Genomic DNA, 57224 nt, shown 5'->3' with positions numbered 1-57224 from the left:
AGCGCGCCGACAGCCCGGTACAAGGCTACCGCGCCACCCGCTCGGCCAGCGCCACGCGCACCGACACGGCCCTGCATGAAACACCGCAGTCGGTCAGCGTCGTGCCCAAGGATGTCCTGGAAGACACCAGCGCCACCCGTCTGCAGGACGGCCTGGACTACGCAGGCGGTGTGGGCCGTGCCAACAATTTCGGCGGCCAGGGCCTGACCACGTTCACCGTGCGCGGCTTCACCACGGGTGAGTTCTACCGCAACGGCTTCCCGATCAACCGAGGCTACCCCAACGCCCCGGATGCCAACACCGTCGAGCGCCTGGAAGTGATCCGCGGCCCGGCCACCAGCCTGTATGGGCGTGGCGACCCGGGCGGCACCTTCAACATCGTCAGCAAGCAGTCGCTGCCGGAGCAGAAGGTCACCCTTGGCAGCCAGTTCACTGACCAAGGCATGCACCGCGCCACCCTCGATGCCACCGGCCCGCTCAACCAGGACGGCAGCCTGGCGTATCGCCTCAACGTGCTGGGTGAAGGTGGCGAGACATTCCGCGATGACGTGCAGACCGAGCGCTACGACGTGGCGCCGGTGCTCAGCTGGCAGGTCAACGACAGCACCAAGATCGTCTTTGAAGGCGATTTCATGCGCAATAACCACCCGTTGGATCGGGGTTTGACGCGCTACCCGACGCAACGAGCCAGTGCCTCCCGCGACACCTATCTGTGGGAAAAAGGCAGCGACAACTTGCTGCACAACGACAACAACATGGCTCAGTTGCGCTTTGAGCACGCGCTGAATGAGGACTGGACACTGGGCGGCGGTGCGCAGTGGCTGGATGGCTCGCTCAAGGGCAATGCGGTTGAAGCTAACGGCGTACAGGCCGATGGCCGAACGCTGAACCGCAACTTCAACTACCGCAAGCTGGAGTGGGCCGACCAGGACTGGCAGCTCAACCTGACCGGCCACTTTGACACAGGCAGGTTCAACCATACGTTGCTGACCGGCGTGGAGTACGAGGATTACGATTACAACTCGATCATCCGCCGCTCTTCGGCCGCCTACCCGATCGACATTCTAGATCCGGTGCTGGGGCAGCCGCGCCCTGCTCTGACCCGGACCACCACCCACGATAAGGAAAACCTGAAAACCTGGGCGTTCTTCATCCAGGATCAGGTGGCCTTGACTGAACGTTTGAAAGCGCTTGCTGGAGTCCGCCTTGAGCGCTTCGAGCACGACTACGTCAACAAGCTCGATGACAAGGGCGACTTCACCAAAGGCCAAAACGCCGTTACCCCACGCTTCGGCCTGATCTACGACCTGACCGACACCGTCGCGGTCTACGCCAACACCGCACGTTCCTTCAAGCCCAACAGCGGAACCCCGCAAGCAGGCAGTGGCTTCGACCCGGAAAAGGGCAAGTCGTACGAGCTGGGCATGAAGTGGGAAGCCCTCGACCGCCAACTGACGGTCGATGCGGCGATCTACCACATCGTCAAGGAAAACGTGCTGACCAACGATCCAAACGACCTCACCAACACCTTCAAGGTAGCGGCAGGGGAAGTGCGCAGCCGTGGCCTGGATATCAACATCGCCGGTAACATCACCCCCGAGTGGCGCATGATCGGCGGCTACGGCTATGTCGATGCCATGGTCACCAAGGACAACATGCTGGAAAAAGGCACGCGCCTGGCCAATATTCCGCGTAACACCTTCAGCCTGCTGAACACCTACGAGTTCCAGGACGGCTTGGTCAAAGGCCTGGGTCTGGGCATGGGCGTGAAGTACGTGGATGACCGCGCCGGGCAAACGGCCGCGACGACCTACACCATGGAACGCTACAGCGTTGTTGACCTGCTGAGCTTCTACAAGGTCAACGAGCACGTGCGCCTGAACCTGGATGTAAAGAACGTGTTCAACAAAGGGTATGACGAAGGTGCGTTCAACGCCTACGTCTACCCAGGCGAGCCGCGCACTGTACAAGCTGGGGTGGCTTACACCTTCTAAGGTTAGTTGCCCGAGCACTCCCGGCTACGGCTGATTGTAGGAGCGGCCTTGCGTCGCGAAAGGGCTGCGCAGCAGCCCCGACGATCTTGCATGATGCATGGATCCTCGGGCTGCTTCGCAGCCCTTTCGCGGCACAAGGCCGCTCCTGCGCAGGCCGCGCTGGCCTGGCTCGCAACGGGGCCCTGTTCCCGCCCCGACGACCATGCTAGCCTCCGCGCGCCTCGCCCTGCGAGGCTGGACAGTCTTCAGGCAAGGAGTCAGGCATGGACCTGCAGTTTCTGGGCACCTCATCAGGGGTGCCTACCAAGGCCCGCAACGTCAGCGCGACCGCCGTCATCGAATCCGCCGGCCACGGTTGGTACCTGGTCGACTGTGGCGAAGGCACACAGCACCAGTTGCTGCGCAGCCCGCTGTCGGTCCGCGACCTGCGCGCCATTCTCATCACCCATGTGCACGGCGATCACTGCTTCGGCTTGCCTGGGCTGCTGGCCAGCGCCGGCATGTCCGGGCGCAGCGAGCCGCTCACACTGGTCCTGCCAGCGGCCTTGCAGGGTTGGGTGCAACAGACCCTCGCCGTAAGCGAGACCTACCTGCCCTTCGAACTGCAAATACAGACGTTGGAGACCTTCAGCGGCCTGCAAAACGGCAATATCTGCGTGTGCACCGTGGAGCTTTCGCACCGGGTACGCTCCTGGGCGTATGTCTTCGAAGAGCGCGACCCCTCCCCCCGGCTCGATACCGAACGGCTCAAAGCCGATGGCATTCCCGCCGGGCCACTGTGGGGGCAACTGGCCCATGGCCAGGCGGTAGAGCATCAGGGCCGCCAGCTCGATCCGCTTGCCTACCTGCAGCCCACACGCGCTCCACAGCGGGTAATCGTCTGCGGCGACAACGACCGGCCCGAGCTGCTGGCAGGTGTTGCCAAGGGCGTTGACGTGCTGGTCCACGAAGCCACCTTCACCCAGCCTGTGATCGACCGCAGCCAGACCAGTTTCGGTCACAGCACTGCAGCGGCCGTAGCGCTCTTCGCCGAGCAGGCTGCGGTGAAAAACCTGGTGCTGACCCACTTCAGCGCCCGCTACCAGTGCGCGCCCGGTCGCGGCAACAGCATCGAGGAAATCCGCCAGGAAGCCCTGGCCGGCTACCACGGCAACCTGACACTCGCCCGCGACTTGCAGCGCTACCATCTGGGCCGCGACGGCGTATTGGTGCAGGCAACCTGAGCGAAAACCCTGGCCGGCGCAAAACGACCAAACCGTTAACGTTGGCAAAATCTGCGGTCTTCATCATGCGTGGCAATCGGCCATTGGCCACCTGCCTAACCCACTGGAGACTGCAACAATGAAAACCCTCGCCATCGCCCTTGCCCTGCTGGCCACCACCACCGTGACGTCGGCCTTTGCCGAAGGCGGCGCCGACCGCCTGCGCGAGCGCAGCGACCAATGGGCCGTGCAACGCCAGCAGGCGCAAGAGGCCGTCGCCAAGCGCCAGGCCGAGCAAGCCAACCGCCAGGCTGATGTCCCGCGCACTGAAGCCAAACCTGCGAGCTGAGCGAGCAGCGCTTTGCAGGTCTTTGCCTAGACTCCTTGCACACAGGTAGCGGTGGTAGCTCGCAGAGGGCGCCCCGCTACGACGTCGCACAAGGAGCAACCATGAGCAGCACGCAAATCTACATCGTCAGCGCAGTACGTTCGGCCATCGGCAGTTTCGGCGGGTCACTCAAAGACCTGCCACTGGCCGACCTCGCCACCCAAGTCACCCGTGCAGCCCTCGAGCGCTCCGGGGTGGATGCCGCACAAATCGGCCATCTGGTCATGGGCAACGTGATCCCCACCGAACCACGTGACGCCTACCTGGGCCGCGTTGCGGCTATCAAGGCCGGCATCCCCAAAGAAACCCCGGCATTCAACGTCAACCGCCTGTGTGGCTCGGGGCTGCAAGCCATTGTTTCGGCAGCCCAGGGGCTGTTGCTGGGTGATAGCGATATTGCCCTGGCGGCGGGCGCCGAAGCCATGAGCCGCAGCCCGTATCTGCTGCCTCAGGCACGCTGGGGCGCGCGCATGGGCGACCTGCAAGGTATCGATTATGGTCGGTGTGTTGCAGGACCCATTCGAGCACTTTCACATGGGCATCACTGCCGAGAACGTCGCTGCAGGCCACGGCATCACCCGCCAGATGCAGGACGAAACCGCGCTGGCCAGTCAGCAGCGGGCCGCCCGGGCGATAGCCGAACGCCGCTTCAACGGGCAGATCGTGCCGATTGAGGTCCCTACCCGCAAAGGCTCCGTGCAGTTTGCCGTTGATGAGAACGTGCGCGCGGAACTTACCACCGAACAACTGGCGGGCATGAAAGCCGTATTCAAGAAAGACGGCACGGTAACCGCCGGCAACGCCAGCAGCATCAACGACGGCGCCGCAGGCCTGGTGCTGGCTACCGGCGATGCCGTGCGCCGCCTGGGCCTCAAACCGCTGGCACGCCTGGTGGCGTACGCCCACGCCGGCGTGGAGCCCGCATGGATGGGCCTGGGGCCAATCCCGGCCACGCGCAAGGTGTTGGAAAAGGCCGGCCTGACGGTCGCCGACCTGGATGTGATCGAGTCCAATGAAGCCTTCGCCGCACAGGCCTGCGCCGTGGCCCGCGCATTGGGGTTTGACCCGGACAAGGTCAACCCCAACGGCTCGGGCATTTCGTTGGGGCACCCGGTCGGTGCTACCGGCGCTATCATCGCCACCAAGGCCATCCATGAGCTGCAACGGATACAGGGCCGCTACGCCCTTGCCACCATGTGCATCGGTGGCGGGCAAGGCATCGCCGTGGTCTTTGAGCGCACGTAGGCGTCAGCGAATCTGGTGCTTGTGTAGCAGGCGGTAGAAGGTGGGCCTTGAAATGCCCAGCACTTTTGCCGCAATGCTCATGTTGTCGCTATGCCGGTCCAGCACATCGCACAGCGCCTGGCGCTCGGCGCGGTGCTTGTAATCTTCCAGCGTGCCCAGCGGCAGGTCTTGCTCCTGAGTGTCCTGAAGACCAAGGTCTTGCGCTTCGATCTGCCGGCCCTCGGCAAGCACCAGGCCACGGCGCACGCGGTTGGCCAGCTCACGCACGTTGCCCGGCCAGTCGTGCAGGCCCATGGCAGCCAGGGCGCCATCGCTGAACGAGCGGGGCCGGCGCCCCGTTTCAATGCTGTAGAAATGGGCAAAATGGCTGGCCAGCAACGACAGGTCGCCGTGCCGGTCACGCAGCGGTGCCGTGACTACCTGCAGCACGTTCAGCCGGTAGTACAGGTCTTCGCGAAAGCGCCCAAGGCCGATAGCCTTTTCGAGGTCGACATGGGTCGCCGCCAGCACCCGCACATCTACCGGGATAGGCTGGTTGCCACCCACGCGCTCGATGTGTTTTTCCTGAAGAAAGCGCAGCAGATTTGCTTGAAGTTCGAGGGGAAGATCGCCGATCTCGTCTAGAAACAACGTGCCACCATGGGCCGCCTCGATACGCCCGACCTTGCGCTGGTGCGCACCGGTGAAGGCGCCTTTTTCATGGCCAAACAACTCGGATTGAATAAGGTGCTCGGGGATTGCCCCGCAGTTGATGGCGATAAACGGCTGGTCATGGCGCTGCGACAGGCGATGTAGCGTGCGCGCCACCAGCTCTTTACCCGTGCCGCTTTCCCCGCGTATGAGCACCGGTGACTCGGTGGGCGCCAGCTTGCCCAACAGCTTGCGCAACTCGCGGATCGGCCGACTTTCGCCGAGCAGTTCGTGCTCATGCTCATCCACCCGCACCGCACCTTTGCCGCGCAGCCGCGCCATGCCGAAGGCGCGCCCCAGCGTCACCTGGACCCGCGAGACGTCGAAGGGCAGCGTGTGAAAGTCGAAAAACCACTCGCAAACGAAGTCACCGACATTTTGCATGCGCAGTTCTTCAGCGCTTAGCACGGCGATCCACTCGGTCTTGCTGCGCTGGATGAGGTCCCTGACCGCATCGGGGTGACGCAAGTGCGAAGCCTGCAGGCGCAGCAAGCCAACATCGCACGGGTGCTCAAGGGCGGTATCCAGCGTGCAGGTGCGCACCTCCCAGCCGACACCGCGCAACCCAGGCAACAAGCGGTGGCAGTCTTCGCAGGGGTCGACAATCAGCAGGCGGCGATGGGAAGCAGGCTCGAGCATGACCGTTCCTTGGCGCCGGTAATCGGCTTTTTTTCGAATAAACAGTAAGTTGCGACGCCAGAAATAACAGTAGCAATTAACTTGACGCGCTCGACTACCGTTGGTCAGCCCGTTTTACTCGCCGCGAATTTTCATCGCATATCGGCGTCACACGCCGCAGCACCGGCAATGTTAAATACCCTTAACTTAAAATTTTCAGTTGTTATGTGACTTCACCCCTGACCTGGAGCATCAGTACGAATAACCCCGCGCTGTACGCTATGCCGGAACAACATCGCGGAAACTACTTTTCGCTGTTTGGGACCATAGAGAGACCGAGCCATGAATGCCCCGTTGCGCGTCAACGAAGCCCTGCTGATTGCCGACCACGCCTTCGAACCGTTCCAGTGCGTTGCCTGGGATGCACCCAACGGTACCGGTGAGCTGACGCTGGCAGTGATTGACCGGACCAGCACCCGCATTGGCGCCAAGCAAGTCTCCTCGCGGGTCTATTCCGACCCTGCGCAGTGGGCCTGCCTGATCGAAGAAGTGCGCGCCGAACTGTGCCAGAAAGGCTACGACCTGCAGCCCTGGTCGATGCCCAAGTAAGTACGCCCGCCACCACACGTGCGTGGCCGCCACGCACGTGTTGCAACTTGGCCTGCAACTTTTACGGTAGCGGCATTGTGTCGCAGCCGGCCGCCTTAGTTAACTTTCTGAAACTGATCTATATGCCGGTATTCGGCACAAAGTTGCTCGGCAAGTTGCTGCGCACGCCCGACCCGCACTGCGGCCCGCTCTATATCTACCACTAAGGTGGCGCAGGGCAGAGGCTGCAAGCCAGCCCATGGCGTCAGCCGACCGTCGGTCAGGATCAGGCAGCGCTGGGTTTCGTGGGGCAGCCGCCTGGCCCTGGTTTGCAGCCAGGTTCGCGCCTCATCCAGCGCTGCCAAGATCGGCGTGCCGCCACCTGCGCCCAACCCATCAAGCCACGGCTGCAACGCAGCTGACGCCTTCAGGCCATGGCGCTGCCAGCGCGGTGTGTCGCCGCTTGCGGTCAGCAGTGCCAGCCGCGCCCGTTGCCGATAGGCCTGGTCGAACACCCCGGCCAGCAGGCCTTTGGCCTGGCTCAAGGCGTGCTGACGGCGGGTCGAAGCCGAGGCATCGACGATAATCAGCCACAACTGCGGCGCCTGCGCCTGGCGCTGCTGCCAGCACAGGTCGCGCTGTGTGCGTGGGCGCCCCTTGAGCAGTGTCGCCAGCCAGGCGATGCGCCCGCGCCCGGCAGCCGTGGCGCGCCCACGGGGCGCACCTTGCACACGGCCTGGGCGAGGTCTGGCATCCAGCGCTTGGCTGCGGCGGATGCTCAGGGCTTTTTTGCCCAGTTCGGCACCTCACGCCGGGCGCCGGTAGCCACTGGCTGTGGCGCCATGGCCCCCCAGTTGCCCTGCCCTGCGCCTTGCTGGGGCTGATCGGGCTGCCCGCCACTTACTGGTGGCGGCTGTTGGCTTTGCGCCTGCGGGGCGTCGGTGTTGCGGCGATGGCGCAGGGCGAATTCGGCGACCGCCTCGACATCCTCTTCGCAAATGTGCCCGGCGCCACGCCACGCGGCGTGGGCACGGGCGGCGCGCAGCCAGACAAGGTCGGCGCGCAAGCCGTCGACCCCTGCGGCAAAACATCGCTCGGTGATCCAAGCCAAGGCCTGGTCATCCAGTGCAATAGCGGCCAGGCGCTCCCGGGCGCCGTGGCAGCGCTCGCGCAGTTGCGCCTGGGGCGCTGCCCACTCAGCGCAGAAAGCGTGCGGGTCGCTGTCGAACGCCAGCCGGCGGCGAATGATCTGCTGGCGCGCTTCAGGCGCCGGCAAACCCTGCAGTGCGACATTCAGGCCGAAACGGTCGAGCAACTGCGGGCGCAACTCGCCTTCTTCTGGGTTCATGGTGCCGATCAGCACGAAACGCGCCGGGTGGCGATGGGAAATACCATCGCGCTCGACACGGTTGGTGCCACTTGCCGCCACATCCAGCAACAGGTCGACCAGCGGGTCGGGCAGCAGATTCACTTCATCGACGTAAAGCACCCCGCCATCGGCATGGGCCAGCACCCCCGGCGAGAACTTCGCCTGGCCCTGTCCCAGGGCCGCATCGAGGTCCAGCGTGCCCACCAGGCGTTCTTCGGTGGCGCCCAAGGGCAAGGTGACGAACGGCCCGTCGCCGAGCAGGTCAGCCAAGCCTCGGGCCAGGGTGCTCTTGGCCATGCCGCGTGGGCCTTCGATCAGCACACCACCGATTTTAGGGTCGATGGCGGTCAGGCACAGTGCCAGTTTGAGGTCGTCGGCCCCGACCACGGCGGCCAGGGGAAATTGCACGGGTTCGGTCATGGTCAGCAGTCTTCCTCGCCCTCGAGCAACTGTTGCTCAAGGCTTTCGCGGTAGTCGCCCGGTTCCTGCCAGAGCCCGCGTTGCTGGGCTTCCAGCAAGCGCTCGGTAAGGTCGCGCAGGGCTTCGGGGTTGTGTTCACGCATGAAATCACGGGTGGCCGGGTCGAGCACGTAGGCGTCGGCCAGGCCCTGGTAATGGTGGTCGTCGATCAGGTGGGTGGTGGCATCGAAGGCGAACAGGTTGTCCACCGTGGCCGCCAGCTCGAAAGCACCTTTATAGCCATGCCGCTTGGCGCCGTCGATCCACTTTGGGTTGAGGGCGCGGGCGCGTATTACCCGGTTGAGTTCCTCTTTAAGGGTGCGGATACGCGGGCGGTCGGCCTGGCTGTGGTCACCGTGGTAACTGGCGCGGGTACTGCCGGCCAGGGTTTCGGCGGCGGCCAGCATGCCGCCCTGGAACTGGTAGTAATCGTTGGAATCGAGCAGGTCATGCTCGTGGTTGTCCTGGTTCTGCAGCACCGCCTGCACCTGGCTCAGGCGCTGGGCGAAACGCTCGCGGGCCGGGGTGCCTTCGTCGGCGGTGCCATAGGCGTAGCCACCGTGGTTGAGGTACACCTCGGCCAGGTCGTCGCGGCTGTTCCAAAGGCGCCCGTCGATAGCGTTCTGCACCCCCGCGCCGTAAGCACCGGGCTTGGCGCCGAAAACACGCCAGCCGGCCTGGCGTGCTGCAAGTTCGGCGTCCATGCCCTCACCGACCAGCGCCTGGCGCTCGGCGCGCACGCGGGCGGCAAGGGGGTTGAGGTCATCTGGCTCGTCCAGCGCGGCAACCGCCTGCACCGCCGCATCGAACAGGCGAATCAGGTTGCCGAACGCGTCACGGAAGAACCCCGACACCCGCAGCGTAACGTCGACCCGAGGGCGGTCGAGCAAGCTCAGCGGCAAGATTTCGAAATCATCGACACGCTGACTGCCGGTAGCCCATACCGGGCGCACGCCCATCAGCGCCATGGCCTGGGCGATATCATCGCCGCCGGTACGCATGGTCGCGGTGCCCCACACCGAAAGGCCGAGCTGGCGCAGGTGGTCGCCGTGATCTTGCAGATGGCGTTCAAGGATCAGGTTGGCCGAGGCAAAGCCCAGGCGCCAGGCGGTGGTGGTGGGCAGGTTGCGCACATCCACGGTGTAGAAGTTGCGCCCGGTCGGCAGCACATCCAGGCGCCCACGGCTGGGCGCGCCACTGGGGCCGGCCGGCACGAAGCGCCCGGCCAGTGCCGCCAGCAACGCGTCGATTTCGGCAGGGCCGCAGGCGTCCAGGCGCGGCGCCACCTCGTTGCGCAGGGCGTGCAGCACGTCTATGACCGGCTGCCAGCTACTGTCGTCCGGCAATGCCAAGGTTGCCTCCAGGGCGTGGCCGATCAGCGTCAGCGCAAGCTGCTCAAGGCGCTCGCGGGTGTCACCAGTGATGCGCCAGGGCGCGCTGTCTACCGCTTGCAGCAGCGCCGGGCGCGGCCCTTGCCAGGGCTCGCCGAGGTCGCAGTCAAGCGGGTCGAAGCCCAGCACCATGGCCTTGGCCAAGGTGCGAATCAAACTTGCATTGCCGCCGCGACCGTCGCCACGCTCGACCCGCAGCAACGCCAGCAGCGTGTCACTGCGCAGGCGGCCCTGAGGCGACTCGCCGAACACGTGCAGGCCATCGCGGATCTGCGATTCCTTGAGGTCGCACAGATAGGTGTCGAGCCGCGGCAACCACACCGCCGCATCGTCCAGCTGGCCCTCGAGTTGCAGCTCGCGGTCGATGTGGTTGGCCTTGACCAGTTCCAGAATGTCCCGCTGCAGCTCACGTGCTCGGCGCGGGTCGAGCAATTGCGCTTCATAATATTCGTCGGCCAGTTGCTCCAGATCGCGCAGCGGGCCGTAGGATTCGGCGCGGGTCAGTGGCGGCATCAAGTGGTCGATGATCACCGCCTGGGTACGGCGCTTGGCTTGGGCGCCCTCACCCGGGTCGTTGACGATGAACGGATAGATGTTCGGCAGTGGCCCGAGCAATGCGTCCGGCCAGCATTCACGCGACAGGCCCACACCCTTGCCCGGCAGCCACTCAAGGTTGCCGTGCTTGCCGACGTGGATAACCGCATCGGCGGCGTAGCTGTTGCGCAGCCAGAAGTGAAACGCCAGGTAACCATGGGGGGGCACCAAGTCCGGGTCGTGGTACACCGCACTCGGGTCGACCTGGTAGCCCCGCGCAGGCTGAATGCCGACAAAGGTCAGGCCATAGCGCAGCCCGGCAACCATCAGCCGGCCGTTACGGTGCATCGGGTCCTGCTCGGGGGCGCCCCAACGTTCCAGCACGGCGCGCTGGTTGGCCTGCGGCAACTGGGCAAAGGCGGCTTGATAGTCGTCCAGGCTCAGGCTTTGGGCGCAGGGGCGTTGGTCGAGGTGATCAAGGTCGTTGGTTACGCCGCCGAGCAGTTGCTGAATGAGCGCAGTGCCGCTGTCCGGCAGCCCGGCAACCGGGTAGCCCTGCCCCTGCATGGCCTGCAGGATATTCAGCGCCGCCCCCGGCGTATCCAGGCCGACACCGTTGCCGATGCGCCCATCGCGGGTCGGGTAGTTGGCCAGCACCAGGGCGACGCGCTTTTGCGGGTTGTCCAGCCGTGCCAGTTCGACCCAGCGGCGCGCAAGTTCAGCGACAAAGTCCATGCGCTCAGGGTGCGCGCGGTAACACACCACGTCGGACTGGCTGCGCTCGCTGCGCCAGGCAAGGTCTTTGAAACTCACCGGGCGGGTGATGATGCGCCCGTCCAGCTCCGGCAAGGCAATGTGCATGGCCAGGTCACGGGCGCCCAGGCCCTGCTCGCTCTGCTGCCACGCCGGCTGGTTGTCCTGGGCGCAGATCGCCTGCAACACCGGCACGTCACGGCGCAGCGGGCGCAGGTTGGGGCGTTCGGGGCTGGACAGGGCAAAGCCTGTGGTATTGATGATGACCTCGGCCTCGACCTCGTCCATCCACGCCTCGACCTGTTCAAGGCATGCTGCCTCCTTCAGGCTGGCCACGGCGATCGGCAACGGGTTCAGCCCGCAGGCCTGCAGGCGCTGGCAGAACACATCGATGAACCCGGTGTTGGCCGCCTGCAGGTGCGAGCGGTAGAACAGCAGCGGCGCCACTGGCCACTGCGGGTTCCATTCGGCGTACCAGTCCTGCAGCACCGCACTGGGCAGTGTTGGGTGGTAAACCGCCGTGCGCGGCAGCGGCTGGGGTTCGTCCCAAGCGTAATCGCGCCCCAGCCAAAGGCTTGCGAGGCAGTTGAACAGGTTGAGCGCATTGGCCTTGCCGCCTTGGCGCAGGTAATGCCAAAGGCGCTCGGCCTGCGCCCCGGTGACATTGCCCAGGCCGGTGAGCTCCGGGTCCGGGCGGTCATCGCCCGGCACCATGATCAGTTGCACGCCGCGGCTGGCCAGCTCGACCAGTTGCTCGACGCCATAGCGCCAGTAACCGACCCCGCCGTGCAACGACACCAGAATCACCTTGGCATGGCGCAGCACCTCGTCGACATACAGGTCGACCGAGGCGTGGTTCTGCACCTGCATGGGGTTGGCCAGGCGCAGGCTGGGGAAGTGTTCAGGCAACTGCTCGGCGGTTTCGGCGAGCAGCGCCAAGTGCGAATCGCCGCTGCACAGAATCACCAGTTCCGCTGGGGTCTGGCCAAGGTCAGCGATACTGTCGTCCGGCACGAAGCCACCGGGCTGGGTGCGCAGCAGGTGCATCGGTCAGGCGCCCAGCGCCTGGCGCAGGCGGGCTTCCAGGTGCACGGCATCGAGGTCCTGACCGATCAGCACCATGCGGGTGATGCGTGGTTCTTCGCTGCGCCAGGCGCGGTCGAAGTGTTTGTCGAAACGGGTGCCGACACCTTGGATCAACAGGCGCATCGGCTTGCCAGGGATGGCCGCGAAGCCTTTGGCGCGCAGAATGCCGAACTCGGTGACCAGTTGCGTGAGGGCGCCCATCAGCAGGCTTTCGTCGGCTTCAGGCAGGTCGATGGAGATGGAGTCGAAGGCGTCATGATCATGGTCATCATGGTCGTCGCCGTCGTGGTGCGAATCGTGGTGAGTGCGCCGGCCATCGATGTGCGCTTCGGATTCGGCGCCGACACCCAGCAGCACGTCCAGCGGCAGCCGGCCACTGCTGGCCTCGATCACCTTGACCGCTGGCGGCAGCTCTTGCGCGACTTCTGCGCGGACCTTGGCCAGGCCTTCGGCGTCGATCAGGTCGGCTTTGTTCAGCACCACCAGGTCGGCGCTGGCCAGTTGGTCGGCGAACAGCTCGTGCAGGGGCGACTCGTGGTCCAGGTTGGGGTCGAGCTTGCGCTGGGCGTCGACCTGATCCGGGTAGGCGGCGAACGTGCCGGCGGCCACGGCCGGGCTGTCGACTACGGTAATGACCGCATCGACCGTACAGGCGTTACGGATTTCTGGCCACTGGAAGGCCTGCACCAAAGGCTTGGGCAGCGCCAGGCCACTGGTTTCGATAAGAATGTGGTCAAGGTCGCCACGGCGGGCAACCAGTTCACGCATCACCGGGAAGAATTCTTCCTGCACGGTGCAGCACAGGCAGCCGTTGGCCAGCTCATAGACGCGGCCATTGGCCTCTTCTTCGCTGCAGCCGATGCTGCATTGCTTGAGGATTTCGCCATCGATGCCCAGCTCACCGAACTCGTTGACGATGACCGCAATGCGGCGGCCTTGGGCGTTGTCGAGCATGTGCCGCAGCAACGTGGTTTTACCCGAACCGAGAAAACCGGTAACGATGGTGACGGGGAGCTTGGCCAGTGTTTTCATGCGAGTGCCCTTGGCTGCAATGGCGCGGGCATGCGGCGGGACCGCCACGGGCGCTGATGGCCGGGCGTGTTCGCCACCGGATCACCCCGCCCGGTTTAAAGTCGAAAAGTTGCGAGGCAGGTCTCCTGGCTTGCACAGTGCCGGCCGCTAAGCCAGCAGGTGGGCGCCTTCCCGCATTCGCAGTGGCCATGCCAACCTTTTCAGATGTGCTTACAGTTGCGGGGGCAGCCGCGGCTTGACCGCGTTCCCGTCTTAGCTCCAGCACCGCTGGAGAACCTCGAAACGGCAAGGCTACGCAGTGCCCGCAATCCGGTCAACAGCCGTGGCGATTGACGCCCGCCCTGCCCCGTGATTTGCTAGCGAACTGCGTCCAGGTGCCCCTTAGGGGGTGAAACGGGAAACCGGTGCGCCTTGAGCCTTTACAAAAGGGCCAGGCAAATCCGGTGCTGCCCCCGCAACGGTAAGCGAGAGAAGTGTCCAGACCACTGTGCCACGCATTGGCATGGGAAGGTGACACTTGAACGGAGCCCTGCTCCGCCTCGCCAGCCCGGAGACCGGCCTGACGTCAACTCAACACCCCGCGGTGGGCGGGCGCTGTCGTATACCCTGGGCCCTGGTGCCCGGGGTCGCCGCGCTTGCCCGTTGCCACAACAAAAGCAGCAGAGGAACGCGTCATGCCTATCAGCACCGCCAAACACAGCATTGCCACACCCGCCACACTCAGCCAGCGCCTGATGGTTGCCATTGGCGCCAGCGTGCTGGGCCTGTCCCTGGTGTACTTCGCCGGTTTTTCGCATATCGAAGCGGTGCACAACGCTGCCCACGATACCCGCCACAGCGCCGCCTTCCCCTGCCACTGAGTAGCCCAGCATGATTACCCGTATCGCCCGTACCGCGGGCTTCAGCGGGCTGCTTGCAGCCTTGCTGCTGACGTTGCTGCAAAGTTTCTGGGTAGCCCCGCTGATTCTGCAGGCCGAAACCTATGAAAGCGCCGCCCCCGCGGCAGGCCACCATGCTGAAGGTGAAGCTGTCGCCGCGCATGAACATGAACACAGTGCCGAAGCCTGGGAGCCTGAAGATGGCTGGCAGCGCGTGCTGTCCACCACCGGTGGCAATTTGGTGGTAGCCGTCGGCTTTGCCCTGATTCTCGCAGCGCTCTACAGCCTGCGCGCACCGGGCAGGGTCAGCAGCGGCGCCTGGTGGGGCCTGGCAGGCTTTGCGGTGTTCTGCCTGGCGCCGACACTGGGCCTGCCGCCCGAGCTGCCCGGCACGGCCGCTGCCGACCTGGGCCTGCGTCAAAACTGGTGGGTCGGCACCGCTGCCGCCACCGCTGTCGGCCTGGCACTGCTGGTGTTCGCCCGGCACTGGTTGCTCAAGGTGCTTGGCGCCGTGCTGCTGGCCATCCCCCACGTGATCGGCGCTCCACAGCCAGAGGTGCACGAAAGCCTGGCACCCGCCGCACTGGAGACCCAGTTCAAGATTGCGTCGTGGCTGACCAACGCGGCGTTCTGGCTTGCGCTGGGCCTGCTCAGTGCGTGGCTGTACCGCCGCTCCAGCGACGCCTGATGGCCTGCCCCCACTCCGAGCCTGTGCTGTTCGCAGGCTTCGGCTGCCGGCGCGGCTGCTCGCAGCAAACCCTGACAGCGCTGCTGCACCAGACCCTTGCCGAGCATGACCTGCCCTTGCACGCCGTGCGCGGCATCGCCAGCATTCAGGCCAAGGCCGACGAGCCTGGGCTGCTGGCGCTGGCCGAGGCACTCGGGTTGCCTTTGATCTGCTTCGAAGTCAGCCAGTTGGCGAGGGTTGAGCACCTGCTCAGCCAGCGGTCAGCCAGCGCCTTCGCACACACCGGTTGCTGGGGCGTTGCCGAAAGCGCCGCGCTGGCGCTGGCCGAAGGCCACAGCCTGCAGCCTCACTTGCGGGTTACACGCCAAGTGCTTGATGGCGCTACCCTGGCGCTGGCGTGCGGCAGATAATGCCTCCTTTTACCCGCAAGGATTTTTCATGACGGTCTATTTCATCGGTGCCGGCCCCGGCGACCCCGAGCTGATCACGGTCAAGGGCCAGCGGCTGATCAACCAGTGCCCAGTGATCATCTATGCAGGCTCTCTGGTCCCCCCAGCGGTACTGGCCGGCAACACCGCCGAACGCGTGATCAACAGCGCCGAGCTGCACCTGGAACAGATCATCGACGCCATGCGCCAGGCCCATGCCGATGGCCAGGACGTCGCGCGCGTGCACAGCGGCGACCCCAGCCTGTATGGCGCCATCGGCGAACAGATCCGCCATCTGCGCGAACTGGGCATCGACTACCAGATCATTCCAGGGGTAACCGCCACGGCCGCCAGTGCCGCGCTGCTTGGCTGCGAGCTGACCCTGCCGGACGTCGCACAAACGGTGATCCTGACCCGCTATGGCGACAGCTCACCCATGCCGGCCGGCGAACAATTGAATGATTTGGCGCGCCACGGCTGCACGCTTGCAATTCACCTAGGCATTCGCAACCTGGCACGTATCGTTGCAGAGCTGGTGCCCCACTATGGCGCCGACTGCCCGGTGGCCGTGGTACACCGCGCCACTTGGCCCGACCAGGACTGGGCCCGCGGCACGCTGGCCGATATTGTCGAACAGGTGGAGCGCAAGGGTTTCAGGCGCACGGCGTTGATCCTGGTAGGCCATGTGCTGGGCGATGCCCCGTTCGCTGACTCGGCGCTTTACCGCGCAGGCCACGCACACCTTTACCGCCCTGGCCCTTGAACCGATTGCAGCACCTGTCGGCGGCGTAGCACACTGCTGTTTTAAGCCCACCGGAACCTCGCCCATGCTTGAGCTACGCCCCAACTGCGAATGCTGCGACTGCGACCTGCCGCCAGACAGCCCGGACGCGCTGATCTGTTCGTTTGAGTGCACGTTCTGTCGAGTGTGCAACCAAAAACATCTGCATGGGCACTGCCCGAACTGCGCAGGCCAGCTGAGCCCGCGCCCCACGCGCGTGGGTAGCGCACTGCAGAATAACCCCGCCACGACCCAGCGCACCCTCAAGCCGCACCCAGGCTGCGCCTGAAACAACCTTGGAAGCTCCGTCCTAGGACCTTTTGTAGTCCTTTTCAACAAAGTGCCGTTGCCTTTTCAACATGCCTATACTCCCCTATTACCAAAGGATCTGAATGTACGTAATGTGCCCGCTGCTCGGTTCTGTGGCTCTCAGGCTCGAGGTTTCAAGACAACAACAAGCGGGCTCATTTCTACAGGAGTTACCCAATGACAACCGTGCTGCTGGTCGATGACCACTCCATCGTGCGCCTTGCCGTGCGCGTGCTGCTGGAGCGCGAGCGCTTCGCCGTTGTCGGCGAAACCGGAAAAGGCAAAGAAGCAGCCCGCCTCGCGGCGGAAACCCGGGCAGATGTGGTGATCCTCGACATAGGCCTACCCGACCTTGACGGCATGGAGGTGATCAAACGCCTCAAGCTGCTCGACCCGCCCCCCAAGATCATGGCCCTGACCGGCCAACCTGCCGACCTGTACGTGCGCCGTTGCATGGATGCAGGCATCAGCGCCTTCGTCAACAAGGACGAAGACCTCGACGCCTTGGTATTTGCTCTAAAGGCACTGGTCAAAGGCTATTCGACCTTTCCGCAAATGGCCGTCAACATCAATACGCTGGAAAGCGAAAGCGAACGCCTGCAGTGCCTGTCCAACCGTGAGATGGAAGTACTGCGCAGGCTGTGTGCCGGGCAAAGCAACAAACTCATCGGCGAGCAGATGAATCTGAGCGCCAAGACCATCAGCACCTACCGCGGCCGCATTCTGGAGAAGCTCAAGGCCGAGTCGCTGGTCGAGATGGTCGACCTCGCCAAACGCAACAACGTGGTCTGACCGTGTATCGGGGCACGTTGCTGTGCCTGCTGCTCACCGCCTGCCTGCCTTCGTGGGCAGAACCCTCTGGCGAAAGCCGAAACCTGCTGGCTCGGTCACAAAGTGCCGGGCCGCCCCTGAAACTGTCATTGCCCGACCGCGAGTGGCTTGCAACGCGTGAAAGCCTGCGCCTGGGCACCTCGCGCCCCGACTACCCGCCTTTTGATATCAATACCAGCCAGTCCGACTATGAAGGCCTGAGCGCCGACTACGCCGGCTTGATTGGCGAGCAGCTTGGCGTGCCGGTAAAAGTCTGGCGCTATGCCACCCGCGAGCTGGCCATTGCCGCCCTGCACCGGGGCGAAATCGACCTGCTGGGCACCTCCAACGCTTTCGAAGCCGCCGACGCCGAGCTTGCCCTCAGCCAGCCCTACGCAGACGACTTGCCCGTAGTGGTCAGCCGCCGCGGCTATTCGTTGCGCGATGCCGGCGACCTTGCTGGCAAGCGCCTGGCCATGGTCGACCACTACGTACCGCTTGAGGCGGTGCAACGGTTGTACCCCGAAGCTCAACTGCGCTTGTATCGTTCCACCTTGGCCGGCGTCGCGGCGGTGGCGCTGGGCCAGGCAGACGCGTACCTTGGCGATGCCATCAGTACCGATTACGTGCTTGCCAAGGGTTACCAAGGCCTCGCAGGCATCGATCATTTCGTCAAAGCGCCCGCCAGCACCTTTTCGTTTGCCATGGACCGCGACAACCTGCGCCTGCAGCAACTGGTCAATCAGGCGTTGCAACGCATTGCCGACAGCGAACGCCTGAACATTCTGCGCCGCTGGACCCGTGGCAGCAGCGGCACGTTGCTCGACCGACGCCTGGACGCCCTGACCCCCGAAGAGCGCAACTGGATCAGCCAGCACCCCAATATACGGGTCATGATCAACACCCAACTGGCACCAGTGTCGTTCACCGATGCCTTGCAACAGCCGCGCGGCATCGCCATCGATGTGCTGGAGCAGATAACTCGGCGCACCGGGTTGCACTTCGAAATCGTGTTCGCCGATTCCTTCGACGCAATGCTGGACGCGGTAACCCAAGGCAAGGTCGACATGCTTGGCGCCATAGGGGTCGACCCGCAGCAGGCCGCACGCGTGCGCTACAGCCGCCCGTTCATGATCAGCCCACGGGTGCTGGTAACCCGTAGCGATGCCCCGCCCCTGGACGACCGCGCCCCGCTGCACGGCATGCGCGTGGCAGTGTTGCAAGGCTCACCGTTGCGCTCGGACCTTGCGCAGCCTGCAACGCTTGAAGCGCAGAACCCGTTACAGCTGTTGCAGGCGGTGATTGACGGCAAGGTCGACGTGGCACTTAGCAACGGCGTCAACGCCAGCTACTTCATCAACCAGATCGCCAACGGCAAACTCAAGATCGCCGCGCAGCTGGCGGATGAACCCATACCTGCAAGCTTTGCCGTCAACCCGGCGCAGCCGCAGTTGCAGGCGATCCTGGACAAAGCACTGTTGAGCCTGCCGCCCGATGAGCTCGACCAGATGATCGACCGCTGGCGCATCAGCGCGGTGGCCAGCGACAGCCCGTGGCGCAATTACCGTACCCTGGCCCTGCAAATACTGGCACTGGCGGCAGTGCTGCTGATTGGCGTGGCGTTCTGGAACCGTTACCTGCGCAGGCTGATCCAGCACCGCAGCGAGGCCCAGGAAGCTCTGCAAAAGCAACTGGGGCTGAGCCGCGCGCTGCTCGAACAACTGCACCAGGCCAAGAATGAGGCCGAACAGGCCAGCCAGGCCAAAAGCACCTTCCTGGCGGTGATGAGCCACGAGATCCGCACCCCGATGAACGCCGTCATCGGGCTGCTGGAGATGGCTCTGCAAGAAAGCCTGCGTGGGCGCAGCGACAGCCAGGCCCTGGAAACCGCCCACACCTCGGCGATCGGCCTGCTGGATCTGATTGGCGATGTGCTGGATATCTCGCGCATCGAGTCGGGCCGCATGACCCTTAACCCGGTGACCTGCGACCTGACCGCGCTGGTGCAGGCAACCTTGCGCATGTTCGAAGGCAACGCCAGGGCCAAGGGCATCGCGCTGCACGCAGTGCTTCCCGGCAGCCCCTGCTGGGTCGAGGCCGACCCACTGCGGCTCAAGCAGGTGCTGGCCAACCTGGTCAGCAACGCGATCAAGTTCACCCAGCGCGGCCAAGTAGATGTATCGCTGCGCACCGCGCCTGCGGCCGAGGGCAAGCTCGATGTCATGCTGCAGGTCAAGGACAGCGGTGTCGGCATCAGTGCAGCCGACCAGCAGCGGCTGTTCAGCGCCTTCGTCCAGGCGAATGACCGCCAAGGGCGCCAAGGCGCAGGGCTGGGCCTGGTGATCAGCCGCAGCCTGAGCGAGCTGATGGGCGGCGCGCTCACGTTGCAAAGCCTGGAGGGCCTGGGCACCCAGGTTGACGTGCAACTGACGCTGCCCCACGCATTGCCGCCCAGCAAGGCAGCACCCAGCGGCTCAGATTCGCTAACCGACAGCCGGGCGCTCAATATTCTGGTGGTCGACGACTACCCCGCCAACCTGCTGTTGCTAGACAAGCAACTGAGCTCGCTCGGCCACCGGGTCACCAGCGCCGAACACGGCGAAGCGGCATTGACACTGTGGCAAGGTGGCCGTTTCGATGTAGTGATTACCGACTGCAACATGCCCGTGATGGACGGCCACACCTTGGCTCGGCGGATCCGCGAGCTGGAGCAGGCACGGCAACTGCCACCCTGCCGCATCATCGGTGTCACCGCCAACGCAATGGCCGAAGAGCGCGAACGCTGCCTAGCCAGCGGCATGGACGACTGCCTGTTCAAGCCGCTGGGGTTGCGCGCCTTGCAGGCTGGCCTGGCGCAGGCCGCAGCGCTGGCATTTGCCGACGCTGTACAAACGGGTGAGCCGGCCTTGCGCGCCAGTGGCTTCGAGCTGGCCAAGCTTCGGCACCTGACCCAGGACGACCACCAGTTGACCTTGACCCTGCTCAGCCAACTGGCCGACAGCACCGCAGAAGACTTGCACTCACTGCGCGAGCTGGGTGCGGATGCCGAACCCTACGCTTTGGCGATGGCGGTGCACCGCATCAAAGGTGGCGCGAAGATGCTCAAGGTCAGCGTGGTGGTGCGCGACTGCGAAGCAATCGAACATGCCCTCGCCCAAGGGCACGCCTGCGAGTCCCTGCTGCTGACGCTGTTAGCCAGCTTGCAGGGCCTCGAGCGCGAGCTGCGCGAGAGTTTCAATGCAATTGAAGGGTCGAACTGATCTGGCTGATGGCGTCGACCACATGCCGTGAGCCTTGCTGAATTTCCAGGATCACCGTGCCCGCTTCATTGGCCAGTTCCACGCCAATGCAAGTACGCGACAAGCTCGACTGCATGCTTGCCACCGCCGTCAACGACAGGTCGTGGTTCTGCCGCACCACCTCGACAATTTCCACGGTCGCCTTGCTGGTGCGCGCAGCGAGGGTGCGCACCTCGTCGGCCACCACCGCAAAACCACGCCCATGCTCACCTGCCCGTGCCGCCTCGATGGCAGCGTTGAGCGCAAGCAGGTTGGTCTGGTCGGCGATGCCGCGAATGGTCGCGACGATCTGCCCGATGACCTCTGATTGGCGGCTGACCGCATCGATGGTTTGCGCAGCTTGATTGAGTTCGGCGGAAATCTGTTCGATAACCTGCACCGCCTGTTGCACCACCTGGCTGCCTTTGCGCGCGCAGGCATCGGTTTGCACGGAGCTTGCATGGGCGGCATCGGCGGCGGTCTGCTGGGTGCTGATCTGGCCGGTGATGTCGCTGGCGAACTTCACCACTTTGCACAGGCGGCCCTTGTTGTCGAAAATCGGGTTGTACGACGCTTCCAGGTAGACGGTACGTCCATGTTTATCGACCCTTTCGAAGCGGTGCGAATGGTATTCGCCACGATTGAGCGAAGCCCAGAACTCGCGGTATTCGGCCGATTCACGCTCATGGGGCAGGCAGAACAGCCCGTGATGGCGGCCAACCACTTCATCCAGGCGGTAGCCCAAGGTGTCGAGAAAATTCTGGTTGGCCTTGATTACCCGGCCTGCCGGGGTGAACTCCACGACTGCCATGGAGCGGCCAATGGCCTTGAGCAAGCTTTCGCTCTCGTGCTCCTCGATCACATGGCGGGTGATGTCGGACGCCACTTTGATCACGCTGGTAACCTGCTGCTGTTCATTGAGCACCGGCATGTAGCTCGCTTCCAGCCAGACTTCGCGCCCGGCCTTGTCGAGCCGCTCGAAGGTGCCGCTTATGGCCTTGCCCTCCCGCAGCTCTCGCCACAGCTGCTGATACTCCGCGCTCTTGGCATAACCTGGGTCGCAGAAAATTCGATGGTGTTTGCCGAGAATATCGTCAAGGCTGTAGCCCATGGTGTTGCAGAAGTGCTCGTTGGCAGCGAGGATCGTACCGTCGGGAGCGAACTCGATCATTGCCATCGAACGGCTGATCGCCGCAAGTTTGGCCTGCATCCCTGCCAGCGCGTCGCGGCAGCGCTGAATCTCGACCAGATCGGACTTGCGGTGATACTCGAACATGAGCGTGCCTCCTTGAGCGCCACGGGGTCTCAAGGAGCATAGATCGGAGCCGTATCCGTGCAAGCGATCTGCTATCACCGCGGACCAGGCATTTACCGCTCAGGAACTCTCGCGCACCATCAGCTCGAAGCCCAGGTCCTGCTGCTCTGCACCTACGCGCTTGCCGTCGAGCAGCCCCAACAGCGCCTGCGCTGCGCTGCGCCCCACCGCAGCGCGCGGCGTGCGAATGGACGTGAGTGGCGGGACCATGTGCGCCGAGGCCGGCAAATCGTTGAAACCGACCATCGCCACTCGTCGGGGCACTTCGATGCCTTCGCGCAGCGCCTGCAATACCGCACCCTGGGCCAGGTCGTCATTACAGAAGAAAATCCCGTCGACATCCGGTGCCTTGGCCAGCAGGCGGCTGAAAAGCTCACCGCCAAGGCCAATGGACGACGGCTGCGGGTCGAGCACTTCCAGCTCGGTGGCCTGCAAGCCGGCCTCGACCAGCGCCTGGCGGAAACCTTCGGCACGCTGCATGACCCGTGGGTCCAACTGCGCGGCAATGAACGCCAGGCGCCGCCGGCCGCGCTGCAGTAGGTGGCGTGCGGCGGCCCGGCCTGCTTCGAACTGGGAAAAACCGACCGACAAGGCACCCGCCTCGCCACCCAGTTCCATCATGTGCACGCGCGGCACCTGGCTTGCGTTAAGCAGCAGGCGCGAGCCTTCGCTGCGCTCAAAGCCGGTCAGCAGCATGCCGCAGGGCTGATAGGCCAGGTAATTGCGGATCAGGTTCTCTTCTTCGGCGATATCGTAGTGATAGTTGCCGATCAGCACCTCAAGGCCACGCGGGCGCATGACCTCGTGGATGGCCTCCAAGGTGTCGATGAACAGCTGGTTGGACAGCGACGGAATCAGCACCACCACCGAATGGCTGCGCGCCGAGGCCAGCGCGCGGGCAGCAGGGTTGGCGATATAGCCCAGGCTCGCGGCAGCGGCCATGACTTTTTCGGCCAGCGCGGGCGCAACTGTGCTCACGCCACGCAAGGCGCGCGAAGCGGTAATCGGGGAAACCCCGGAAAGCCTGGCGACTTCTGCCAGCGTGGGACGACCTGTAGTGCGGGAGCCGGTACGGGACATGGATGTTGTAATTTTACTACTTGCAGGAATGGGGAACGGTCACTAAGGTAGCGCTGTCTCAGGACGCAAGCAATGCAAACGTGGCAACAGGCATGTGCAGAGCGTCCATACTGCCCAAAACAAGATCAATAACACCCCGGAGGGTGGCGCCGGTACCTTCGACTCGCCGTAGTCGAGACAGCGCTATCTCACCGAGCAGGAGGTACTGATGAACCCTTCCCTGACCGCGATCGTAGTAATGGGCGTGGCTGGTTGCGGCAAGAGCTGCATCGGCGCTGCCATCGCCGCGCGCAGCGGCGGCCGCCTGATCGAAGGCGATGCCTTCCACCCTGCCGCCAATATCGAAAAGATGAGCGCCGGCATCCCCCTTGACGACGACGACCGCGCCGGCTGGCTGCTGCGTCTTGGCGAAGAGCTGCAGGCCACGCTGGCTGCAGGCGAGCGCCCGATCCTGACCTGCTCGGCGCTCAAGCGCCGCTATCGCCAGACCCTGCGCGACGCCGTGCCCACCCTGGCGTTCGTATTCCTTGAACTGACCCCGGAAGAAGCCGAAAAGCGCGTGCTGGCCAGGCCTGGGCATTTCATGCCCGCCAGCCTGATCGAAAGCCAGTTCGCCGCCCTGGAAACCCCTGAGGGCGAGCCGCACACCCTGGCGCTCGACGCCACGCGCCCAATTGCAGCGCTGGCCGAGAGCGTGGACACCTGGCTAAAGCGCGACGGTGAGCGGAGCTTGGCGCGTATCGCCTGAACAGGCGGTTACCCGGCTCACCAAAGATAGCGCTGTCTCAAGACTTCACCCTTTGCAATACGCTGCACCTGAAAACGCTACGCCACTAACAACAACGACAAGACCGAGGCATAAGAACCATGTTCGGACTGGCTACTGATACCTTCCTGTTGCTCGACGCGCTGGTCACCATCGTCGGGCTGATCCTGCTGATCACCCATTTCAAGGTCCACCCCTTCGTTGCCCTTACCCTGGCCGCAGGCTTTCTCGGCCTGACTTCCGGCATGCCAGTGGCCAAGGTCATGAAGTCGTTCCAGGACGGCTTTGGCGGGGTGCTGGGCTTTGTCGGCATCGTCCTGGCGCTGGGCACCATGCTCGGCAAGCTGATGGCCGATTCCGGCGGTGCCGACCAGATCGCGCAAACGCTGATCCGCGCCTTCGGCAAACAGAAGGTGCACTGGGCGATGATGTTCGCCGCATTTCTGGTAGGCATCCCGCTGTTCTTCGAGATCGGCTTCGTGCTGCTGATCCCGCTGGTGTTCATCGTCGCCCGCCGCTCGGGGGTGTCGCTGGTGAAAATCGGCATCCCCCTGCTGGCCGGGCTTTCGGTGGTCCACGGCCTGGTGCCGCCCCATCCGGGGCCGCTGCTGGCTATTGGCATCTTCAACGCCGACATCGGCAAGACCATCTTCTACGGCCTGCTGGTGGCGCTGCCCACGGCGGTTATCGCAGGGCCGCTGTTCGGCAACTTCATCTCGCGCTACATCCCCGGCAACCCGTCGCAGGAGCTGATGGACCAGATTGCCCGCGACTCCAGCCGCGACAACCTGCCAAGCTTTACCGTCACCCTGGCTACCGTGCTGCTGCCGGTGGTGCTGATGCTGCTCAAGACCTTCGCTGACGTGGTGCTGCCTGCCGAGCACATCGTGCGCCAATGGATGGACCTGATCGGCCACCCGATCACCGCCCTGCTCGCGGCCCTGCTGCTGGCGTTCTACACCTTTGGTTCGGCTCGCGGTTTCAGCCGCCAGCAAATCATGAAGATGCTCGACCAAAGCCTGGCGCCCACGGCTGCCATCGTGCTGATCGTCGGGGCCGGCGGCGGCTTCAAGCAGATGCTGGTAGACACCGGCGTGGGCAATGTCATCGGGCAGATGGCCGTGCAGGCTGAAATCTCGCCAATCATGCTGGCCTGGCTGGTGGCAGCTGTGATCCGCATTGCCACCGGCTCTGCAACCGTGGCTACCATCACCGGCGCCGGCATCGTCGCCCCGGTGATCGACCTGGTACCCGGCGTCAACCGCGAGTTGCTGGTACTGGCCACGGGCGCAGGCTCGCTGATCCTGTCCCACGTGAACGACGCAGGCTTCTGGCTGGTCAAGCAGTACTTCAACATGACTGTGGCCGAAACCTTCAAGACCTGGAGCATGATGGAGACCATTCTTTCGGTGGTCGGCATCATCTTCATCATGTTGCTGTCGATGGTGGTGTAACCGTTGATCGGGGCGATGGCACCTTGATGAAGGGGCGCAGGCCCTAATGGGAAAGACGGCGTGGGGTGTATTTTGCGCCCTGCGCTGTCCGGCCTCAGTCATCGCAAAGGAGTCTGCCCTATGAAACGTGCTTATTTGCTAGCAGCCCTGCTCGCCTCGCCACTGGCGTTTGCCGTCGGCACCGGGACTACCTACCCGGACGACCCGCACAACCCGGCCCCACAACCTGGCGTGGACAGCACCCTTAACCCCATCGAAAAGCCGATGCCACGTGACACCGACCCGCGTATCCAAGGCAACGACCCGGACAGCCCGCCGAGCAAGCAAAACGACAGCCGCGACCTGCCGGGGATGAACGGCGGTAGTGGGTCTGAAGGGATGGGGCGTGATGGTGGTGGCTCAGGCAACGCTGGCAAGCCATGACAGGTTTGTACAATGTCATGGCCTCATCGCAGGCTGGCGCCAGCTCCCACAGAGGCCATGTTTAACCGCAACACTGCTGGTTGGACCCAACCCTGTGGAAATGATAGAGAGTTGTGGCGAGCGGGCTTGTCCCGCGTTGGGCTGCGCAGCAGCCCTAACAACCCAAGGGGCTGCTGCGCAGCCCAACGCGGGGCAAGCCCGCTCGCCACAAGGAGATATGTCTGGCGGGAAGAGGCTTGTACAAAACCATAGAATCTCCCACCAGGACCGCGTCAGCTGCGATATGGGTGCCTGGCTCAATTCTTGTGGGAGCTGGCGCCAGCCTGCGATGAGGCCGGTCCAAGCCTGCGCAGCAACGTCAGCGTGATCAGTAATCCAACCGTTCCACCGCCCGCCGCCGCTCGTTGTCATCGCGCCGGTCATACGCAGCGGTGGTCTGGATATTGGCGTGGTGCGCAAGCTTTTGGGCAATCGACAGGTCATGCTCCTCGATCACCCGGGTGATGAACGCGCGGCGGAAGTCATGCGGCATGATCTTCGCGCCTACCTGTGCGCCGCGCTGGCGAGCAATGTAGTAGATCGCATGCTTGGTGATGCGTGCGCGGGTGATGTGGTTGCCCCGGCGGATGCGATTGAACAGAAACCCATCGTCCTCCACGCCGGCCGGCAATTGCTGGCGGCGCAGGTCCAGCCAGGCTTGCAACTTCTCGAACGCCCATGCCGGGGCGTATTTGAGCAACTGCCGGTTGCCTTTGCCCAGCACCACCACGCTGCGTTCGGCAAAATCGACCTGAGCCAGGTCGACGTCCACCGACTCTGACTTGCGCATGCCGGTGCCGTACAACAGCGCCAGTATTGCCGCATCGCGCACGCCCTGCGGGCGCGGGTCGGCCGCACAGACATCCATCAATTCGCGGATCAAGCTGCGCCGCAGGTTGCGCCCCGGCGGCAGGCGGCTGCCGCTGGCCGGCTTGATCTCGCGGATCTTCAGCAGTTGCTCATGCTCAATCAGCCCCTGGCGCCATGCCTCGTTCATAACCCCTCGCACAGCATTCACGTACAGCGAGGAGGTGTTCGGGGCGTAGCCATCGGTGCGCAGCGCGGCGACCAATGCAACCACGTGGCCGGGCTCAAGGTGGTGCCAGGGCACATCGGCAATGTCGACCTCGACAAAGCCCAGGCGATCGGCGGCGTCCTGCAGGATGTAGCGCATGGTCAGCTGGCTGGAGGGGGCCAAGCGAGCCAGGTACTGCAGCAGCGGATTGCGCAGAAGGTCGGTCACAACGAAAGTCCTGTAGCGTGGAGCGGGTCAATATGACTCTTAATGCTGTCGTAACGACAGCATCCGGCATGAGTCATTGTGACCGCAAAGGCTGCCATCACCTTGATATTCAAGGCTTTGCGCGATGGCACGAATCGTGATGGTACCCCATCACTCTTCCGGAATCGAACCGAGGTCCGCCCTAATGCTCGTTCAGCCGATCAGCGCCCGCCCGCGCCAAGCCCTCTGGGCGCTGGGTTTTCGCCCGTTCTTTCTGGCCGGCAGTGCCTTCGCACTGGTCGCCCTGCTGTTGTGGGGGGCGGTGCTGACCGGCATCGTGCAGCCAACGCCCGCCGGCGGCATGCTCGCCTGGCACCGGCACGAGATGCTGTTTGGCTTTGCCGTGGCGATTGTCGCGGGGTTTCTGCTGACGGCCGTGCAAACCTGGAGCGGCATGCCGGGGTTGTCCGGGCGGCCGCTGCAAGGGTTGTTTCTGCTGTGGCTGCTGGGCCGAGTGAGCTGGTTCGTGCCACTGCCCTCTTGGTTGCTGATAACACTGCACGGCGCATTCCTGCCGCTGGTGGCGCTGGCCTTGGCGCGGCCGATCGTCATCCGGCGGCTGCGTAACAACTACCCGATCGTGGTGCTGGTGATGCTGCTGGCGGGCTGCCAGTGGCTGACCCTGCTGGGCTGGCTGAACCAGGACGAGCGCTGGCAGCGCCATGGCGTGCTGGCCGGGCTATGGCTGGTAGCGGCGATGATGAGCGTGATCGGCGGCCGGGTGATTCCGTTCTTCACCCGTCGCGGGCTGGGCAACATGGCCCCTGCGATACCGCGCCCTTGGCTGGACCGAGCTTGCCTGCTGGGCAGCATCGCATTGCCGGCGACCTATGCGCTGGGCCTCAACGACACTCCACAACCGCTGATGGCGGTGCTGTTCGCCGGGCTGGGTGCACTGCACGTGGTGCGATTGGCGTTGTGGCATGACCGCGGCATCTGGCGGGTACCGCTGCTGTGGTCGCTGCATGTGGCCTACGCGTGGCTGGTCCCGGCCTGCCTTGGGTTGGCGTTGTGGCATGCCGGGGTCGAGGTCAGCCCGAGCCTCGCGGTGCATGCCTTGAGCGTGGGCGGCATGACCGGTTTGATCGTGGCGATGATGGCACGGGTGAGCCTGGGGCATACCGGGCGGGCGCTGGAAGTGCCGCGCAGCGTAGGTTGGGCGTTTGCATTTATCCAACTGGCAGCCTTGGTCCGCGTGGCCTTTGTGCCATTCACGGCGCAGGCGTTGGGTCTATCGGTGCTGCTTGCAGCCACAGGCCTGGGGCTGTTCGTTTGGCACTACTGGGCGATATTGACCCAACCCCGGGTGGATGGGATGGCTGGGTGACTGCTCGCCTTGGCGCGCCAAATGAGTGCATGGGGGCTGGCGGAGCGGCTGCAGAGCTGGCATCTTGACGCCTTCCCCCGCGCAACAGGACGCGCCCAATGGCTTTGCACCTCTGGCTGACTTTCTCCCTCGCCTACCTGATCACCTCACTCAGCCCCGGCCCCAATGTGCTGCTGACCGTGCGCAACGCGCTGCGCTACGGCCCGTCGGGAATGGGCATGACCCTGTTTGGCAACCTCGCCGCGCAATTGCTGGCAATCAGCGCAGTGGCGATGGGCGTGGGCGCCCTGCTGGTGTCGCTGCCAGCGGCGTTTCTTGCGCTCAAACTGGTCGGCGCGGGGTACCTGATCTATCTCGGCCTGCGTCAGCTACTGGCACGTCGCCCCGCCAGCATCCCTGCCGAGCGGGTCGCACGGGTCAGCAACCACAGCAAATGGCGCATTGGCCTTGAGGCGTTTCTGGTATCGGTCAGCAACCCCAAGACCTTGGTGTTCTTCTGCGCCTTCCTGCCGCAATTTCTCGAGCCAGGCCGGCCCATTTTTGGCCAGTTCGCGGCCATGTACCTGAGCATGGCGCTGATTGTCTGCCTGGTGCACTCGGTGTATTGCTTTACCGCCTACCGCTTCGGCCAGCGCCTCAAGGCATCGCGGGTTGCCGCCTGGTGCAAGCGCGCTACCGGCGCCCTCTTCATCGGGCTGGGTGTGCGCCTGCTCAACACCAAGGCGGTCTGAGCGCTATTCGCCGGCCTTGAGCAGCAAGGCCGCGATGATTGCCAGCAGGGCAAACACACAAGCGACATAACCCAAGGCGCCCAGGCCCAAGGTCTGGATCGCCACGCCCCCCAGCGCGGCGCCTGCGGCAATACCGCCGTTGGCCGCCGACACATTCAACGTCCCCGCCAGCGCCTGGGCCTTGGCCCCGGCCTGCATCACCCGCACCTGGCACACCGGGAACAACGCTGTGTAGGCAATGCCCCAGAGCACCAGGGCGGCGATCAGCAATGGCGTGTTCGCGGCCAGCGGCACTGCCGCGCCCATGCCCAAGGCCAGCATTACCAGCAACAGTACGGTGGCACGCAGCGGGCTGCGGTCAGTGATGCGCCCGGCCAAGGCGTTACCCAGCATACCGACCACGCCAAAGCCCATCAGCCACCAGCCGACCTGGCTGGCCGGCACCCCGGCCACCTGCTCGAGGATCTCGGCCAGGTAGGTGTAGGCGGTGAACATCGCACTGAACACCAGCGCCGACAACAGCACATGGGCAATGAAGCGCCGGTCCTTGAGGATTACCGTCTGCCGCTCGCCGCTGGCCCGCTTGGGCACCGCCGGCATGCTCGGCAGGCACGCCGACATCAGCAGCGCCACCAACAGGCACAGGCCTGACAACAGCCAGAAACTGCCGCGCCACCCCACCAGCCCCGCCGCCACGGTGCCCAATGGGATACCGAACACGAATGCAGCGGTGATGCCCAGGTAGACCCGCGACACCGCCCAACCCTCGCGGCCTTTGCCGGCCAGTTGCCCTGCGCTTTCGCTGGCGGTGCCCCAGAACACCGGCAACGCCAACGCGGCGATGAACCGCGACAGGGCCAGCACCCAAAGGCTGGGCGCCACTGCCGAGAGTACATTGGCTGCGGCAAACACCAGCAGAATGCCGATGAACAGCGGTTTGCGCGGCAGCGGTGACAGCCAGGCGGTCAGCGGCGGGCCGAACAGCATGACTGTCACCGCGAACAGGGTGACCAACTGGCCGGCACCGGCTACGGACAGGCCCAAGTCCCGCGCCAGTGCCGGCAACAGGCCAAGAATCAGAAATTCGGTGGTCAGCACGGCAAAGCCGCCGATTGCGAGCAGTGCAATGGGCAGCCCGGCGCGGCTGGCCGGGCGCTCGGCTTCACAGATCACAGCAGAGGTTGGCATAGCTAAACAATCCTGTATAAACGACGGGCCAGTTTAATCGGGAACTATATTCCGATTGCTGGCACTTATTCCGATATAAGCAGAACAGAATTCACTAATAGCGAGCCGAACATGAGCGCCTCCGAACGCCTCAAGGATATCGACCTGTTCGTCAGCGTGGCCAATGCTGGCAGCTTCAACGCCGCTGCCGAGCGCCTGAACCTTACCGCCTCGGCTGTCAGCAAAGGCATCGCGCGGCTGGAGCGGCGCCTGCAGGTACGCCTGTTCGAGCGCACCACCCGGCGCCTGGCGCTGACCGACGGAGGCGCGGCCTACTACCGCACCTGCAGCCGGGTGCTGGGCGAGCTGGAAGATGCCGAGCTAGCGCTGAACGATGAGCACCAGACGCCCAGCGGCACCTTGCGCATCGACCTGCCGGCCAGCTTCGGTCGCCTGCATGCGCTGCCGGCGGTGCTGGCGTTTGCCGCGCAGCATCCCAAGGTACAGCCACACATCACAATGTCAGACCGCTTTGTTGACCTGGCCGAACAAGGTATCGACGTTGTGGTACGTATCGGCGGGCCAGACACCTGGCAGCCCGGCATCGAGCACCACTACCTGGGCAACCAGCGCCTGGTGTTCTGCGCATCTCCCGCCTACCTGGCCCGCCATGGCACGCCGCGCAACGAACAGCAGTTACACGCCCACGGCTGCGTGCTGTATGCCAACACCGACGGCAGCACCCCGCCGCTGCACTTCACCGGCTCGCGCCAAGGGGTGGACCAGCTAAGGGCGATGCCCGGGCGGCTGGCGATTGGTGATGGTGAAGGCCAGGCCATGGCTGTGGTGGCCGGGCTTGGCATCGCCCAGTTGCCGACCTGGCTGGTGCAGCGGCAACTGGATGACGGCAGCTTGCAACAGATACTGCCCGAGTGCGAGGTTCAAGGGCTGCCCATCAACCTCGCCTGGCGCCGCAACCGCGGGCATCTGCCCAAAGTCAGCGGGCTGGTGCACGCCTTGGGCGAGCGCCTGGCAGCGGTGATCAGGTAGCGTCAGGCAGGTTACAGGAACGTGAAGACCTGCTCAGCCGGCAGGCGCGACTTGCCAAGCCCTGCGTTGAAGTCTTCGCTGCTGCGGTAGCCCAGCGCCATGACCACGACGCTGGTCAAACCGCGCTCACGCAGGCCGAGTTCTGCGTCCATCACCTTGAAGTCGAACCCTTCGATGGGCGTGGCATCAAGGTCATAGGCCGCAGCGCCCAGCAGCGCGGTGCCCAAGGCCAGGTACACCTGCTTCTCCATCCAATGCTGCAGGTCCTTGTAGTTGTAACGGTGCAGGTCGGCGTAGAAGCGCCGGGTCTGGTCACCGGTGGCCTTGGCCTGCTCGTCGCGGTAGCGGCCGTCTTTGTCTTCCTGGGCCAGCACCGCCTGCAGGTGGGCATCTGTCATGTCGGTACGTGCCGCGAATACGATCACATGGGAGGCGTTGAGGATCTTCGCCGTGTTGTAGGCGTAATCGGCCTCGGTGCTCTTGGCAAGGCGCGCCTTGCCCTCGGCGCTGTCGGCGACAATGAAATGCCAAGGCTGCGAGTTGACCGAGGACGGGCTGTGGCGCAGTTGTTCGAGCAACGCATCGACAGTGGCCTGGGGGATGCGGCGGCTGGCATCGTAGGCTTTGGTGGTGTAGCGGCGCTTGGCCAGGGCAACAGTATCCATCAATGCAAATTCCTGTGGGATCGAGGGGTGAGGCGCATCTTAGTGATACGCCGATAAAAGAAAACCCGCGCAATCGAGCAACACTTTCAGCGCAACGGCGAAAATCCCGTCCTTCGCGCTGCACATTCGTTCCAGACCTGCCCGTGCAGCTGGGTTAAGGTAGGCGCTTTCTCTGCAAGGGCTGCCCCATGAGCCACTGGATTGACCTCAGACAGGACGCCGACACCGGCATCGAGTCGGTCCGCGCGCATTTCACCGGCCACGCCTACGACCCGCACTGGCACGATAGCTTTCTGGTGGGTTGCACCGAACAGGGCGTGCAGCAGTTCCACTGCCGCCGGGTGCGCTATCACAGCACGCCCGGGCAGGTCTTTCTGCTCGAACCCGGCGACCTCCACGACGGCCTGGCCCCCACCGCCGAGGGCTTTACCTACTCAACCCTGTACCTTGAGGCCGCCTGGCTTGAGGCCGAACTGCGCGCGCTGTTCGAACACGCCCCCGCCAGCGCCCTGCCCAGCTTTGCCGCTACCCTGCATTGCGATGCACGGCTGGCGGGGGCGACGGCGCGGGCCTTTCATTCGGTGCACCAGCAAGAACTGCGCATCGTGCGCCAGACCGCGCTGGACGACCTGCTCGCCTGCCTGACGGGCCACCTGCAATGGCGCAAACGGCTGGACCCCGACCCACGGCTGCCGCTGACCGCGCAGATCGCCCGCGATTACCTGCATGCCCATTTGGACCAGGACATCGGCCTGGTGGAGCTGGCGCAGGTCTGCGGGGTCGATCGCTTTCGCCTCACCCGCGCGTTCAAGGCGGCCTTCGGCCTGGCCCCGCACGCCTACCTCATCCAGCTGCGCCTGGCCCGTGCGCGGCAGTTGCTGGCCCGGGGCGACACCCCGGCAGAAGTCGCCATGGCCTTGGGTTTTGCCGACCAGAGCCACTTGGGCCGCTGGTTCCGCCGCGCCTTCCGGCTGACCCCGGCCGACTACCGCAAGCGCTGCTCAAACCTTCCAGACTGAGGCAACCCCAGCCGCGAACATGGGTTTCGTTCAACCGGAGCCTTTGCCCATGTCACACACGTTGTTGCCCTTTATGCTCTTTGCCCTGGCCGGCAGTATCAGCCCAGGGCCGACCAACCTGCTGATCCTGGCGCATAGCGCCCGTCACGGCCTGCGCGCAAGCCTGGCGCCGATGCTCGCGGCCTGTAGCGCAGCAACGCTGATCGTGCTGCTGGTCGGGCTGGGGCTGGGTGAGTTGCTGTTGAGCTACCCACTGGCCCAGCAGGTGATGAGCTGGGGCGGTGCGTTGTGGCTGAGCTGGCTGGCCTGGCGCATGCTGCGCGCTGCCGGTGAACCCTTGCAGGCCCAGGCCAACAGCGGCTTCAGCGCCTGGAGCGCGGCCACACTGCAGTTGGTCAACCCCAAGGTCTGGCTGATGGCAGTGGCGATGATCGGGGTGTTCGCCACACCCATGCTGCCGGTGTGGCGCTTGTCGCTGGTGTTCTTGCTGGTGGCGATACCGTGCATGACCACCTGGGTGCTGCTGGGTGTCGGCAGCGCCCGCTGGCTGCGTTCACCACGCGTGCTGCGCTGGTTCAACCAGAGCTTGGCGGGGTTGCTTCTGGTATCGGCGTGGTCGGCGGTGCTGGTTTAGGGCTGAGCAAAGTAATAGCGGTCAAGGCTGCCTTTGCCGAAGTAGCGTTCGTACTCCTGGATGGCGTACAGGTCCATCATGCCGGCGATGTAGTCGGTTACCTTGCGCTCGGTACTTGCGTCAATCGAGCGCAACTCTGCCGGCAACAGCATGTTGTCGCGGTTGTATTTCGGGTCGCTGTAAACCTCGAACAGCTTACGGATCACATGAGCGCCCTTCTTTTCGTAAAGCTGCACGTCTTTTTTGCGCAGAATCGCTTTGAACAGCAGCTTTTTGAGGCCCTCCGCGAGCTTGGCATGCTGCCGGTAGCCTAGCTGCCCATTGACCAAGTCGATATCCGAACACAGGGTGTAGACAATTTGGGAAGTGAGTTCCTTTTTCAGCACCATGGCGAATTCCTCGGATGACCCCAGACGGTTGGCCTGCATGGCGTCATCGCGCACTTTGTTGGCCAAGTCCGCGAGGGCATCGTATGCGCAATTGAATTTCGGGCTGATCCGGAACTCATGAAGGATCTCGTCCAGGCTAATCAGGCCGAAGCTCAGCGCGTCTTCCAGATCATGAGCGGCATAAGCGATCTCGTCAGCCAAGTCCATTATCTCGGCGTCGATGCTCTTGGTGATCTGCAGGTCATGCTGGCGCAGCTCTCGACTCAGAAACTCGTGATCATCGTCATAGAGGAATTTTTTCGGGTTATTGGCTCGCAGATGGAAGTACTTGGTCACCCCCATCAGCGTGCGCACATTCAGGTTCAGGCCATCATAGGCATGATGCTTGCGTTCCAAGGTTCGCAGAATACGAAACGCTTGGGCGTTACCCTCATAACCGCCGCAGGGCTTGCACAGTTCGTCGAGCACAGTCTCGCCATGGTGGCCGAATGGCGGGTTACCGATGTCATGGGCAAGCGCCGCCGCTTCGGCAACCACGGTGACATCGAGTTTCAAGTCGCTGGCGATACTGCGAGCAATCTGCGCAACCTCCAGGCTATGGGTGAGCCGATTGCGATTGAAGCGTCCGGCGTCGATGCCCAGCAGTTGCATCTTGCCCTGCAGTCGCCGGAACGATGACGAGTACAGAATGCGGGCGTAATCACGCATCAGCGTTTCACGGCCCTCGGAGCGGCCGTGCTCATTCGGGTCGACCCTGTACTCCAGCTTGGCCACAAGAGCCTCCTGGTGCCTGGCATATGCAATGACGTCTTGGTTGTACATGAGCTCTTCCATAGTGGCGTTTTGGTGTTTTCCCACTCATAAATGACACCCTCCGAAAGACCTGTCAAAAACTAGGTGTTTATTCAGCAAACCCGAAGGTAAGGCGCTTCTGACATCCACCCACCGCCTATCCCACTTGCAGTAAACTGCCGCCTCCAAAGCGCTCAAGGCCCCCGACCATGCCCCGTTTGTCTGCATTGCTGCTCCCCCTGCTGCTGCTCACCGCCCTCACCGCCTGCGACCAGCAGCCTTCGCGCGAGGAGCAGATCGTCGCGAGCCTGCCACTGCAGGAAGCCTACGACCACAATATCGACCGCATGGCGCAGCTGTTGGCGATGACCCACCGCCAGGTGCCGCAGGAGAAAATCCGCGAAGTGCTGCGCAAGCACCTCACGGTCGATGACCAGCGCGAGGACCTCTACCGCCTGTACAGCAAGAAGAATTTCAACGACCAGGAGTTCGCGCTGATCATCGAGGCGACCCGTGACCCGGCCAAAGCCAAGGCAATGGGCGAGACCGAAGAAGGCAAGCGCCTGGGCGACAAGCTTTCCAACTTGATGCGCGAAAGCGCCAACGACCCCAAGGTGCAGGCCATCGTCGAGCAGCGCATGCGCCAGGTGAATATCGAGCTGGAACAGATGGGCCAGCCGCAGGGCTGACTGTCGCCACCGCCCGTCGCGGCGCGGGCACCCGCGCCGCTGGTGACTTGCCAACACTTAGGTAATCACCCGATCGGGAGACCGACATGAACCGCAATCAACTGCATGGCCTGTGCCTGGCTTTGTGCCTGAGCACCGGCGCCCCGCTCGCCCTGGCGGCGACGGACATGAACGACAACCCGCCCCTGCCCGGCCAGCAACAACCTGGTACGGGCACCCTTGACCAACGCGGCCCAAGCGGTTCGGGGGTGCCGGGCGATGGCATGGGCACAGGCGACGGCACCGTCAACCCTGGCAACGATGACACCCGCAATGGCGTGGGCAACCCGGGGACGGGGCGTACCGCTCCGGATGTAGGCAACCCCGGCGGCATGCGTACCACACCTGACGCCGGCAACCCCGGCACGGGCCGTGGCACCCCGGCCACGCTAGGCTCTTCCGGGGGGACTGGCGGTGGAGGCTAGAGTTTATTCAGGCTCGGCGGACCACACGGCAAGCTCATAGCCATCGGGGTCGATGAACTGGAAACGCCGCCCGCCAGGGAAGGCGAATATCTCTCGGCTGATCCGCGCCCGAGCGGCCTCGACCCGGCGCTGGGCCGCGGCCAGGTCTGCGGCGTAAAGAATGACCAAAGGCCCGCCTGGGCGCACCGGCTCACCCGTAGTGAAACCACCGGTAAGCCGGCCATCGCTGAATTCACAGTAGGTCGGCCCGTAGTCGGTGAAGCGCCAACCAAATACAGCGCCGTAAAACGCCTTGCTACGGGGGATATCGGCCACGTTGAATTCGATGTTGTCGATCTGCTGGTCCTTGCCTCGCTGGCCCATGGCGGCCTCCTTGGTGGGTAATAGAGCGCTAGCATAGTGCCGGGGCATCCTACGGTCCACGCTGCGGGAGCGGCCTTGTGTCGCGAAAGGCAATCAATGTCTTATTAATGTCATGTTGCAGTCATAGGATTGACCTTGATCTGACATTTTCTTCAAGGATGACTGCCCCATGCGTCGCGTCGTATTCAACCAGAAAGGCGGTGTAGGCAAGTCCAGCATCGCCTGCAACCTGGCAGCCGCCAGTGCAGCCGAGGGCTATCGAACCCTGCTGGTGGACCTCGACCCACAAGCCAACGCCAGCTACTACCTGACAGGCCTCGGCGCCGACGCCATTGGCCCTGGCATTGCCGACTTCTTCCGCCAGACGCTTGCGCCGAACCCCGCCACCGGCAAGAAGCACCGCGCGATAATCACCGAAACCCGCTACGCCAACCTGCACCTGATCAGCGCCAGCGCCGAGCTTGCCGACCTGCAAGGCAAGCTTGAGAGCAAATACAAGATCAACAAGCTGCGCAAGCTGCTGGTGGAGTTGTCGGCGGACTACGAACGCATCTACATCGACACCCCGCCAGCGCTGAATTTCTATACCTTCAGTGCGCTGGTTGCCGCTGAGCGCTTGCTGATCCCCTACGACTGCGACAGTTTCTCGCGCCAGGCCCTGCTCAGCGTGATGAGCGAGGTCGAGGAACTGCGCCAGGACCACAACCCGGCGCTTGAGGTAGAAGGCATCGTTGTCAACCAGTTCGCCGCGCGCACCGCCCTGCACAAGACCTTGGTCGAGCAGCTACGTGCCGAGGGCCTGCCGGTACTGCCGGTGTACCTGAGCAGCTCGATCAAGATGCGCGAATCGCACCAGGCCGGCGTACCGCTGGTGCATCTGGCGCCACGGCATCGCCTGGCCCTGGAGTTCGTGCAACTGCTGGACGTGCTGGAGCGGGCCGCCTGAACAAGGACTAGCGCAGCAGTTCCTGGATTTTCGCCGTCAACGTATCCAGGTCGAACGGTTTGGCCAGAATGGGCGCACGCTTGGCAATGGGGCTTGCGGACTCAAGGATTTCAGCCGGGTAACCGCTGATGAAAATCACCTTGAGGTCTGGGCGCAACTTGACCGCAGGCTCGGCAATCTCGACCCCGGAAATACCGCCTGGCAAGCGAAAGTCGGTGACCATAAGGTCCAGGTGCGGCTTGCTGGCCAGAATGGCGAACGCTTCTTCGCCGTTTTCGGCCACCAGCACGTGGTAACCCTCACCCGCCAGGTAATCCCGCAAAATCATGCGTATCGCTGGCTCGTCTTCGACGATCAGGACCACATCTTGTGCATCTTCACTCATGACAACGCCTTCGAATTCAAAAGGATGGCTATCAGACCCCAGGCTTACACAGAGGTTGCCTGGGCCTGGTCGCTTTGCTGCAGCAACACCGGCCGCGGCAGGTAGACACTGAACGTGGAGCCCTGCCCCTCGGCGCTGTCCACCTGAATACGGCCGCCGTGTGCCAGCACGATCTGCTCGGAAATGTACAAGCCCAGGCCCAGCCCGCCACTGGCCTGATGGGCGGCAACCCGCTCGAACTGCTGGAAAATCCGCTGCTGGTTGTGCGCGCTGATGCCAATGCCCGAATCCTTGACCTGAACGCAGGCCATGCCACCCTCTTCGAACACGCGCACTTGCACAGGTTTGCGGTCGCCATAGCGCAGGGCGTTGGACAACAGGTTGGCGAGCACCTGCTCAATGCGAAATTCATCCCACTCGCCCTGCAACGCCTCGCACTGGGTCAGCTCGATGTAGGTATCCAGCGCGCCGGCCTGGGCGGCGAAGTTGGCCACCAGCCCTTTTACCAGTTGGGCAAGGTCGAACGCCTTGGGCCGGATAGACAGCTTGCCAGTGCGGATGCGCGACACATCGAGCATGTCCTCGACCAGGCGAATCAGGCTATTGATCTGCCGCTCGTCACGCTCGACCATGGCCCGCAGCTTGTCCTCACTGAACGCCGCCAGATTGCCCCGCGACAGGTGCATACGCCGCAGCTGGGCTTCCAGAATCAGCCCGTTGAGCGGCGTACGTACCTCGTGCGAGACGATCGACATGAAGTCGTCGCGCATGCGCACCGCATGCTCCAGCTCACCACGGGCGGTCTGCAACTGGGCCAGCAGCTTTTCCTGCTCGGCGCGGCTGCGCTCAAGGTCTTGCAACTGACGGTCAAGGGCCTTGCGCTGGCGGAACAGGTCGACGAACACCGATACCTTGCTCTTCACCGCCAGGGTATCCAAGGGCTTATGCAGAAAGTCGACCGCGCCGCTCTCGTAGCCTTTGAACGCGTAGTTCATTTCGCGCCCGGCAGCACTGACGAACACGATGGGGATGTTGCGGGTTTTCTCCGTGCCACGCATCAGCTCTGCCAGCTCGAAGCCGTTCATGCCCGGCATCTGCACATCAAGGATGGCCAGGGCGAACTCGTGCTCGAGCAACAACGACAGCGCTTGCTCTGCCGACAGGGCCTGGTGCACTTCGCGGTCAGGCCCCTGGATCAAGGCGTCGAGGGCCAGCAGGTTCTCTGGCAGGTCGTCGACGATCAGCAGTTTGGCGATAGTATGACTCAGCATGCGCTTGGGTCCAGAGTAGCGAGCAACTGCCCGATACCGCTCAATGAAAGTATATGGTCCGGGCTGTGCAGGGCCAGTGCGGCCTCCGGCATCAGCGCAACCTGTGCGTCGCGGGGGTCTTGGACGATAGTCCGGCCGCCGCTTTGTTTGATGTACAAAAGCCCTCGGGCGCCGTCTTCGTTGGCCCCGGTCAGCAGCACGCCAAGCAGGCTTGGGCCATACGCGTCGGCTGCGGATTCAAACAGAAAATCAATCGCCGGTCGCGAAAAATGCACCGGGTCTTCCTGGCTTAGCGACAGGGTGAAGTCACGCTCCACCGACAGGTGATAACCCGGCCCGGCTACATAGACCACACCGTTTTCAATACGTGCCTTGTCCACGGCCTCAAGCACCGGTCGCGCCAGGCGCCGCTGCAGCACCTCGGCAAGCTGGCTGTCGCGGCCCTCAGGCAGGTGCAGCACACACAGTACCGGCAGGCTGAAGCCCTGAGGCAGCGCGCCAAGCACGCTGAACAACGCCGAGACGCCACCCGCCGAGGCGCCGATCACCACCGCGCGAATGCCGTTCATGACTTGCGGTAGATCCGTTCAGGCCTGACCAGCGGCTCGAAGCGCTCGCCATAGGCCGAGAAATCCACCGACTCCTTGCTGCCCAGCACCAGAAAGCCACGGTGGCACAGCGATTCATGGAACAGCCCGAACGCGCGGTCCTGCAACGCCTTGTTGAAATAAATCAGCACATTGCGGCACGACACCAGCTGGGTTTCGGAAAACACGCTGTCGGTGGCCAGGCTGTGGTCGGCGAAGGTCACGTTTTCGCGCAGCGTGCTGTCCATGATGGCGTTGCCATAAGCGGCCGTGTAGTACTCGGCAAAGTCGCGACGGCCGCCGGCCTTGCGGTAGTTTTCCTCGTACTCGCCCATGCGCTCCAGTGAATAGATGCCTTGCTTGGCACGCTCCAGCGAGTGCGGGTTGATGTCGGTGGCATAGATGATGGTGCGTTCGAGCAGCCCTTCCTCGCGCAGCAGGATGGCCATCGAGTACACCTCCTCGCCCGTGCTGCAGCCGGCAATCCACACCTTGATCGAAGGCCAGGTGCGCAGCAGCGGCACCACTTCGTTGCGCAGCGCCAGAAAATGCCCGGGGTCGCGGAACATCTCGCTGACCGGGATCGTCAGGTACTGCAGCAGCTCCATGAACATGCCCGGGTCGTGCAGCACCTTCTCTTGCAACGCAGTCACTGTGCGGCAATCGAACTGGCGCAGCGCGTGAAGGATCCGGCGCTTGATCGAAGCGCCGGAGTAATCGCGAAAATCGTAGCTGTACTTGAGGTAGATCGCCTCGATCAACAGCCGGATTTCAATGTCGGTATTGCGTTCACTGGTCAAGATTTCAAATTCGCTCCAATTGCGGCAGCCACACGCGGATCAACGAGAACAAGCGGTCCAGGTCGATCGGTTTGGCCAGGTAATCATTGGCGCCAGCCTGCAGGCAGCGTTGCTGGTCGTCTTTCATCGCCTTGGCGGTTACCGCGATGATCGGCAGCTTGCGCCAGCGCGGTTGCTGGCGGATAAGCCGGGTGGCCTCGTAGCCGTCCATTTCCGGCATCATCACATCCATCAGCACCAGGTCGATATCATCATTGGCCTCCAGCACTTCAATGGCCTCGCGGCCGTTACGGCCGATTTCGACGATGGCGCCTTTGTGCTCCAGCGCGCTGGTCAGGGCGAAGATGTTGCGTACATCGTCGTCCACCAGCAGAATCTTGCGCCCTTCAAACACCTTGTCACGGCTGCGCGCGGTCTTGAGCATGCGCTGGCGTTCGTTGGACAACTGCGCCTCGACCTTGTGCAGGAACAACGTCACTTCATCGAGCAGCCGCTCCGGCGAGCGTGCGCCCTTGATGATGATCGACCGCGAGTATTTCAGCAGGTCGGTTTCTTCTTCACGGGTCAGGTTGCGCCCGGTATAGACGATCACCGGCGGGAAACTGCGGATGTCTTCGGCCGTCATGCGCTTGAGCAGCTCGTTGCCGAGCATGTCCGGCAGCTTGAGGTCGATGATCATGCAGTCGTAAATGTTCTCGCGCAGCAGGTCCAGCGCGTCCTGGGCCATACCCACGGCGGTGATCTCGATGTCATCGTCGCCAATCAGGCGGGCGATGCTTTCGCGCTGCAGGTCATCGTCCTCGACCAGCAGGATACGCTTGAGCTTCTGGGTAAGCTTGGCTTCCAGACGCGCGAACACTTCCTTGAGCTCTTCGCGGCTGGTGGGCTTGACCGCATAGCCGACCGCGCCCATGTGCATGGCGGCCTCGACGCGGTCCTCGACCGAGATGATATGCACCGGAATGTGCCGGGTGCCGGCCTGCTCTTTCAGACGTTGCAGCACGGTCAGGCCGGAGTGGTCCGGCAGGCGCATATCCAGCAGGATCGCATCCGGCAGGTATTGTGCGGCCAGCTCGAAACCGTCGTCGGCGGCGTGCGCCACCAGGCAGCTGTAGCCCAGTTCGTGGGCCAGGTCGTAGAGGATGCGGGCAAAATTCGGCTCGTCCTCGATTACCAGGATGCAGCGGTTGCTGAAAGGCGCCAGTTCCCGGTCATCGGCAAAGGCTGGGGCCACTCGCTCGGTGCGCGCAGGCTGGGTGACCTGCGGCGCCGGCGGCAGCGTGTCCACTGCTGGGCGCAGGCTCAGCACCTCGTTGGCTTCATCGCCTGCTTCGTAGCGTTCTGGCAATACCAGGCTGAACACACTGCCTTGGCCGGGGCTGCTGTCGACGTTGATCTGCCCGCCCAGCAAGTGCGCCAGGTCTCGGGAGATCGACAAGCCAAGGCCGGTACCGCCATAACGGCGGTTGCTGGTGCCATCGACTTGGTGGAAAGCGCCGAACACGGCTTCATGCTGGTCGGCTGCGATGCCAATGCCGGTGTCGCGCACGGCAAACACCAAGCCGTGGCCCACCTGGTGGCTGATATGCAGGCTGACCTGGCCACGCTCGGTGAACTTGATGGCGTTGGACAGCAGGTTCTTGAGGATCTGCTCCAGGCGCTGGCGGTCGGTGAACAAGGTAGCCGGCAGCGGCTGTTCCAGCTGCACGGCAAAGTTCAGGCCTTTGTCGCGGGCCAGCGGCAGGAACATGCTCTGCAGGCCTTCGACCAGGCGCTGCAGCGGCGTGGTTTCGGGGCGTACCTCAAGCTTGCCGGCTTCGACTTTGGCGATGTCGAGAATATCGTTGATCAGGTTGAGCAGGTCGTTGCCGGCCGAGTAGATCGACTCGGCGAACTTGATCTGCTCCTGGCTCAGGTTGCCCTCGCCGTTCTCGGCCAGCAGCTTGGCCAGAATCAGCGAACTGTTCAGCGGCGTGCGCAGCTCGTGGGACATGTTGGCAAGGAATTCAGACTTGTACTTGCTGGAGCGTTGCAGGTCGTCGGCGCGGGCCTGCAGCTCGACCTGGGCGCTGTTCAGCTCGCTGTTCTTGCGGTCCAGCGCCTCGGTGCGCTCGGCCAGTTGCTCGTTGGTCTGCTCAAGCTCGGCCTGCTGGGTTTCCAGGTAGGCTTGAGATTCCTTGAGCACCCGCGACTGTTCCTCAAGCTCTTCGTTGGCAGTTTTGAGCTCTTCCTGCTGCACTTGCAGCTCTTCGTTGAGCTGCTGGGTTTCGGCGAGCACTTCTTGCAGGCGCTGGCGGTAGCGCGCGCTTTCTATCGACAGGCCAATGTTGTCGGAAACCCGCTCAAGCAGCTCGCCATCGCGCTCGTGCAGCGGGCGCAACAGGCCAAGCTCCAACACACCGTTGATGCGGCCGTTTTCCTGCACCGGCATCAGCAAGCCGCTGCGTGGCAGGCCCGACCCCAGGCCCGTGCTCAGGCGGTAGTAATCTTCTGGCAGGTTCTCCAGGCGCAGCAGGCGCCCCTGCGTTGCTGCCTGGCCCAACAGGCCTGCGTGTTCACCCACTTGCTGGTTGCGCGTCTGCTGTTCGGGGTCCAGGCCGTAACTGGCCACCCGCACCAGTTTGCCGTGGTCGTCCCGCACATACAGCGCACCGACCACACTGCCCAGGTAGCTTGCAAAGAACCGCAGCACGCTTTCGCCCAGCAACGGCAGGGTCTGCTGGCCCAATACCTGCTCGGCAAGCTGGGTTTGCCCGGCGCGCAGCCAGGCCTGGTGCTCCAGGCGCTCGGCTGCGCGCTGCTGGGCCTGCATGTTCGCCACATAGCTGTCGGACAGCGCCAGCAAGTCGCGCCGGCCCAGGTAAGCCAGCAAAGCACTCAGCGTAACGATAAACAGCACGAAACCGGTCATGGCGGTGACGGTGACGTTGTTTACCGTCTGGTTGCGCGACATGCGCAGCTGTTGCTCGGTATCGATCAGGCCGTCGAACTCCTTGCGGATTTCATCGGTAATGCGCTTGCCGCGGCCATTGCCGATGGACGCCTGATAATCGCCGTTGGTGCGGCGCTGGGCGATCATCTCGCTGCCAAATTCGTTCCAGGCGCGCTGCAACGCCACCAGGCGGTCGATACGGTCGACCTGCTGCGGGTTATCGATAACCAGACCGCGCAAACTGTCGAGGCTGCTGAAAATACGCGGTTTGGCCACCTCGTAGGGGTCGAGAAAGCGCTCGTCGCCGGTAATCAGGAAGCCACGCATGCCGGTTTCCATATCGATCGACAGCTTGACCGTCTCGTTGGCATTGCCGATCACTCGATCGGTATGCTCGACCCATTGCATGGCCGACAGCAGGTAGTTGATGACCGCGACAAACGCCACGGCCCCCAGAAGCCCCACTCCCAGGGGCAGGCCGACGTTGCGGCTGAGCAGCTTGCGAAAGCTGCGTTGATCCATCGAGGCTGCTTGAATCATCTGATTGACGCCCGAGCGAAAAAGTCCGTTGAACAGTGTTGGCGGTTACTTCTTGTATGAATTGCCCCACGCCACACCGGCCGGTGAATACAGCGAGTTTAACCAGCTTTGCCGGTGCTGACAGGGCATTTAGCCAGTATTTGAATGTGGTGTGAGGCAATCGTTCCATCTATTTGCATGGCCCGGTAAGCTTGGGAACTTATGCCCGCGCGGTGTGCACAGAGTAGAGACCATTCATTGATACAGGACCCAAACATGCTTCTACTGGTAGTCGAGGATGACGACATCGTTCGCATGCTGATTGTCGAAGTGCTTGAAGAGCTGGACTACACGGTGCTTGAGGCTGAAAATGCGGGCGCGGCGCTGACTATTCTGCAGGACCCGGACCAGCCACTGGCCCTGCTGATGACAGACATCGGGTTGCCCGACATGTCCGGCCACGAGCTGGCCGCGCGGGCACGCCAGCTGCGGCCGTCGCTACCTGTACTGTTTGCCAGCGGCTATGCCGAGAACGTCAATGCTGCCGATGGTATGCACGTCATCGGCAAACCTTTCACCATCGATCAGCTGCGCGACAAGGTGGTCGGTATTCTCGCCGCGGCCTGACGCCGCAAACTCATGCTTAAATAAGGGCCTTTTCGCGCGAGGCCCTTCTACATGCCCCATCTTCTGGCCATCGGCCATCGTTGGCCCGAGCTGCAGGCTTGCAGTGCAAGCGGGCACTTGCTCGACATCCTCAAAGGCTTTATCGCTCAAGGCTGGTACGTAAGCTTTACCTGCCCTGCCGAGCCTGCAGCACACCACGTGGGCCTCGCAGAGCTGGGCATCAACACGGAAGACTGCATGGATGACAGCGCTTGGGCCCGCTTACCGGCTGCTGATGCGGTACTGTTCGACCGCTTCTCAGGCGAAGAGCGCTTCGGCCAGCAGGTGCGCCAACAATACCCCAACGCACTGTGCATGCTGCTGACCAGCGGCCTTGAAAGCCTGTGCCAGGCGCGCCAGCAGTTGCTGCGCACGCGCCTGGTCGAAGGCTTGGACCCGAATGATTTCCGCACCCTGTTCGCAACCCCAGGGCCCGAGCTGTACCGGCATATGGCGCCCTCTGCGACCACCCAGCGCGAGCTGGCGGCGGTCTGGCGCTGCGACCTTGCACTGGTCGGCAGCGAGGTCGAGATCGACCTGCTGATCAACGGCTTTGGCGTACCGGAATATCTGCTGCACCACTGCCCACCGGTGGTTGAAGCGCCTTCCAACCCTCGCCCGTATGCCGAGCGGGCGAATTTCGTCAGCGTGGGCGACTTCGCCGACCCTGCGCACTTTGATGCCCTGTTGTGGATCCGCCACAACCTGTGGCCGATGCTGCGCAGGCAGTTGCCGCAGGCGCAGCTTCATCTATATGGCGCCAATCCATCCGCCAAGGCACTGGCGCTGCATCATCCCGATGATGGCTTGCATGTGCTGGGCCCGCTGGCCGATGCAACCGACGTGATGAGCCAGGCAAAGGTGTGCCTGGCGCCGCTACGCTTTGGCGCCGGAGTTGACAGGCAATTACTTGAGGCGTTGCGCTGCGCGACGCCGAGCGTGACCACCCCACTTGGGGCGCAGGGTTTTGGCGGCCAGCAAGCATGGCCTGGCAGCATCGAAGGCACCGCCGAAGGGCTGGCCAAGGCCGCTGCACAGTTGTATGCCGATCAAGGCCTGTGGCAGCGGGCGCAGGATGCCTGCACGCCGCTACTGCGCAGGGGCTTCGACCCGGTTCGCCAGCGCGCGGCGCTGATCGGGCGGGTCGAGCACAGCCTCGGGCACCTGGATGACCTGCGGCTGTTCAACTTCACCGGGGCGATGTTGCGCCGCTCGCCCCAGGGCTGAAAGGGCCTGTCAGAGCTTGGTCGAGCGCGCAGCCCCACTGCGTGCCTTGGCCATGGCGGCCAAGCGCACCGCTACGTTGGCCGCCCCATAACCTGCATACCCGCCTTTACGTTGCAAGATCTCGAAGAAGAACCGCCCCTCGAACGGCTCGGTATAGACGTGGAACAGTTCGCCGCCTTGGGCGTCACGGTCATACAGCACGTTGTAGTACGCCAGTTCGCTGAGAAACTCGTCATCGAAATCAAAGCGTGCGGCCAGGTCATCGTAGTAATTCAGAGGGATCTCCAGCAACGGCACCCCGGCCTCTTTGGCCCGTGCCACTTCGCGGAAGATATCAGCACAATCGAAGGCGATATGGTGTACGCCCGAGCCCCGGTAGCTGTTCAGCGCGTGGGCGATGGCGGTATTGCGGTTCTCCGAAATGTTCAGCGGCACCCGCAACGTGCCGCAGTGGCTGCGCAGGGCTCGGCTCTTTACCAGCCCGTACGGGTCAGGCAGCACCACTTCATCGTCGGCGGTGAAGTCAAACAGGCTCTTGTAGAACAGCACCCAACTGTCCAGCGCTTCAGCAGGCAGCGCCAGCGCCATATGGTCGATACGCTGCAACCCGCCGCTTGCAGGGGCTGCGGTGTCCAGGCGGAAGTCGGTGTCGTAGATGGTCGGGCCACTGCCGTCAGGCTGCACCAAGTACAACAGGCTGCCATCCGGGGCACGCACTGCTGGGATCTCACGCTCGTTAGGGCCAACTAGGCCCCGGAACGGCTGCCCCCGGTAGGCAGTCGCGCGTTGCAGCGCGGCGTTGCCGTCCTTGACCCGCAACGCGGTGGCGCACAGCGACGGGCCATGGGCTTCGAAGAAGTTGTGGGCAAACGAATAGGGTTCTGCATTGAGCACGATATTGATATCACCCTGGCGCAGCAAGCTCACGGCCTTGCTGCGGTGCCCGCCGGCCTCGGCAAAGCCCAGGCGCTTGAGCCATGACCCCAACCGCGCACCCACCGCCTCATCGACGGCAAACTCCAGAAACTCGACGCCGTCGTAACTGCTGGCCGCAGCCGGGGCGAACAGCACGCCCGCCTCGACCTGATGGGCTTCGCGTTGCAGTTGCAAACGGGTCTTTTCTTCCAGGTACAGCAACGAGCGCAAGCCGTCGGCGGCATTTTGCCGAGGGGGCGCGGCACGGAAACCATCATTGAAGATTTCCAGCGACAGCGGCCCACGGTAGCCGGTTTGCAGAATCGGCGCCAAAAAGCCCGCCAGGTCCATTTCGCCCTGGCCAGGGAAGCAACGGAAATGCCGGCTCCACTCCAGTACGTCCATGGCCAGGATCGGCGCATCGGCCATCTGCACAAAGAAGATCTTGTCGCCGGGGATGTCGCGAATGGCCGCCGGGTCGCCCTTGAGCGACAAGGTGTGGAAGCTGTCCAGAATCACCCCCAGCGCGGGGTGGTCCGCCTGGCGCACCAGGTTCCACACCTGCTGGTAGGTATTGACGTGGCGGCCCCAGGCGAGCGCTTCGTAGCCAATCCGCAGGCCGCGCTTGCCGGCATGTTCGCCCAGCAGACGCAGGTCATCCACCAACAGCTGTTCATCGCCAAGGGCATCGGGCTGCACGTTGCTGCACACCAGCACGAGGTCCGTGCCCAGCTCCTGCATCAGGTCGAACTTGCGTTCGGCGCGGTCGAGGTTTTTCTGCAGGCGGTCGCGCCGGCAACCCTCGAAGTCACGAAACGGCTGGAACAAAGTGATGGCGATGCCAAGGTCGGCGCACATCTGGCGGATTTCGCGGGGGCTGCCGGCGTAGTACAGCAGGTCATTTTCGAAAATCTCGACGCCGTCAAAGCCTGCGGCGGCGATGGCTTCGAGCTTCTCTGGCAGGGTGCCGCTGAGGGACACGGTGGCAATCGAACGCTGCATGGGGGAGTTCCTTGTTATTGGGAGTCGCACGGCGCCGCACACGTGCGCGCGGACCGGGCCTTGTCACCTGGCAAGATCGATTATTCGCAGGTAAAGTCACCCTCGCAATGCACTTTGTACGAAACAGTTAGTTTTTGTTCGATAACCGCACAAAACCGGTTTCAACGAATTGATTCACTCATCCCCGTGAACAACCATGATCACCAGTTGCAGGCCCCTCGCCCAATTTGCTGCCACGCAGGTACTGGGCAGGGCCTGTGACGCAAGGCCCAGTTTCACCACATAATAAGTTCAATAAAAACGGGTACCGACCTATGCACACCTCCCTCGCCCTGCGCTTCGCCTCGCCTCGTTCGTCTTCTCCCCACAGCCCGGGCCCAGCCGCGCCGCACAGCCGACGCGCCCGCTGATACCCGGAACCTGACAAGAACAACGGAGACAACATGGCCAAATCAAGTTCCCAAGCCAAGAAAGCCACTGCCAGCGGCTGGATCGGCTCTGCCCTCGAGTACTACGACTTCTTTATCTACGCCCAGGCGGCGGCGCTGATCTTCCCGCAGATCTTCTTCCCCTCCACTGACCCGAAAATGGCCATCATCGCTTCGCTGGCCACCTACGGCGTGGGCTACCTGGCCCGCCCGGTTGGCGCCATCGTGCTCGGCCACTGGGGTGATACCCGCGGACGCAAGAACGTACTGCTGCTGTGCATGTTCCTGATGGGCATCTCGACCATGGCGGTTGGCTTGCTGCCGACCTACAAGGACATCGGCCTGCTGGCCCCAGCGCTGTTGGTTGTGCTGCGTCTGGTGCAGGGCTTTGCGGTGGCCGGCGAGATTTCCGGGGCGAGCTCCATGATCATGGAGCACGCGCCGTTCGGGCGCCGTGGCTACTACGCAAGCTTCACCTTGCAGGGGGTTCAGGCCGGCCAAGTGATGGCGGCGGCGGTGTTCCTGCCGTTGGCCTACTTCATGCCGAGCGAGGCGTTCAACGACTGGGGCTGGCGCATTCCGTTCCTGATGAGCGCGGTGGTGCTGATTGCAGGCTTCATCATCCGTAAGGAAGTGCACGAGACGCCGGCCTTCGTCAAAGAGGAGAAGCAGGAGAAGGTGGCCAAGTCGCCGGTCAGCGAAGCGCTGCGACACAGCAGCCGGCACATGGTGCTGGTGATGTTCATGGCCTTGATGAACGTGATCCCGGTGGTGGCGACCATTTTCGGCGCAGCCTACGCGGTGCAGCCGGCCTATGGTATCGGCTTCGACAAGAGCGTGTACCTGTGGATCCCGGTGGTGGGCAACATCGTCGCGGTGCTGGTGATTCCGTTCGTGGGCAACCTGTCGGACAAGATTGGCCGCCGGCCGACCATGATCGCCGGCTGCCTGGGCTCTGGGCTATTGGCGTTCGTCTATCTCTACGCGATCAGCATTCAGAGCGTGCCGCTGGCATTCGCGGCTTCGATAGTGATGTGGGGCCTGGTGTACCAGGGGTACAACGCGGTGTTCCCAAGCTTCTACCCTGAGCTGTTCCAGACCCGCTACCGGGTGTCGGCGATGGCCATTGCGCAGAACATCGGCACCATGTTCACCGCCATGCTGCCGGCGCTGTTCGCCGCGGTTGCACCGCCTGGCTCGGACAACATTCCGCTGGTGGTGGGTGGGCTGGCGTTCTTCATTACCTGCGTATGCGCGCTTGCGGCATACCTGGCGCCGGAGACCCATCGGTTGGCCATGGAAGACCTCGGTAACCCTAAGGCCAAGCCAATGGAGCGCGAGGCGTATGAGGCGAGCCGCAGGGAAAGTGCCAAGGTGGCTGTTAACTGAGGGTTGAAGTTGAATCAACTGAAGGGGCCGTGAGGGCCCCTTTTGTTTTTGTGGGCATTTGCTATCGCAAGCTTTAGCCACACAGCAATTAGGGCCAGACCTCAATACTGCGGCTGGGCCCGGTCCCTGTGGGAGACTCTATGGTTTCGGGCAAGTCGCTTTTGATTGTGTATGAGCGGCCTTGTGCCGCGAAAGCGCTGCCCGCGTAGACGGCATCGATTTGGGGATGGGCGAGCTCTGTGTGAGCTGGCGACAGCCTGCGATGAGGCCGGTGCAGGCTTGCTGAGAACTGTGAGGTTTTAGCGGTGGTATTGATGGGTTTATCCGCATTCATTTGCTTGGGCGACGCTTAGTCACCGTTCCGCCCTTACGGCGGGTAACTTTTTGAAGGATCAAAAAGTCACCAAAAAATCCTCGCTCCCATCATCCGGCCCCTACGCTTCGCTCCGGGGTACCCTCACTCCGGGCTTGCTCCGGGAGGACGCGCCGACGGCGCCGTCCCTGGCCCGATCGGCGCTTGATGGCCATCCATGGCCATCACCTCCCTGCGCAAGCCCTGCGTTCGGCCTCCTGAAGTCGCACTTTGCGTCGCCCGGGCTATCGCGCGCTCAGAAGCAAGATCAAGAGCGAGTGGGCTGCGCTGTCGCGCAGAGAACTGGGCACCGTGGGAGCGGGCTTGCCCCGCGATGAGGCCGGCGAGGTAAGTACCAGGCTGTCATGATCTTCCTGGCTAGCTGATGTTTTGGAAGGCTCTAAAACAACACTCTGAGAGCGGCATTAAAATAGGTAACTGCCCGTGATAGCAAAATGCCTTAAAAGCCGGCAAAATCCCTACATATCCAAGGGCTTTCAAGGACAGAACCCGATGTCATGGCCAATCAACTTAAGCCTCAGCCCTGCAGCCTACCCCCTGAGCGTTGTGCAGCGAACCGTATACCACCTCGCCGAGTCTGTGGCCGTCCAGGTAGCCGTCGAACCGGACTGTATAAGCCTTCAGGTGTTTCCAGCTCACGCCAACCTGACCTTGCCCGAAGGCCAGGCACGCGCGCTGGTACTCCAGCACCTTAACGATTTCGCCTTGCGCGATCAGATCGACCGAGAGACGGCAGGGCTGCGCGAAGCGCTGGTACGCGCCGCACTCACCGGGTGCGAGCTCACCCATTGACCGTCATTGCCAGCGACGCCGGCGCATACCGCCTACTGCCTTTTCGCTTCATGCGCATTGGCTCAAAAAGTGACCGTGATGTACTGCTGACTTGCGACACAGGCGAATACCTGCGCGTGACCGATGCTCAATTGCAGGCCATCAGCCGCCGCACGCTGCAGCCTGCCACACCGCTTTACAAGGACTTGCTTGCCCGACACTTCATCTATGAGCCAGGCGGCCACAACCCCCTGCCGGAAATGGCAGCGCAATTACGCAGCCGCAAAGACTTTCTGTTTCAAGGCCCCGCGCTGCACCTGTTCGTGGTGACGCTGCGCTGCAACCACACCTGCCAGTATTGCCAGGTTTCCCGCGCCCCACTTGCCGGCGAAGGGCATGACCTCTGCGAGGCCGACGCCTTGGCGGCGGTCGATCGCCTGTTCGAGTCGAACGCGCCAGCCCTCACCGTCGAATTCCAGGGTGGCGAACCGCTTCTGGCGTTTGCGCGAGTGCGGCAGATCGTCGAGCAGGTGGTGCAGCGCAATGCCATTGAACGTCGTGATATCCAGTTCGTGATTACCACCACGCTGCATCATCTGACGGACGAGGTCCTCGATTTCGCCAAACAGCACCAGATTCAATTCTCCACTTCACTTGACGGCCCCGCGTCGCTGCACAACGCCAACCGCCCCACGCCATCGCGCGACGCTTACGAAAAGACCGTCGAAGGTATTCACCGAGTCCGAGAGCATCTGGGGCATGACGCCGTATCGGCGCTGACCACGTTAACCTCCAGAAGCCTGGAGCAGCCCCGCGCGATCATCGATGAATATGTGAAACTCGGCTTCTCAAGCATCTCGCTGCGCCCCCTGAGCCCCTACGGTTTTGCCTCGAAAAGCGCCCAGCGCCTTGATTATCCGATGCATCGCTACCTTGAATTCTATAAAGAAGCGCTGGATTACCTGCTGCAGATCAACCAGAAAGGTGTCTATCTGGCGGAAAGCTACGCAGCCTTGCTTTTGAAAAATATCCTCACGCCATTCTCCTCGGGCTATGTCGACCTGCGCTCCCCGGCGGGCGCAGGCACTGCTGCGCTGGTGTACAACTACGACGGGCATGTCTACCCCTCGGACGAAGCTCGGATGCTGCTGGAAATGGGCGAAGACGGCTTGCGCCTGGGCACGGTTCATCAACCCTTGCATGAGCTGCTGGGTTCTCCAGTGATGGCTGCGTTGCTGGCCAGTGGCGTTGCCGAAGCACTGCCAGGTTGCGCAGACTGTGCGTTGGTGCCCTATTGCGGCGCCGACCCGGTCGAACACTATGCGCGCCAGCGCGACCCCATTGGTCATCGGGCCTTCAGCAGCTACTGCAAAAAGAACATGGGCCTGCTTCAGCACCTGTTCGGGCTGTTGCATGACGCGGATGACGGCATTCAACGGGTGCTACTTTCCTGGCTCAACCGGCGCGCCGTCAGCGATGTCCCCGTTGCCGGCTACAGGGGCTGACGACGATGCTAGCCAAAGAAACCCACTTCGCCCCCCATGCCATCACCGAACCCCGGCTGCTCAAGGTCATCAGCGTTGAAGAATTCATTGAAAAAGGTCTCGCAGTCTGTGCCGGAGATGCATGCCTGAGTGATCTGCTGGTGTGGCTACCGAGCGACATGCTGTTGCAGAACCCGCACCTGTTGTCGCTGCCAGTTGCTGGCTTCATAACTCCGGGCACGTTGCCAGAAGGCGCCCAGAGCGCGCCCTTGCACCTGCATTCCCCAAGCGATCAGCAGGTCGTACAACCAGGCGATGTTATTGCGCTGACGCCAAGCAGTACCTTGGTTCGGGTGCTGTACCGCCGCGGCTCGGACAGCAATTTGCTGTTCATGACCGACCGCTGTAACAGCCTGTGCCTGATGTGTTCACAGCCACCCAAGGATATCGATGACCGTTGGCACATCGAGGAAAACCTGCGGCTCATTGACCTGATGGATGCGGGTGAGGAAAACCTCGGCATCAGTGGCGGTGAGCCAACGCTCTATCGCGATGGGTTGCTGGAAATCCTTGCCAAATGCAAAGCGGTACTGCCCGAAAAATCCATTCATGTGCTGAGCAACGGCAGGTTGTTCAAGGACCCCAGTTGGATCGCGGCCCTGTCCAGCCTCGGTCATCCACAATTGAGCTGGGGTATCCCGCTGTATGCCGACAATGCCGCCGATCATGATCATGTCGTGCAAGCGGCCGGGGCTTACAGCGAGACCCTCCAAGGCCTCTACAACCTTGCACGGGCCAAGCAGATCATCGAGATCCGCGTGGTGCTCAGCCGCCTGACTGCCCCACGGCTGCCAGAGCTTGCGCACTATGTGTTCCGCAATTTGCCGTTCGTGCGCCATGTGGCCCTGATGGGCATTGAAAGCACTGGCCTTGCCAGAAAGCACCATGAAGCGCTTTGGATAGACCCACTGGACTACCAGGAGCCGCTCAGCCAGGCCGCATGGTTCCTGTTCAACCGTGGCGTGCCGGTTTCAATCTATAACCTGCCGCTTTGTCTGATACCACCTCACCTGTCGCGCTTTGCCCGCCAGAGCATCTCAGACTGGAAAAACCTGTTCATCGATGCCTGCCAGCAGTGTGCAGCCATCGATAGCTGCTCTGGATTTTTCAAATCCCATACCGACCGCTGGCAAAGCCGCGGTATCCACCCCCTGTCGACCGTGGCCTATGAAGCCTACGCAAGGAGCGCGCTTTGAAACTGCTTGAACGCTGGAAAATTCTGCTGGGCGGCATCACCCTGTTACCCGGCGCGGCTTTCGCCCAAGCCAACCCATTGCCATTGGCTAACGCAGACTGGCAGCCAAGTGACAAGCTCCAGCCGCCGGTATTTGCCGACACGCTCAATGCTGCCGATGCAGTGAACATCTACGCCGCCCATCGCTCGCATAGTTCGCACCGTTCACATAGCTCGCACAGCTCGCATTACAGCGGTTCAGGCGGTTATAGCGCACCGCGCTACTACAGCCCTCCTGCTACCACCACACGCAGCTATAGCGCACCGAGCGCATCGACTGGCAGCTCGGCCTACTCCCCACCAGGCAGCGCCACACCAGCCGCCAGTGCCACCCGTAAACGCCCGAGCAACGATCAGAAAAGCAACCTGGTGATGAGGGTTCAGACAGCTCTGGCCGTACGCAGGTATTACCAGGGCGCTGTCGACGGAGTGATGGGCAACGCCACCCGAGGGGCGCTGATGGCGTTTCAGTCGGACAGCTCGCTCACAGTCAATGGACGAATGGATACAGCAACACTGAATGCCCTGGGCGTGCGAATTCCATGAGCCGGGCGGGCCAGGCCCTGCGCTCGAAGCTGGTTGATAGCCTTGATGGCTTTAGCCATCAACCCGCTCACGCATGAAAATCTCCAGCGTTTTCGGCCCAATGCCCTCAAAGCTCAAAAGCCATGGGCCAAGCTCCTCGCCTTGGGTAATGCCCCCATGGTCCAGATACTGTGCCATCTCCAGCTCCAGCCTGCGGCCAAGCGCGTGTAACCGCCTGGCTGTGGACTCGTCATAGCGGGCGTAGCCCGCCTGACCTAGCAGGCTGACTAATCTCGAATGCGGGCACCGCGCAAGTTTGCCTGGCGTATCCAGGCCACCGTGTACAACCAGGCTACGATAGGCCTCAACCGCAACGCTTGAGCGTATTCGTTTGCCGATCAGAAAGCTTGCCAGCAGCCATTTATACAAGCCATACCCACCTGCCTCGTCCAGATCGATCCCCAGGCTTGCCGCAGTAACGGCCTTCATTTACAGCCAAGGCGCAGTGTCACAGCACATCACCATCCTCCTCGATGCCCTCCTCGGCCTCTGCCGCCTCGGTGGCATCTGCATCATTCAGCGGCGGCGAGGTGGGTTTTTGCGGGTCGTTGATATAAGGCACGCCACTGGGGCCCTGCTCTTCAAGGCCTTCGGTTTTGGGCTGCATGGTGCAATCCTCCTGCTGGTGTTCAGTTTGGAGGCGTCGCCCGGGGGAGTGGTTCAAAGCGCTTCGAGGCGCATGAAGACCACGCGCCGGCAGAACGATTCCAGCGCCAGGCCATCATAACCACACAGCCCACGGACGATGCCGAGGTATCCCGCATGACCCGACCCGATGACGCCTATATCGAATGGCTCGAAGCGCGCTCGATGCTGCGTGCCTCGCAGCAACGCGCCCTCACCTACGCCGGCCAGCCGCGGTTGTGGCAGAACGCCTATGCCGAGGCTCAGCCGCGCCGCGCCACCGAAATCGCCTCGGTGTGGCTGACGGTCTACCCCGACGCCATCATCGCGCCAGCAGGCAGCAGCGTGCTGGCGGCCCTCGGCAATGAAACGCTGTGGAAGCGGCTGTCGGAGCTGGGCATCCAGGGCGTACACACCGGGCCGATCAAGCAATCCGGGGGCACCAGCGGGCGCCAGACCACGCCAAGCATCGACGGCAACTTCGACCGCATCAGCTTTGACATCGACCCGCTTTACGGCAGCGAACAGGAACTGGTGCAAATGAGCCGCCTGGCCGCGGCGCACAACGCCGTGACCATCGACGACCTGATCCCCTCGCACACCGGCAAGGGCGCCGATTTTCGCCTGGCGGAACTCGCCCATGGTTGTTACCCCGGGCTCTACCACATGGTCGAAATCCGTGAGGAAGACTGGCCCCTGCTGCCAGACGTACCCGCCGGGCGCGATGCGGTAAACCTGCCACCGGCCACCTGCGACGAGCTCAAGCTGCGCCACTACATCGTCGGCCAGTTGCAACGGGTGATTTTCTTCGAACCCGGCATCAAGGACACCGACTGGAGCGCCACGCCGCCCATCGTCGGCGTCGATGGCAAGACCCGGCGCTGGGTGTACCTGCACTATTTCAAGGAGGGCCAGCCCTCGTTGAACTGGCTCGACCCGACCTTCAGCGCCCAGCAGATGATCATCGGCGATGCCCTGCATGCCCTGGACTGCCTCGGCGCCCGCGGGCTGCGCCTGGACGCCAACGGCTTTCTGGGCGTCGAGGCGCGTGCCAACGGCCCGGCGTGGTCCGAGAGCCATCCGCTGTCGATCACCGGCAACCAGCTGATTGGCGGCATGATCCGCAAGGCCGGCGGCTTCAGCTTCCAGGAACTGAACCTGACCCTGGATGACATCGCCCAGATGTCCAAGGGCGGCGCCGACCTGTCCTACGACTTTATTACCCGCCCGGCCTATCAACATGCCCTGCTGACCGGTGATACCGAGTTCCTGCGCCTGATGCTCAAAGAGATGCACAGCTTTGGCATCGACCCCGCCTCGTTGATCCATGCGCTGCAAAACCATGACGAACTGACCGTCGAGTTGGTGCACTTCTGGACCCTGCACGCCCACGACATGTACCTCTACAAGGGCCAAAGCCTTCCCGGCAGCGTGCTGCGCGAGCACGTGCGCGAGGAAATCTACGAGCGCCTGTCGGGCGAGCACGCACCCTACAACCTGCGTTTCGTGACCAACGGCATCTCCTGTACCACGGCCAGCCTGATCACCGCAGCCCTGGGCATCCGCGACCTTGACCAGATCAGCGCCGCTGACCGCGACCTCATCCAGAAGGTGCACCTGCTGCTGGTGATGTACAACGCCATGCAGCCGGGTGTGGTCGCGCTGTCGGGCTGGGACCTGGTAGGCGCCCTGCCCTTGCCGGCGCAGGCGGTGGCCGAGCGCATGGCTGATGGCGATACGCGCTGGATCCACCGCGGCGGCTATGACCTGGCAAACCTTGCGCCCGAGGCCGAAGCCTCGCTGCGCGGCATGCCGCGCGCGCAAAGCCTGTACGGCAGCCTGGAAGAACAGTTGGAGCGGCCCGATTCGTTTGCCAGCCAGGTGAAAAAGCTGCTGGCCGTGCGCCAGGCCTACGGGATTGCTGCCAGCCGTCAGGTGCTGGTGCCAGAGGTGGTCAGCCCTGGGCTGCTGGTGATGGTGCACGAGCTGCCAGCGGGGCGTGGCACGCAGATCAGCGCGCTGAACTTCGGTGCCGAGCCGATCAGCGAAACGCTGCTGTTGGCGGGCTTCACGCCGGGGCCAGTGGTTGACATGATCAACGAGACGGTCGAGGGCGACCTGACTGAAGACGGCCAGTTGCTTATCAACCTCGACCCTTACGAGGCGCTGTGCCTGCGGATCGTCAACAGCAGCGGGCACGCCTGATGACGCCGCTTGCTACGGGTGCCGGAAGCGGGGCACTATGTCCTGTTGCCATCATTTGGCAGCGTTAAGCTTGGGGCTGGGCAAGTTCGCTGTGGGATTCTATGGTTTCGGGCAAGTCGCTTTTGATTGTGTAGGAGCGGCCTTGTGTCGCGAAAGGGCTGCGAAGCAGCCCCAGGATCTGTGCACCCACCAGAATCGCTGGGGCTGCTTCGCAGCCCTTTCGCGGCACAAGGCCGCTCCTACACTGACCGCGTAGACGGCATCGATATGGCGCCAGCCTGCGATGAGGCCGGTGCGGGGGTTGCACATAACCGACGCAAGCCCACTCCCACAAACACCGCAGCAGCGCCCCACGCGGCATTTCACATTGCTCCACCCTTGGAACCGGCATGAATCTACAGCAGCGAAACAACGTGCAGGTATCGGGTACCGGCAGTGCAACCTTGATCTTTTCCCACGGTTTTGGCTGCGACCAGTCGATGTGGAGCTACCTGCTGCCGCATTTTCGCCAGCATTTTCGCGTTGTCGCCTATGACCTGGTCGGCTCCGGCCGCTCCGAACTCAGCGCCTACGACCGCATCAAGTACGCAGCGCTGGACGGCTACGCGCGGGACCTCAACGAACTCATCGACGCCTTTGCCGTGGGCCCGG

The 57224-nt window shown here is 63.2% G+C and carries 50 protein-coding genes, 3 pseudogenes and 2 riboswitches (2 of these 55 running past the window's edge); of the genes and pseudogenes, 32 read left to right on the top strand and 21 right to left on the bottom strand.

Annotation, left to right across the window (positions count from 1 at the left end; all coding sequences use genetic code 11):
- The 4 genes and pseudogenes from HU719_RS07790 to HU719_RS07775 all read left to right on the top strand — a co-directional run.
- Positions 1-1994, top strand: the 3' portion of a protein-coding gene (locus HU719_RS07790) for a TonB-dependent siderophore receptor (RefSeq protein WP_186534606.1). The gene continues 133 nt to the left of window position 1, outside the view; only the last 1994 of its 2127 coding nucleotides appear in the window; the start codon falls outside the window, past its left edge; it ends in the stop codon at positions 1992-1994.
- A 263-nt stretch (positions 1995-2257) separates the two neighbouring features.
- Positions 2258-3217, top strand: a complete 960-nt coding sequence (locus HU719_RS07785; RefSeq protein WP_186534605.1) for a ribonuclease Z — start codon at positions 2258-2260, stop codon at positions 3215-3217.
- A 118-nt stretch (positions 3218-3335) separates the two neighbouring features.
- A complete protein-coding gene (locus HU719_RS07780) occupies positions 3336-3545 on the top strand; it encodes a hypothetical protein (RefSeq protein WP_186534604.1) in 210 nt (69 codons plus the stop codon).
- A gap of 101 nt (positions 3546-3646) precedes the next feature.
- Positions 3647-4829, top strand: a pseudogene (locus tag HU719_RS07775) (acetyl-CoA C-acyltransferase family protein).
- 3 nt (positions 4830-4832) lie between these two features.
- On the opposite strand, the gene HU719_RS07770 reads toward HU719_RS07775, so the two are convergent.
- Entirely contained in the window at positions 4833-6158 is a 1326-nt protein-coding gene (locus tag HU719_RS07770) for a sigma-54 dependent transcriptional regulator (protein WP_186516184.1), read from the bottom strand.
- A gap of 321 nt (positions 6159-6479) precedes the next feature.
- Between HU719_RS07770 and HU719_RS07765 the strand changes: the two genes are divergently transcribed.
- Positions 6480-6746 carry a hypothetical protein gene (locus tag HU719_RS07765; protein WP_186516182.1) on the top strand — a complete coding sequence of 89 codons (267 nt, stop codon included), beginning with the start codon at positions 6480-6482 and terminating at the stop codon, positions 6744-6746.
- Positions 6747-6841: 95 nt separating this feature from the next.
- Here the strand turns inward: HU719_RS07765 and HU719_RS07760 are convergent, their stop codons facing one another.
- The 4 genes from HU719_RS07760 to cobW are packed head-to-tail and all read right to left on the bottom strand — an operon-like array spanning position 6842 to position 13349.
- The gene (locus tag HU719_RS07760; RefSeq protein ID WP_367616397.1) at positions 6842-7456 is read right to left on the bottom strand and encodes a vWA domain-containing protein; all 615 of its coding nucleotides are present in this window, start codon (positions 7454-7456) and stop codon (positions 6842-6844) included.
- Positions 7457-7503: 47 nt separating this feature from the next.
- Entirely contained in the window at positions 7504-8514 is a 1011-nt protein-coding gene (locus HU719_RS07755; RefSeq protein WP_186534603.1) for a magnesium chelatase ATPase subunit I, read from the bottom strand.
- 2 nt (positions 8515-8516) lie between these two features.
- On the bottom strand, positions 8517-12278 hold the full coding sequence (gene cobN, locus HU719_RS07750; RefSeq protein WP_186534602.1) for a cobaltochelatase subunit CobN: 3762 nt from the start codon (positions 12276-12278) through the stop codon (positions 8517-8519).
- Between the two features lie 3 nt (positions 12279-12281).
- On the bottom strand, positions 12282-13349 hold the full coding sequence (gene cobW / locus HU719_RS07745) for a cobalamin biosynthesis protein CobW (protein WP_186534601.1): 1068 nt from the start codon (positions 13347-13349) through the stop codon (positions 12282-12284).
- A 98-nt stretch (positions 13350-13447) separates the two neighbouring features.
- A riboswitch (cobalamin riboswitch) is annotated at positions 13448-13644 on the bottom strand.
- Positions 13645-13704: 60 nt separating this feature from the next.
- A riboswitch (cobalamin riboswitch) is annotated at positions 13705-13926 on the top strand.
- A gap of 97 nt (positions 13927-14023) precedes the next feature.
- On the opposite strand from cobW, the gene HU719_RS07740 reads away from it, so the two are divergent.
- From HU719_RS07740 to HU719_RS07710, 7 genes are all read left to right on the top strand, one after another.
- Positions 14024-14209 (top strand): CbtB domain-containing protein, encoded by a 186-nt coding sequence (locus HU719_RS07740; RefSeq protein WP_186516175.1) that lies wholly within the window; start codon positions 14024-14026, stop codon positions 14207-14209.
- 10 nt (positions 14210-14219) lie between these two features.
- Positions 14220-14915: a CbtA family protein gene (locus tag HU719_RS07735; RefSeq protein WP_186534600.1), complete on the top strand. Its 696-nt coding sequence runs from the start codon at positions 14220-14222 to the stop codon at positions 14913-14915.
- Positions 14915-15325, top strand: coding sequence for a cobalamin biosynthesis protein (locus tag HU719_RS07730; protein ID WP_186534599.1), 411 nt, complete (start codon positions 14915-14917; stop codon positions 15323-15325). The genes HU719_RS07735 and HU719_RS07730 overlap by 1 nt, the downstream gene beginning before the upstream one ends.
- Positions 15326-15353: 28 nt before the next feature.
- On the top strand, positions 15354-16106 hold the full coding sequence (gene cobM, locus HU719_RS07725) for a precorrin-4 C(11)-methyltransferase (RefSeq protein ID WP_186534598.1): 753 nt from the start codon (positions 15354-15356) through the stop codon (positions 16104-16106).
- 64 nt (positions 16107-16170) lie between these two features.
- Positions 16171-16413 carry a DUF1272 domain-containing protein gene (locus HU719_RS07720; protein WP_186534597.1) on the top strand — a complete coding sequence of 81 codons (243 nt, stop codon included), beginning with the start codon at positions 16171-16173 and terminating at the stop codon, positions 16411-16413.
- Positions 16414-16610: 197 nt separating this feature from the next.
- Complete coding sequence (locus HU719_RS07715) at positions 16611-17225, top strand: response regulator transcription factor (RefSeq protein ID WP_186534596.1); 615 nt, start codon at positions 16611-16613, stop codon at positions 17223-17225.
- Positions 17226-17242: 17 nt separating this feature from the next.
- A complete protein-coding gene (locus HU719_RS07710) occupies positions 17243-20503 on the top strand; it encodes a transporter substrate-binding domain-containing protein (protein WP_189659743.1) in 3261 nt (1086 codons plus the stop codon).
- On the opposite strand, the pseudogene HU719_RS23865 reads toward HU719_RS07710, so the two are convergent.
- The 3 genes and pseudogenes from HU719_RS23865 to gntR all read right to left on the bottom strand — a co-directional run.
- Positions 20478-20909 (bottom strand): annotated as a pseudogene (locus tag HU719_RS23865) (methyl-accepting chemotaxis protein); the annotation flags it as partial. The gene HU719_RS07710 and the pseudogene HU719_RS23865 overlap by 26 nt on opposite strands.
- A 105-nt stretch (positions 20910-21014) precedes the next feature.
- Positions 21015-21731: pseudogene (locus HU719_RS23860) on the bottom strand (PAS domain-containing protein); the annotation flags it as partial.
- Positions 21732-21896: 165 nt separating this feature from the next.
- Entirely contained in the window at positions 21897-22916 is a 1020-nt protein-coding gene (gene gntR / locus HU719_RS07700) for an HTH-type transcriptional regulator GntR (protein ID WP_186516166.1), read from the bottom strand.
- Between the two features lie 208 nt (positions 22917-23124).
- Between gntR and HU719_RS07695 the strand changes: the two genes are divergently transcribed.
- The 3 genes from HU719_RS07695 (at position 23125) to HU719_RS07685 (ending at position 25559) form a co-directional block, all read left to right on the top strand.
- A complete protein-coding gene (locus HU719_RS07695) occupies positions 23125-23664 on the top strand; it encodes a gluconokinase (protein ID WP_186516165.1) in 540 nt (179 codons plus the stop codon).
- A gap of 119 nt (positions 23665-23783) precedes the next feature.
- Positions 23784-25136, top strand: coding sequence for a GntP family permease (locus HU719_RS07690; protein ID WP_186534594.1), 1353 nt, complete (start codon positions 23784-23786; stop codon positions 25134-25136).
- Between the two features lie 120 nt (positions 25137-25256).
- Entirely contained in the window at positions 25257-25559 is a 303-nt protein-coding gene (locus tag HU719_RS07685) for a hypothetical protein (protein WP_186516163.1), read from the top strand.
- Between the two features lie 367 nt (positions 25560-25926).
- Here the strand turns inward: HU719_RS07685 and HU719_RS07680 are convergent, their stop codons facing one another.
- Positions 25927-26841: a tyrosine-type recombinase/integrase gene (locus HU719_RS07680; RefSeq protein WP_186516162.1), complete on the bottom strand. Its 915-nt coding sequence runs from the start codon at positions 26839-26841 to the stop codon at positions 25927-25929.
- Between the two features lie 184 nt (positions 26842-27025).
- Here HU719_RS07680 and HU719_RS07675 point away from each other — a divergent pair, with 184 nt between their 5' ends.
- Both HU719_RS07675 and HU719_RS07670 read left to right on the top strand, forming a co-directional pair.
- Positions 27026-28207, top strand: coding sequence for an NnrS family protein (locus HU719_RS07675; RefSeq protein ID WP_186534593.1), 1182 nt, complete (start codon positions 27026-27028; stop codon positions 28205-28207).
- A 98-nt stretch (positions 28208-28305) separates the two neighbouring features.
- Complete coding sequence (locus HU719_RS07670; RefSeq protein ID WP_186534592.1) at positions 28306-28938, top strand: LysE family translocator; 633 nt, start codon at positions 28306-28308, stop codon at positions 28936-28938.
- Positions 28939-28941: 3 nt separating this feature from the next.
- Here HU719_RS07670 and HU719_RS07665 read toward each other — a convergent pair whose 3' ends face one another.
- Positions 28942-30126 carry an MFS transporter gene (locus HU719_RS07665; RefSeq protein WP_186534591.1) on the bottom strand — a complete coding sequence of 395 codons (1185 nt, stop codon included), beginning with the start codon at positions 30124-30126 and terminating at the stop codon, positions 28942-28944.
- A gap of 111 nt (positions 30127-30237) precedes the next feature.
- Here HU719_RS07665 and HU719_RS07660 point away from each other — a divergent pair, with 111 nt between their 5' ends.
- Positions 30238-31155 carry a LysR family transcriptional regulator gene (locus HU719_RS07660; protein ID WP_186534590.1) on the top strand — a complete coding sequence of 306 codons (918 nt, stop codon included), beginning with the start codon at positions 30238-30240 and terminating at the stop codon, positions 31153-31155.
- 11 nt (positions 31156-31166) lie between these two features.
- Here the strand turns inward: HU719_RS07660 and nfsB are convergent, their stop codons facing one another.
- On the bottom strand, positions 31167-31820 hold the full coding sequence (gene nfsB / locus HU719_RS07655) for an oxygen-insensitive NAD(P)H nitroreductase (protein ID WP_186516155.1): 654 nt from the start codon (positions 31818-31820) through the stop codon (positions 31167-31169).
- A 188-nt stretch (positions 31821-32008) separates the two neighbouring features.
- Here nfsB and HU719_RS07650 point away from each other — a divergent pair, with 188 nt between their 5' ends.
- Together HU719_RS07650 and HU719_RS07645 are read left to right on the top strand one after the other, a co-directional pair.
- Positions 32009-32839: an AraC family transcriptional regulator gene (locus HU719_RS07650; RefSeq protein WP_186516154.1), complete on the top strand. Its 831-nt coding sequence runs from the start codon at positions 32009-32011 to the stop codon at positions 32837-32839.
- Positions 32840-32888: 49 nt separating this feature from the next.
- On the top strand, positions 32889-33473 hold the full coding sequence (locus tag HU719_RS07645; RefSeq protein WP_186534589.1) for a LysE family translocator: 585 nt from the start codon (positions 32889-32891) through the stop codon (positions 33471-33473).
- Here HU719_RS07645 and dgt read toward each other — a convergent pair.
- Complete coding sequence (gene dgt, locus HU719_RS07640; RefSeq protein ID WP_186534588.1) at positions 33470-34684, bottom strand: dGTP triphosphohydrolase; 1215 nt, start codon at positions 34682-34684, stop codon at positions 33470-33472. The two genes, HU719_RS07645 and dgt, sit on opposite strands and share 4 nt — an antisense overlap.
- A 179-nt stretch (positions 34685-34863) precedes the next feature.
- On the opposite strand from dgt, the gene HU719_RS07635 reads away from it, so the two are divergent.
- Together HU719_RS07635 and HU719_RS07630 are read left to right on the top strand one after the other, a co-directional pair.
- Positions 34864-35343, top strand: a complete 480-nt coding sequence (locus HU719_RS07635) for a hypothetical protein (protein ID WP_186534587.1) — start codon at positions 34864-34866, stop codon at positions 35341-35343.
- 86 nt (positions 35344-35429) lie between these two features.
- A complete protein-coding gene (locus tag HU719_RS07630) occupies positions 35430-35807 on the top strand; it encodes a hypothetical protein (RefSeq protein WP_186534586.1) in 378 nt (125 codons plus the stop codon).
- 3 nt (positions 35808-35810) lie between these two features.
- On the opposite strand, the gene HU719_RS07625 is transcribed toward HU719_RS07630, so the two are convergent.
- Positions 35811-36170 carry a VOC family protein gene (locus HU719_RS07625; protein WP_186534585.1) on the bottom strand — a complete coding sequence of 120 codons (360 nt, stop codon included), beginning with the start codon at positions 36168-36170 and terminating at the stop codon, positions 35811-35813.
- A 169-nt stretch (positions 36171-36339) separates the two neighbouring features.
- Here HU719_RS07625 and HU719_RS07620 point away from each other — a divergent pair, with 169 nt between their 5' ends.
- On the top strand, positions 36340-37116 hold the full coding sequence (locus HU719_RS07620; RefSeq protein WP_186534584.1) for a ParA family protein: 777 nt from the start codon (positions 36340-36342) through the stop codon (positions 37114-37116).
- 7 nt (positions 37117-37123) lie between these two features.
- On the opposite strand, the gene HU719_RS07615 is transcribed toward HU719_RS07620, so the two are convergent.
- From HU719_RS07615 to HU719_RS07595, 5 genes are read right to left on the bottom strand one after another with little or no spacing between them, the layout of a single operon-like run.
- Positions 37124-37501, bottom strand: coding sequence for a response regulator (locus HU719_RS07615; protein WP_186534583.1), 378 nt, complete (start codon positions 37499-37501; stop codon positions 37124-37126).
- 44 nt (positions 37502-37545) lie between these two features.
- Entirely contained in the window at positions 37546-38772 is a 1227-nt protein-coding gene (locus tag HU719_RS07610; RefSeq protein ID WP_186534582.1) for a hybrid sensor histidine kinase/response regulator, read from the bottom strand.
- A complete protein-coding gene (locus tag HU719_RS07605) occupies positions 38766-39341 on the bottom strand; it encodes a chemotaxis protein CheB (RefSeq protein WP_186519951.1) in 576 nt (191 codons plus the stop codon). Before HU719_RS07605 ends, HU719_RS07610 begins: the two co-directional genes overlap by 7 nt.
- Positions 39338-40159: a CheR family methyltransferase gene (locus HU719_RS07600; protein ID WP_186534581.1), complete on the bottom strand. Its 822-nt coding sequence runs from the start codon at positions 40157-40159 to the stop codon at positions 39338-39340. Before HU719_RS07600 ends, HU719_RS07605 begins: the two co-directional genes overlap by 4 nt.
- Before the next feature lie 4 nt (positions 40160-40163).
- Complete coding sequence (locus HU719_RS07595; protein WP_186519953.1) at positions 40164-43631, bottom strand: response regulator; 3468 nt, start codon at positions 43629-43631, stop codon at positions 40164-40166.
- Between the two features lie 255 nt (positions 43632-43886).
- On the opposite strand from HU719_RS07595, the gene HU719_RS07590 reads away from it, so the two are divergent.
- Both HU719_RS07590 and HU719_RS07585 read left to right on the top strand, forming a co-directional pair.
- Positions 43887-44237, top strand: coding sequence for a response regulator (locus HU719_RS07590; RefSeq protein WP_186519954.1), 351 nt, complete (start codon positions 43887-43889; stop codon positions 44235-44237).
- Between the two features lie 51 nt (positions 44238-44288).
- A complete protein-coding gene (locus HU719_RS07585; protein WP_186534580.1) occupies positions 44289-45503 on the top strand; it encodes a glycosyltransferase in 1215 nt (404 codons plus the stop codon).
- A 9-nt stretch (positions 45504-45512) separates the two neighbouring features.
- On the opposite strand, the gene quiC is transcribed toward HU719_RS07585, so the two are convergent.
- Positions 45513-47420 (bottom strand): 3-dehydroshikimate dehydratase QuiC, encoded by a 1908-nt coding sequence (quiC, locus tag HU719_RS07580; RefSeq protein WP_186534579.1) that lies wholly within the window; start codon positions 47418-47420, stop codon positions 45513-45515.
- A gap of 443 nt (positions 47421-47863) precedes the next feature.
- Between quiC and HU719_RS07575 the strand changes: the two genes are divergently transcribed.
- From HU719_RS07575 to hxsA, 5 genes are all read left to right on the top strand, one after another.
- The gene (locus tag HU719_RS07575; RefSeq protein ID WP_186519957.1) at positions 47864-49237 is read left to right on the top strand and encodes an MFS transporter; all 1374 of its coding nucleotides are present in this window, start codon (positions 47864-47866) and stop codon (positions 49235-49237) included.
- Positions 49238-50102: 865 nt separating this feature from the next.
- Entirely contained in the window at positions 50103-50402 is a 300-nt protein-coding gene (hxsD, locus tag HU719_RS07570) for a His-Xaa-Ser system protein HxsD (RefSeq protein ID WP_186534578.1), read from the top strand.
- Positions 50399-51886: a His-Xaa-Ser system radical SAM maturase HxsB gene (hxsB, locus tag HU719_RS07565; RefSeq protein WP_186534577.1), complete on the top strand. Its 1488-nt coding sequence runs from the start codon at positions 50399-50401 to the stop codon at positions 51884-51886. The genes hxsD and hxsB overlap by 4 nt, the downstream gene beginning before the upstream one ends.
- A gap of 5 nt (positions 51887-51891) precedes the next feature.
- Positions 51892-53121, top strand: a complete 1230-nt coding sequence (gene hxsC / locus HU719_RS07560) for a His-Xaa-Ser system radical SAM maturase HxsC (RefSeq protein WP_186534576.1) — start codon at positions 51892-51894, stop codon at positions 53119-53121.
- Entirely contained in the window at positions 53118-53705 is a 588-nt protein-coding gene (gene hxsA, locus HU719_RS07555) for a His-Xaa-Ser repeat protein HxsA (RefSeq protein WP_186534575.1), read from the top strand. The genes hxsC and hxsA overlap by 4 nt, the downstream gene beginning before the upstream one ends.
- Before the next feature lie 51 nt (positions 53706-53756).
- On the opposite strand, the gene HU719_RS07550 is transcribed toward hxsA, so the two are convergent.
- Positions 53757-54173, bottom strand: a complete 417-nt coding sequence (locus tag HU719_RS07550; RefSeq protein WP_186534574.1) for an HhH-GDP family DNA glycosylase — start codon at positions 54171-54173, stop codon at positions 53757-53759.
- A gap of 19 nt (positions 54174-54192) precedes the next feature.
- Positions 54193-54351: a hypothetical protein gene (locus HU719_RS07545; RefSeq protein WP_186519958.1), complete on the bottom strand. Its 159-nt coding sequence runs from the start codon at positions 54349-54351 to the stop codon at positions 54193-54195.
- A gap of 155 nt (positions 54352-54506) precedes the next feature.
- Between HU719_RS07545 and treS the strand changes: the two genes are divergently transcribed.
- A complete protein-coding gene (gene treS / locus HU719_RS07540) occupies positions 54507-56573 on the top strand; it encodes a maltose alpha-D-glucosyltransferase (RefSeq protein ID WP_186534573.1) in 2067 nt (688 codons plus the stop codon).
- 389 nt (positions 56574-56962) lie between these two features.
- Positions 56963-57224, top strand: the beginning of a protein-coding gene (locus HU719_RS07535) for an alpha/beta fold hydrolase (RefSeq protein ID WP_186536389.1). It continues 551 nt past the right edge of the window; 262 of the gene's 813 nt are visible here — the first part of the coding sequence; its start codon is at positions 56963-56965; the stop codon falls past the right edge of the window.

The sequence above is a fragment of the Pseudomonas farsensis genome, assembly GCF_014268805.2.
Classification (GTDB): domain Bacteria; phylum Pseudomonadota; class Gammaproteobacteria; order Pseudomonadales; family Pseudomonadaceae; genus Aquipseudomonas; species Aquipseudomonas farsensis.
This window is presented reverse-complemented; position numbering and strand designations above follow the sequence as displayed.

Coding starts and splice junctions, on each gene's coding strand:
- cobW (WP_186534601.1), bottom strand. CDS start 13,349: ATGAAAACACTGGCCAAGCTCCCCGTCACCATCGTTACCGGTTTTCTC.
- HU719_RS07780 (WP_186534604.1), top strand. CDS start 3,336: ATGAAAACCCTCGCCATCGCCCTTGCCCTGCTGGCCACCACCACCGTG.
- HU719_RS07670 (WP_186534592.1), top strand. CDS start 28,306: ATGGCTTTGCACCTCTGGCTGACTTTCTCCCTCGCCTACCTGATCACC.
- HU719_RS07635 (WP_186534587.1), top strand. CDS start 34,864: ATGCCCCGTTTGTCTGCATTGCTGCTCCCCCTGCTGCTGCTCACCGCC.
- HU719_RS07690 (WP_186534594.1), top strand. CDS start 23,784: ATGTTCGGACTGGCTACTGATACCTTCCTGTTGCTCGACGCGCTGGTC.
- HU719_RS07770 (WP_186516184.1), bottom strand. CDS start 6,158: ATGCTCGAGCCTGCTTCCCATCGCCGCCTGCTGATTGTCGACCCCTGC.
- HU719_RS07685 (WP_186516163.1), top strand. CDS start 25,257: ATGAAACGTGCTTATTTGCTAGCAGCCCTGCTCGCCTCGCCACTGGCG.
- quiC (WP_186534579.1), bottom strand. CDS start 47,420: ATGCAGCGTTCGATTGCCACCGTGTCCCTCAGCGGCACCCTGCCAGAG.
- HU719_RS07740 (WP_186516175.1), top strand. CDS start 14,024: ATGCCTATCAGCACCGCCAAACACAGCATTGCCACACCCGCCACACTC.
- HU719_RS07610 (WP_186534582.1), bottom strand. CDS start 38,772: ATGCTGAGTCATACTATCGCCAAACTGCTGATCGTCGACGACCTGCCA.
- HU719_RS07715 (WP_186534596.1), top strand. CDS start 16,611: ATGACAACCGTGCTGCTGGTCGATGACCACTCCATCGTGCGCCTTGCC.
- HU719_RS07575 (WP_186519957.1), top strand. CDS start 47,864: ATGGCCAAATCAAGTTCCCAAGCCAAGAAAGCCACTGCCAGCGGCTGG.
- cobN (WP_186534602.1), bottom strand. CDS start 12,278: ATGCACCTGCTGCGCACCCAGCCCGGTGGCTTCGTGCCGGACGACAGT.
- HU719_RS07675 (WP_186534593.1), top strand. CDS start 27,026: ATGCTCGTTCAGCCGATCAGCGCCCGCCCGCGCCAAGCCCTCTGGGCG.
- HU719_RS07625 (WP_186534585.1), bottom strand. CDS start 36,170: ATGGGCCAGCGAGGCAAGGACCAGCAGATCGACAACATCGAATTCAAC.
- treS (WP_186534573.1), top strand. CDS start 54,507: ATGACCCGACCCGATGACGCCTATATCGAATGGCTCGAAGCGCGCTCG.
- HU719_RS07615 (WP_186534583.1), bottom strand. CDS start 37,501: ATGAGTGAAGATGCACAAGATGTGGTCCTGATCGTCGAAGACGAGCCA.
- HU719_RS07785 (WP_186534605.1), top strand. CDS start 2,258: ATGGACCTGCAGTTTCTGGGCACCTCATCAGGGGTGCCTACCAAGGCC.
- HU719_RS07735 (WP_186534600.1), top strand. CDS start 14,220: ATGATTACCCGTATCGCCCGTACCGCGGGCTTCAGCGGGCTGCTTGCA.
- hxsC (WP_186534576.1), top strand. CDS start 51,892: ATGCTAGCCAAAGAAACCCACTTCGCCCCCCATGCCATCACCGAACCC.
- cobM (WP_186534598.1), top strand. CDS start 15,354: ATGACGGTCTATTTCATCGGTGCCGGCCCCGGCGACCCCGAGCTGATC.
- HU719_RS07665 (WP_186534591.1), bottom strand. CDS start 30,126: ATGCCAACCTCTGCTGTGATCTGTGAAGCCGAGCGCCCGGCCAGCCGC.
- HU719_RS07630 (WP_186534586.1), top strand. CDS start 35,430: ATGAACCGCAATCAACTGCATGGCCTGTGCCTGGCTTTGTGCCTGAGC.
- HU719_RS07605 (WP_186519951.1), bottom strand. CDS start 39,341: ATGAACGGCATTCGCGCGGTGGTGATCGGCGCCTCGGCGGGTGGCGTC.
- HU719_RS07730 (WP_186534599.1), top strand. CDS start 14,915: ATGGCCTGCCCCCACTCCGAGCCTGTGCTGTTCGCAGGCTTCGGCTGC.
- HU719_RS07545 (WP_186519958.1), bottom strand. CDS start 54,351: ATGCAGCCCAAAACCGAAGGCCTTGAAGAGCAGGGCCCCAGTGGCGTG.
- HU719_RS07660 (WP_186534590.1), top strand. CDS start 30,238: ATGAGCGCCTCCGAACGCCTCAAGGATATCGACCTGTTCGTCAGCGTG.
- HU719_RS07645 (WP_186534589.1), top strand. CDS start 32,889: ATGTCACACACGTTGTTGCCCTTTATGCTCTTTGCCCTGGCCGGCAGT.
- HU719_RS07695 (WP_186516165.1), top strand. CDS start 23,125: ATGAACCCTTCCCTGACCGCGATCGTAGTAATGGGCGTGGCTGGTTGC.
- gntR (WP_186516166.1), bottom strand. CDS start 22,916: ATGTCCCGTACCGGCTCCCGCACTACAGGTCGTCCCACGCTGGCAGAA.
- HU719_RS07720 (WP_186534597.1), top strand. CDS start 16,171: ATGCTTGAGCTACGCCCCAACTGCGAATGCTGCGACTGCGACCTGCCG.
- hxsD (WP_186534578.1), top strand. CDS start 50,103: ATGTCATGGCCAATCAACTTAAGCCTCAGCCCTGCAGCCTACCCCCTG.
- nfsB (WP_186516155.1), bottom strand. CDS start 31,820: ATGGATACTGTTGCCCTGGCCAAGCGCCGCTACACCACCAAAGCCTAC.
- HU719_RS07755 (WP_186534603.1), bottom strand. CDS start 8,514: ATGACCGAACCCGTGCAATTTCCCCTGGCCGCCGTGGTCGGGGCCGAC.
- HU719_RS07550 (WP_186534574.1), bottom strand. CDS start 54,173: ATGAAGGCCGTTACTGCGGCAAGCCTGGGGATCGATCTGGACGAGGCA.
- HU719_RS07590 (WP_186519954.1), top strand. CDS start 43,887: ATGCTTCTACTGGTAGTCGAGGATGACGACATCGTTCGCATGCTGATT.
- HU719_RS07595 (WP_186519953.1), bottom strand. CDS start 43,631: ATGATTCAAGCAGCCTCGATGGATCAACGCAGCTTTCGCAAGCTGCTC.
- HU719_RS07765 (WP_186516182.1), top strand. CDS start 6,480: ATGAATGCCCCGTTGCGCGTCAACGAAGCCCTGCTGATTGCCGACCAC.
- HU719_RS07620 (WP_186534584.1), top strand. CDS start 36,340: ATGCGTCGCGTCGTATTCAACCAGAAAGGCGGTGTAGGCAAGTCCAGC.
- dgt (WP_186534588.1), bottom strand. CDS start 34,684: ATGTACAACCAAGACGTCATTGCATATGCCAGGCACCAGGAGGCTCTT.
- HU719_RS07650 (WP_186516154.1), top strand. CDS start 32,009: ATGAGCCACTGGATTGACCTCAGACAGGACGCCGACACCGGCATCGAG.
- HU719_RS07585 (WP_186534580.1), top strand. CDS start 44,289: ATGCCCCATCTTCTGGCCATCGGCCATCGTTGGCCCGAGCTGCAGGCT.